The following is a 55,865-nucleotide window of genomic DNA, read 5'->3' as shown; positions in this document are numbered from 1 at the left end:
GGCTTGCCGAGCTGTTCCGGGCGGGCGGGGTCCGACACGTCCCACAGCCGGACGGTCCGGTCGTAGCTGGCCGTCGCCAGGATCCGCCCGTCGGGGCTGAAGGAGGTCAGGTAGACGGCGCCGGTGTGCCCGAGGAGCGGGGTGGCCAGCGGCGCGTTCACGATCGAGATCAGCCGGTTGCGGACGTCCTCGTCGTCCGGCCGCAGGCGGTGCGCGGCCAGGTCGAGCTGGGCGGACAGCGACGGGTCCGTGTCCTCGACGCGGTCCGCCTCGGCGACCACCTGCTCGAACACCGCGTCGTTGCGCTGCTGCCAGGCGATCACCGCCGAACCGACCGCCACCAGGGCGAGCACGACCAGCGTCGACACCGCGGCGCGCCGGATCAGGACGGTGCGCCTGCGCAGTCTGCTCGCGGCGGCCAGGAAATCGACCGCGCCGCGGGTCAGGAAGGTGCCGCCGGCCGAGTCCGCCCAGCCGTGGGCCTGTTCCAGCCGGGAGCCCCGGTAGAGCAGCGAGGCGTCGCGGTCCGACTCCTCCCAGGTCCGGCCGTCCTCCTCAAGGCGCTGGCGCAGCAGGTTGCCGGTGCGGTCCTCGTCGATCCAGTCGCGCAGCCGCGGCCAGGCGTGGAGCAGCGCCTCGTGGGTGATCTCCACGGTCTCCGCGTCGAGGGTCACCAGCCGGGCCCGCACCAGGGCCTCCAGGGACTCCTCGGTCTTGCCGGGGTCCCTCGACTCCTGCGCCAGCCGCCGCCGCGTGCTGCGTCTGCGGGTCGCCTGGGTGTCCTCGCCCAGCCGGACCAGCCTGAGCAGCAGCAGCCTCGCCGCCGTGCGGGCCGCCGGGTCCAGGTCCGACCAGGCCCGTTCGGCGGTCCCGGCCACCGCGCCCTGGATGCCGCCGGCCGCGCGGTACCCGGCGAGCGTCAGCCGGCCCGCCTTGCGCCGCTGCCAGGTGGCGAGCAGGGCGTGGGAGAGGAGCGGTAGCACGCCCGCGTCGTGTGTCCCGTGCGGGCCGTCGGTGCTCACCTCACGGATGATCAGCTCGGCGAGGGCCGGTTCGAGTTCCATGCCGACGGCCTTGGCCGGTGCGGTCACCGCCTCGCGCAGTTCCGCGGTGGTCAGCGGCCCGAGCACCATGTGCCGGTGCTGGAGCGCGTCGGCCAGCTCGGGATGGCGCAGGCAGTGCTCGTAGAAGTCGGCGCGTATGCCGAGCGCCACGAGGACCGGCGCCGCGTCTCCCGGACCGCCCGGCACGCAGGCGGCCTGTAGCAGCGCGATGAACGCACGCCGCTCGGACTCGTCGGGGCAGAGGGTGAAGGTCTCCTCGAACTGGTCCACGATGACGACCGGACGGGCGGACGGCGACTCCGGCCCCGGCCTGGACTCCTCGCCGGGCGCCGCCCACGCCGCGAAGGCCGCCCTGACCGCGTCGTCGGTCCCGGGGGCGCCCGGCTTCCCCGTCCTCCGCACGGCGCGGACGACGGGCTCCAGCTGGGGTATCCGGCGGCTCAGCTCCCCGAGCGGATCGACCCCCGGCACGAGCTGGAGCACGTCCCTGGGCCCACTCGGCGGACCGGTCCCGCCGCCCGGCGTCCCGTCGCGCAGGGCGGGCACGAGGCCGGCGTTCAGCAGGGAGGACTTCCCCGCTCCCGAGGCGCCCACGAGCACCACCAGGCCGCCCGTGTCCTCGGCCGCGCGGAGCTGGGCGACGAGGGCCTCCGTGCTCCGTTCCCGCCCGAAGAACCAGTCGGCGTCCTGCCGGCGGTAGGCGGCCAGCCCCCGGTACGGGCAGACACCGCCGGCGGTGGCCTGGGTCTCGGCCGCGGGGTGTTCCTCGTCCGCGCCGGGCGGTGCGGGGCGTTCGCCGGTCGGGTCGGCCACCGCCCGCTCCCACAGGCGCTGCCACTGGACCAGGTCGTACAGCCCGGCGGAGACCGGTACGGGACGTGCGCGACGCGCGAGCGGGACGAGGACGTGCAGGACGGCCGCGAGGGCGGGGAACTGGGCGGGCACGTTCTTGGCCCGCCGCCAGTCGCTGATCCGCTGGGCGGAGACCCGTACGGGCCGGCCCCGTTCGTCGACCCGCTGGAGCCGGACGACGGCCTCGGACACGCGTTTCAGAGGAGGGTTGCCCGCCTCCTTGTAGAGCAGTGCGAGGCGTTCCGCGAAGGCCGTGCGTGCCCCTGAGTCGAAACTCAAGGTCTTCACTCCTTACTTCCCCCGCACTTGGACGTCCGGACCGGAAAACTCACTCTATATGCCTGACCTGCGGCTACCTCGGTCTCGCGGGTCCGGAACCTCCTCGGCGGCGACCTCAGGTGGCAGGATCCTGTCGCAGTGGCGAGTCGGCCGCGAGGCACCCGGACAGGTCAGCGGCTCTGCGTTCGCGGAGCCACCCCATGAGGCCGCATGTTCTCGGTCAGCTTTCGGTGGCCCTGCCCTCCCCGACCCGCTCCGGTACCACGCGCAGTACACCGCCGGCATGGTTCGGCACCGGTCCCCACGAGGGGAGGGACCGGTGCCAAACCATGCCGGCGCGTGTGCTGTCCGATTCCGCGGGCGCCGGGTCGACACACGGTCACGCCGGGTCGACACACGGTCGTGCCGGTTCAACACACGCTCGCGCCGGGCGGGTTCGGCGCCGCGATCCGCGGGCAGGCACGTCGTGAAGGTTCCGAAGCCGACCGCCGCTGGAGCGCGTATGAGGATCTCCGTCGACCCCGAGCAGTGCTACGGCTCGGGCGACTGCGTCCACCGGGCCCCGTCCGTCTTCACCCAGGTGGACGGTCTGGGTGCCGTGATACCCGGGCGGGAGTACGACGTCGACGTGCCCAGGGTGCGGGAGGCGGTCGAGGGGTGCCCGTCCGCGGCGATCACCGTCTCGGGCGAGTGAGCTTCCGGGGAGAACGGGGCGGTTCTGTCGCCGAGGTACCGCCTCCTGCCCTGCCCCACGCCCTGGTCACCCTCGCCGCCCGCTACGTGCGCCACGCGCCCGGCACGCTCGGGAAGTCGGCGCTCACCACGCGCTGGCTGAACGCGCGGCTGCGGGAGCGGCCCCGCCGCAGGGTCGTCCGGGTGCGCTCCGGCGGCCTGTTCGCCGTGGACACGCGGGACCTCATCCAGCGGTACCTGTATCTGTTCGGCACCTGGGAGCCGCACCTGACGGCGTGGCTGCGGCGCCGGCTGCGCCCGGGGGACGGGTTCGTGGACGTCGGGGCGAACATCGGGGTCTTCAGCGTGCTCGCGGCTCAACTGGTCGGCGACGAGGGCCGAGTGGTCGCCATCGAGGCATCCCCCGTCCTCCACAGCCGTCTGGTGGGGCACGCGCGGCTCAACGGCCTCCACAACGTCCGCGCCCTGAACGCCGCGGTGTCCGACCGCCGCAGGACCCTGAACTTCGTGCTCGCCAGCTCGCGGAACACGGGCGCGAACAGCATCGTCCCGTACGACGGCCCGGCGGAGTCCAGCTTCGAGACCGAGGCCCGGCCGCTGCCGGAACTCCTCGACCCGGCGGAGATCGCCGGCGCCCGGGTGATCAAGATCGACGTGGAGGGCGCGGAGGGCGGCGTCGTGCGCGGCCTGGCGCCGGTGCTGGGCGACCTGCGGCCCGACGCGGAGATCTGTGTCGAGGTCACGCCGGAACGCATGGCGCGGCTGGGGGACTCCGTCGACGACCTGCTGTGGGTGATGCGGGACGCCGGATTCCACGTCTACCGGCTGGCCAACGACTACGCGCCCGGCAGCTACCCCGCGGCGCTGCGCGGCGAGCCGGGTGTGCCGGTCCGCTGGCGTGGGCCCGTCGTCGGGGAGAGCGACCTGGTCTTCTCGCGGGTGGACGCGGAGACGCTGCCCTGAGCGGCGGTCACGGCGGCGGGGCGGGCGGCCGTCACCGCCGTAGGTCCGCGCCCTCGGTCTCGTCCGGTGGGCGCCAGCCGAAGGACGCCAGGGCCCTCGCCCTGGCCTCCACGACCGCCATCCGGGCATCGCGTTCGGCCGGGTCCACGTGGGACGCCTGGCCGGTGACCTGGCCCTCCCACTTGCGGTAGAGCAGGCCCACCTCCCCGGTGAACCACCCCCGGCTCACGCAGTTCAGGGCCAGCAGCAGGCCGGTGTCCTCGGACGCCGGGAGGGCCATCCAGCCGCCGAGGGCGAGCAGCAGGTCGCGCCGTACGAGGAGCGTCGCCGGATGTACCTGGGCGCGGAAGCCGTTGGCTCGCCAGAAGTCGAGCACCGCACCGCGTTCGATCGGTCCGGGCTCGGGGTCGCCCGGGAAGCCGGCCGTCGAGCCGTCGGGCAGGAGGTCCAGGGCCCGTGAGGTCGCCCAGCCGAGCCCCGGGTCGGCCTCCAGCGCGGCCAGGTCGCGGGCCAGGGTGCCGGGCGCGAGCCGGTCGTCGGCGTCCAGGACCTTCACGTACTCCCCGTCCGCGTGGGCCAGGGCCATGGTGCGGGCGACGCCGGGGCCCGCCTGCCGTTCCCGGCGGCCCTGGCGGAAGACGACGCGCGGGTCGTCGGGCACGTGCGGGCGGACGTCGTCCGTCCTGCCGTCCTCCTGGATCACCCAGCGCCAGTCCCAGCCGTCGGGCAACTCCTGGGCGGACAACGACGCGTGGGCCTCCGGCAGGTAGCGCGCCGAGGGACCGTGGACGGCCGTGACGATGACGATGCGCCGGTTCACTGGCGGCACCCACCACCTTTCCGCAGGAGTGCCGTACAGGCTATGACGCGCGAAGAGGCGCTGGTGGGCGGGGTGCCGGGCGCGAGGGGAGCCCACACATGGCGGCGGCCCGGCTGCTCTGTCGAGCGGCCGGGCCGTTTCTCGCGTGTGGTGCGGTACGCAGATCGCCGTTGTGTCGGGTCGGGCGGGGCGGGCGCGGTGGGAACCGGGCGCCGCCTCGGTCCGCTCAGCGCTGGAGCGGGGCGCTGTGCTGGGCCGTTGACCCGGCGGTGTCGTCGCACGGGAGGCCGGTGGCCGTCTCGGTGGCCGTGGCGGTCGCGTCGCTGAGCGGACGGTGCCGGCAACTGGGTGCCGAGCCGTGCGCCTCGGCGCGGATGCGCTGCTTCATCGTGGGGGGCAGGGAGCCGGCCCGGGACCAGGACCAGGGGACCGCCGTCGCGGGTGCCGCCTCGGGGGAAGCGCTCTCGCTCTTGCTGTGCGTTCCGGTCTGCGGTGCGGCCGCGGCGGCGGTCGTCGTGATGAGTCCGAGCGCCGTGCACAGCGCGAGGAAGGCGGTGACGATGGTGGTCCACAGCGTCATGACCTTGTTCCGGGTCATAACCCCTCACTTTCGGGTTGGGCGATTTGCGTACTTTCCTCATGATGTGTATGCGGCTCGCGAAGTGGTGGACCTGGGCCCGTGGCGCGTCGATGTTCAGATGAACACAACCCGAATGGACGCAAGGGGGTCGAAAAGATGCCAATACGGGAGAGAGGCGGGCGAAAGTCGCCGTATGTAGGGGTGTGATCACCCTCCGATCAGAACGGGTTCGTCCGCTTCTGGAGGGCTTCGGCGCACGGCAGTTGACCGCCGACGCAGGTCACCGATCGGTATCGGCCGGTGTGTATAGTCGGGCGCCAGAGGTCCCCTACGTCAAGGAAAGACGAGGTCGCGCGGTGAAGAAGCTTCTCCTGGTCGCACTGGCCGCCATCGGCGGGCTCCTCGTGTACCGCCAGATCCAGGCGGATCGCGCCGAGCAGGATCTGTGGACGGAGGCGACTGACTCCGTGCCCACGGGTTCCTGAGTACGACCGACATCCGGTCCCGAGCAGACCCCGGCCGTCAAACGGTCGGGGTTTTCTGTTGCCCGGATCTCCGCGCGGGGGCGCGGGAGCGCCGGGGCGCGCGGCAGGATGGGGCACGGTCGTTCGGGGCGGGCGGCGAGTGCCGGCGAGCGCGAGGGGTGGCGGGTCATGGGACGGTGGTGTACGGGTTGGCGGCATGCCGGGTCGGGGGGCGCGGGGCCGTCGGTGCCCGCGCCTACGTCCGCGCCGGCGCCCGGACGGCGGAGGGCGCCCCGTCGGCGTACGGCGCCCGCGGGGGGTACGGCGTCCGTGGGGCCTACGGCGTCCGTGCGGCGGCTGGCCGTCGTGACCGTCCTACTACTGGCCACCGCCGCTACCGCCGCCCTGCCCGGCGGTGCCGCCTTCGCGGCCGGTGACGCGCCGGGGTACGCCTTCGCCGACGGCGCCCCGCGGATCGACGGGACGACTGCCACCTCGGACGCCAAGCTCCTGGCGGCCGGGGCGACGTACCGCAGCTCGCTGCCGCGCAACGGCACCCTCTACTACCGCCTCGACCTCGACGCCGCCTCCGACGCCTACGTCTCCGTGACCGCCGTACCCGGCTCCGTCGGCGAGGTCACCGCCGTCGACGGAATCCGCGTCTCCGTGCAGGACGCCGAGGGCGGCTCCTGCTCCTCAGACAGCGCGACCTTCGGCGCGGCGCACAGCCCCCGCCCGGTCACCGCGTGGGGCATGCGGGAGATCGCGCCCGGCGGCAACCGCTGCCAGGACCCCGGCACCTACCACGTCGCCGTCGAGCGGGCCAGGCCCCAGGACTCCCCGCCCGAGGACTGGGACCTGGAACTCACCGTCGCCACCGAACCCCGCCCGGCCCGGACGGATGCGACCGAGGCACCGGAAGCCTGGGACTCCGCCTCGCCCGAAGCCGTCGCCGGTGAACCGGAACCCCGCACGGGCGGCAACGGCTTCGCCCACGCCACGCCCCTCGGACAGGGAGCCTGGCGCGACGACATCCGGCCCGGACAGACCCTCTATTACAAGGTGCCGGTGGACTGGGGCCGCCAGGTGTACGCGAGCGCCGAACTCGACGGCGATCAGGAAGCCTCCGGCTACGCCACCGGTGCCCTGCGCCTGGCGCTGCACAACCCGGTGCGCGGCGAGGTCGACGACGCCGCCAAGGGTTACACCGGCCGCCCCGCCACCGTCGGGCTCGCTCCCCTGCCGCCGGTGGCCTACCCCAACCGGTACGCCACGAGCGGGCAGGCCGGCGCGGTGCGCTTCGCCGGTGACTACTACGTCGTCGTGCACCTGGCGGCGCAGGTGGCCGAGGACTTCGGTGCGGGGCCCTTCGGGCTGACGCTGCGCGTCGGACTCCGCGGATCCGCGCGGAGCGGGCCCGGCTACGCGGGGGAGTCGCGGCCCAAGGGTCTCTTCGCCGTCTCGGCCCAGGACCGGGCGGCGGCGCCGGAGAGCGGCGGCCCGGACGACGACGACCTCGCCATGAAGGCGGTCGCCGTGGGCGGCATCGGCACCGGCAGCCTGCTGCTTGCGGGCCTGACGGTGTGGACGGCGGCGGCCCGGCGCAGGGCGCGGTGAGGGGCTGCCCGGTTCAGATCCGGGTCAGTGCCCAGAAACCCACCGCGTAGCAGGCCAGCGCGAGGAACAGCAGCGGCACCGCCACCCTCGCCGGGGGACCGGGACGGCGCCGCCGTCGCGTCGCCCGGTGCTGGGCCGGGGCCTGCGGGTTCCGGGCGGTGTACGAGGCGGTGGGAGCGTCGGCGGGCGCCTGCCGCGGGGGCGGCGTCAGGGACGGCGTGAGCGTCTGGGCGGGCAGCGGCGGGGCGTACGGCGGCGGGTACTCGGGTGGGTACTGGCCCGGGTGCGGGACGGGCGTCGCCGCGCCGTCCCTCGTGGCGGAGGTGACGGTCGGCTGCGGGGGCGGCAGGTGGAAGCTGCCGGTCTCCGACATGGCGGACAGCGGGAGGGGCCCGGATGCCGAGGGCGCATGGCTCGCTGACGGCGCCGGGGGTGTCGGCGGTGCCGAGGGCATCGAGGATGTCGAAGGCGTCGGCGATGTCGGTGACGAGGGTGTGACCGGGACGGACGGGCGGCGTGGGTCGGTCGGTGGGTCCGTCGATAGGTCCGTCGGTGGGTCTCTCGGTGGGTCGTCGTCCAGTCCGGACGCCCGTTTCAGAGGCCCGTCGGCGGCGAACCCGGCGGGCAGCGGGCCGACTTGGTCGAAGATCTCGATCAGCTCGTCGTCGGGCCCGGGCTCCGGCAGCAGCTCCGCCGCCGCGGCCAGCGCCTTCCGCGCCCCCGTCGCCGTACGGAACCTCGCCGGCGGATCCGGCTGCACCAGCGTCGCGACGACCTGCCACAGCGGCTCGGGTATCCCCTGCGGCGCGGCCGGTGTCCCGTGCTCGGCGAAGTGCTGGACCAGCGCCTTGGCGTCCGGCTTGGCCCCCTCCAGCAGGTACAGGGCGACCAGCCCCACCGCGAACAGATCCGCGGCGAAGTCCGGCTCCGCGCCCATCATCTGCTCCGGCGCGAGATAACCGGGCGTCCCCACCACGAGGTTGGTCTCGGTCAGCCGGGGCTCGCCCAGCCGCATCGCGATGCCGAAGTCGGACAGCCGGAGCCGCGGCCGGCCCGTGCCGGTGGCCTCGAGGAGCAGGTTGGCGGGCTTGATGTCACGGTGGACCACGTCCTCGGCGTGCACCGCCGCGAGGCCCGCGAGGAGCTGGTCGATCAGCGTGCACACGAAGGCGGGCGGCAGCGGGCCGTAGTCCCCGATCAGATGGACCAGGGAGCCGCCGGTGACCAGGTCCATGGTGAACAGGACCTGGTCGTCGTCGGCGGCCCAGCTCGCGGGCGCGAGCACATGGGGATGATCGATCCGCAGCGCCTGCTCGCGGACGAACCGCAGCAGCGAGTGCGCGTCCCGCTGCTGGAGCACCTTTGCGGCCACATACCGTCGGCGGCGGTGGTCCCAGGCACGCCAGACGGCACCGACCCCGCCGCGGCCGATCGGGTCGACCAGCTCGTACCGTCCGGCGAAGACCTCACCCATGGCTGTGTGTCGCTCCTCCCCTCGCGCCACTCCGGGCCCGGCCGCGACCCCCTGCGGCGGCCGGACCCCGGGATCAGTTCTGGTGGGACTGGTAGTGCGCGACCGCGTCCGAGGTGCGGCCCGCTCCGTACACCCGCAGGAACTCCGCCAGCTCCGGGTGCGTGGAGGAGAGGGCGTCCGCCGCGTCGATGATGTCCCCGGCGGCCGCCACCGAGCGCAGCAGCGACTGGATCTCGCGGACCACCCGCTTGACCGTGGGCGCACCCGAACTGCTCGTCGTCTGCGTGGTGTTGCTGAGCACCGAACCCCCCTGCGACTTCTTGATCTCGTCCATCCGCTCCGTCGCCTCGGCCGCGCTCACACTGCCGTCCGCGACCTGCCCCGCCAGGTCCTGCAGCAGCTGCACGCGCTGGACCACCGCGGGATTGCCGATCTTCGCCCGCTGACCGCTCATCAGCTGCGACAGCATCGGTGCGGACAGTCCCAGTACCCCCGCGAGACGAGCCTGGTTGAGACCAAGATCGTCGATGAGCCTACGGAAGAGCGCCCCCAACGGCTCCCCGTACCAGTTCCGCTGCAGTTCCCGCGCTCTCGCGGTGGCTTCCTGCTGTGCGGCGTCCATTGCGTCTCCCCATCGCTTCCCCAAGAACCGCAGTTCGCTCCAGCGAACCACGCCGAGCATCTTACGGAGCGTGGTCGTTCCCCGGGAGCCCCCATCATTTGTGAGATCCGGGGGGCGACCCGGTACTCTTGTCTGCGGCGACCGTCGGCCCGCACGAAGCGACCGACGCCGCCTCCCGAGGGGCCTTAGCTCAGTTGGTAGAGCGCTGTCTTTGCATGGCAGATGTCAGGGGTTCGACTCCCCTAGGCTCCACTCACGAAAGCCCCTCCGAACTGCGGAAACGTGGTTCGGAGGGGCTTTTTGCGTGCCGCGGGCGCCCGGTTCTCACGGCCGCCCGGAGTGCGAGGGCGAGGCTGCGGGCGTCGCCGGCAGCTCCACCGTGACGCGGAGGCCGCCCGTGGGGCGTGGGGTCAGGGTGAGGGTGCCGTCGTGTGCCTGGGTGATGGTGCTGACGATGGCCAGGCCGAGGCCGACGCCCGCGTGATCGGTGTGGACGCGCTCGGTGCCGCGCTGGAACGGCTCGGTGAGCGTCGAGGCCAGCTCGGGGGTGACCTGGTCGCCGGTGTTCTCGACCGTGAGCGCCACGGTCCTGGGGCGGGCGACGGTGGTGACGTGGACGGCGCCCCGTTCCGGCAGGTTGTGGACGATCGCGTTGTGCACGAGGTTCATGGTCAGCTGCAGCAGGAGCGACGGGGAGCCGGTCGTGGGGGTGAGGTCGCCGCCGGTCTCGATGGTGATGCCCCGCCTCTCCGCGAGGGGGAGGAGCGTTTCGGTGGCCTCTTCCGCCATGAGCGACAGGTCGACGCGCTCCCGTGCGAAGGAACGCTGTTCGGCGCGGCTGAGCAGGAGCAGCGCCTCGGTCAGGTCGATCGCCCGGGTGTTGACGGCGTGGAGGCGGTCGACGAGTTCACCGGGGTCGCGGTCCGGGTCGGCGCGGGCCACGTCGAGGAGCGACTTCGAGATCGCGAGCGGGGTGCGCAGCTCGTGCGAGGCGTTGGCCGCGAATCTCCGCTGCTCGGCGACGTGCGCTTCGAGCCGCCCGAGCATGGTGTCGAAGGCGTCGGCGAGTTCGCGGAACTCGTCCTGGCGGCCCGGCAGCCGGACGCGGTGGGAAAGCGATCCGCCCGCGGCCGTGCGGGTGGCCTCCGTGATGCGGTTCAGCGGGGCGAGGATGCGGCCGGCCAGGAACCACCCTCCCGCGAGGCCGAACACCAGCAGGAACGACATCGTGACGGCCGCCATCGGAGCGAAGTCGCGCGCGACCGAGAGCTGGTACTCGGGCTGGAAGACGAGTCCGACGTGCGACACCCGCGTCAGGAACAACCACCCGGCCACGAGCATCAGGGAGCCGGCCAGCATGAGGAAGCCGGTGTAGCTGAGGGTGAGCTTGAGGCGGACGCTCGGCCCACGCTCCCTATCCACGGCCCGCTCCCTCGTCCGCGGCGTCCGGCCGTACGTCGATGCGGTAGCCGACGCCGGGCACGGTGGCGATGATCCAGGGCTGCCCGAGACGCTTGCGCAGCGCCGAGACGGTGATCCGTACGGCGTTGGTGAACGGGTCGGCGTGCTCGTCCCAGGCGCGTTCCAGCAGTTCCTCGGCGCTGATGACCCCGCCCTCGGCGGCGACGAGTACGTCGAGCACGGCGAACTGCTTCCTGGTGAGCGCGACGAAGCGGCCGTCCCGGTACACCTCCCTGCGGAACGGGTCGAGCCGCAGCCCCGCGATCTCCCGCACCGGAGGCCGGCTGTGCGCACGCCTGCGGTCCAGTGCCCGGAGCCGGAGCACCAGCTCCCGCAGCTCGAAGGGCTTGGTGAGGTAGTCGTCGGCACCCAGCTCGAACCCGGAGGCCTTGTCGTCGAGCCGGGCGGCGGCGGTGAGCATGAGGATCGGCATGCCACTGCCGGAGTCGACGATGCGCCGGGCGACCTCGTCGCCGGAGGGGCCGGGGATGTCGCGGTCGAGGACGGCGATGTCGTACGTGTTCACACTCAGCAGCTCCAGAGCGGTGTCGCCGTCCCCCGCGATGTCGGCGGCGATCGCCGCCAGCCGCAGGGCGTCGCGGATGGCTTCCGCCATGTACGGCTCGTCCTCGACGATCAGCACTCGCATGCTCCGATGCTAGGAGCCGGCGCATGTCGTCGGCGTATCGAAAACCGCGTACGCGGCGGCAACACCGCGTTCCCTTGTCTGTAGGCATGACCTGCGACGCATCCGCACGAAAGAAACCCCACCGGCGTACCGACGTCCTCAAGATCGGCCTGCCGGTGGCCGCCCTGACCATCGCCGCCCTCGGCTGCCAGGCGCTGGCGTCCCCGTCGCCGCCCATGTCCCCGACCGCGTCACCCGGTGAGGCACGGCCCGTGGAGCCCCCCGGCATGATCGACGAGCAGGACGGTGTCGTCCCCGACGGCACGACGGTCCTCGACGCGGACGTCCCGGCCGTGGCCCGCCTCGATCCAGCGCTGCTCGCGGCCCTGCGGCAGGCGGCGACGGACGCCGAGGACGACGGCGTCCACGCGTTCCACGTCAACAGCGGCTGGCGCTCCGAGGACTACCAGCAACAGCTCCTCGACGAGGCGGTCGACCAGTACGGCTCCGAGGAGGAGGCCGCCAAGTGGGTGGCCACCCCGGAGACCTCCGCCCACGTGTCGGGAGACGCGGTCGACCTCGGGGACTCCGACGTGACGGCCTGGCTGTCCCGCAACGGCAGCGCGTACGGACTCTGCCAGACCTACGCCAACGAGCCCTGGCACTACGAGCTGCGCCCCGAGGCCGCCGCGCAGGGCTGCCCGGCCATGTACGACAACGCCGCGCAGGACCCGCGGACGCAGCGGTGACCAGCACCTTCGATGTGAATACGAGCGACACGCACGGTGAGCGAGGGCGGCCCATGACGCAGGTGGACACGGCGGCGACCGGACAGGGCGGCCCCGGCCGCACGGACACCGGCTCCGGGGGCCGGCGCGCGCCCGTGCGACGGGTGGTCCGCGCCCTCTCCCGGCCGGGACCCTGGCGACGCGGCCGGGTGCTCGTCGTCCTGGCGGTGCTGCTCGGCCTGCTCATGCCGCTGCACGCGCTGGTCACGGACCGGGCCGGACTCGGCAGCCTCGTGGAGACCTTCCTGCCGTGGCTCGGCCTGGGCATACCGGTTCTCCTGGTCGCGGCGCTGCTGCGGCGCTCCGCGACCGCGACCGTCGCGTTGCTCGTTCCGTCCGTGGCGTGGACGAGCCTCTTCGGCGGCATGATCGTCGACAAGTCCCGCCCGGGCGACAGCGACCTCACCGTGGTCAGCCACAACGTCGGCGCCGCCAACCCCGACCCGGCCGGCACCGCCCGTGACCTGGCCGCCTCCGGCGCGGACCTGCTGGCCCTCGAAGAGCTGACCGAGCAGGACAGGGGCACGTACGAGAAGGAACTGGCGGACGCCTACCCCCACCACACGGTGCAGGGCACGGTCGGACTGTGGAGCAAGCTGCCGCTGTCCGGCACCGCGCCGGTCGACACCAAGATCGACTACGGGTCGCTGGCGGACTCCAAGCCGGACGACGTCAAGCTCGCCTCCACCCGGGCCCTGCGCACCACGGTGGCCACGGACCAGGGGCCGCTGGCGGTCTACGTCGCCCACCTGGGGTCCGTGCGCGTGTTGCCCCGCACCGGCTTCTGGACGGGCAGCCGCGACCGCAACGCGCAGGCGCTCGCCGACGCCGTCGCCGCCGAGGGCACCGAGCGGACGGTGCTGCTCGGCGACCTGAACGGCACCGTGGACGACGGCGCCCTCGACGGCATCACCTCGCGGATGGACTCGGCCCAGGAGCAGGCCGGGGACGGTTTCGGCTTCAGCTATCCGGCCGACTTCCCGGTGGTACGGATCGACCAGATCCTGGTCCGCGGCGTACGGACGGACCGCTCGTGGACACTGCCGACCACGGGCAGCGACCACCTGCCGGTGGCCGCGGGGATCAGCTGGTGAAGGGCGGCAGTAAGGTGGCCAGCCCGGGCCCCGGCACCCAGACGGCCCTCTGAGAGGGTTTCGCCCGATATGCGCCCCGGTAGTGCGGAGACGTTCCTCACCGACCACACCCGTGCAATCCGGCCGACGGCTGCCGCGCGATCCGGATGATCACCAACGACCGCACCGAAAGGCCCAGTTGACCACGCGAAACGACCGCACGGCCCACGCGGCCCGACGGAGACGGACCCACGGACGGGCGCCGCTCGGCACCCGGGAGGTGCTGTCTGCTCTTGATATCGTCACCCCACAGGGCACCACCACCACACCCCGGCGGGCCGGTGCCACGTGGCTCATCGCCGTCGGAGGCGTCCGGTCGCTACCGACGAGGTGGAAGGGGTAGAGCATGCGGGCGAAGGTACGGGCCGCTCTCGACGCGCTGTATATGAAGCGCCTGGTCAAGGAGTTGGAGGGACGCCCACGCCCCCAGCACATCGGCATCATGCTCGACGGCAACCGCCGCTGGGCCAAGATGTCGGGCATAGACGACCCGCGAGAGGGCTACCGGGCCGGCGGAGCGAAGGTGCTGGACTTCCTGCGCTGGTGCGACTCCGCGCAGATCGAGCACGTCACCCTCTTCATGCTCTCCGACGACAACCTGCACCGGCCCGAAGACCAGCTGAACCCGCTGATCGACATCATCGCCGAAGTCGTCGAACGGCTCGCCGCCCCCGGCAACCCCTGGCGCGTGGAAGCGGTCGGCGCCCTGGACCTGCTGCCCGCCGAGTCCGCCACCCGCCTCAAGACCGCCACCGCCTCCACCCAGGGCCGCAAGGGCGGCACCAAGGTCGACGTCGCCGTGGGCTACGGAGGCCGACGCGAGATCGTCGACGCCGTGCGCTCGGCCCTGACCGAGCACAGCTCCCAGGGCGGGGACATCGACGAGTTCATCGAGACCTTCACCATGGAGCACATCTCCAAGCACCTGTACTCCAAGACACGGTCCGAGTCCGACCTCATCATCCGCACCTCCGGGGAGCAGCGCCTCTCCGGATTCCTGCTCTGGCAGTCCGCCTACGCCGAGGTCCACTTCTGCGAGACCTACTGGCCGGACTTCCGCGAGATCGACTTCCTGCGCGCCCTGCGCTCCTACTCACTGCGCGAACGCCGCTACGGCCGCTGAGCCGCCGTTTCGCGTGAAACATCGCCGTGGGGCGGAAGACCCGAAGGTCTTCCGCCCCACGGCGATACCGGTCCGGAGAAGGATCAGCGGGGCTCGTCGCCCTCCGCCGCCTCCTCCTGTGCCTGCTTGGCCTGCACCTCGGGATCGAGGATCGCCTCACCGGTGCCGTCCACCGACGTCAGCCGCCCGGACTCGGACACCTCCGTCGCCTCCGGCGGCTCGACCAGCCAGTCCGGGTTGGCCTGCTTGTCCCACCACTTCCAGGCCGCGAAGGCGCCACCCGCGACGAGACCCGCCACCGCCAGAACCCTGGCGATCCGGCCGGCCCTCGCCCGCCGCTGGTGCTTACGCGTCAGCTTCTCGATCTCCTTCGCCGTGACCTGACCCCGAAGCGCGGCCAGCGCGGCGGCACCCCGCGCGGTCGCCTCGTCCCTCACGGGAACGGCCACGGCCACCGCCTGCTCGATCCTCGGCCGTGAATAGTCGGCCGCCTGCCGAGCGGCCAGACGGGTGCGGACGGCCGCCTCCTGCGCGGCGGCGTCCACCTTCGGCGGCACATGCGTAAGGGCCTGCTCCAGCCGCGGCGCGACATGCGCCCCGTACTGGTGGCGAGCCTGGTCTGCGGCCTGCGACACCTTGGGCGCCAGCCGTACGCGCGCCTCCTGTGCATAGTGAGCGGCCCTGTCCTTGGCCGTGTCGGCGTAGGGCGCCACCACTTCCGCGGCGTGCAGCACGCTGTCCTTCGCCGAACCGGTCGCGGCGCGCACGCTGTCGATGCGGGTCACGGGTTCCTCCTCCTCGGTGGCGTACGGTAATTCGACTTTCCACCCTTTTACGGATCATGCCTGTGGACGCAAAGCCAGGCATGTGAGGGCGGCCATCCGGGTCACTGACGATGCCTTCGGGCTCTCTGGGACAACTGGTGATGAAGTTGCGAACAAGAGCAGATCAAGCTCAATAGCAGATCAAGCTCAATAACGGATGAACCGGGCAACACGAGCCTGCACCCGACAATGCCACGGATCGGCGCCCCGCGCTCGGACCCCGGTGTATCAGCGCCGAACGCGCCCCCGCCCGTGGGAGTATCGGTGCGCACCACCAGACGACGGAAGGCACACCGTGGCCGAGCAGCTCTACGCCACCCTCAAGACCAGCCAGGGCGACATCGAGATCCGGCTGCTCCCGAACCACGCCCCCAGAACGGTCCGGAACTTCGTCGAGCTGGCCCGGGGCGAGCGCGAGTGGACCCACCCCGCCACCGGCGAGAAGACCACGGACAGGCTCTACGACGGCACCGTCTTCCACCGGGTCCTCAGCGGCTTCATGATCCAGGGCGGCGACCCGCTCGGCAACGGCACCGGCGACCCCGGCTACCAGTTCGCCGACGAGTTCCACCCCGACCTCGCCTTCGACAAGCCCTACCTGCTCGCCATGGCCAACGCCGGCCCCGGCACCAACGGCTCGCAGTTCTTCGTCACCGTCTCCCCGACGACCTGGCTGAACCGCAAGCACACCATCTTCGGCGAGGTCACCGACCCGGCCAGCCAGAGGGTCGTGGACACCATCGCGGCGGCACAGACCAACCCGCGCACGCACCGCCCGCTCAACGACGTCGTCATCGAGACCGTCGTCGTGGAAACCCGTCAGGGCTGAGCTCCCCGCGCACCGGGCAGGAACCAAACGCACCGCCCATCCGTAACAAGGGACGAGGCGGCGCACGCGCGCACACCGCCCGCAGGGACGACCGAGGGGAAGTCATGGACCACGCGGCAGCAGGCCCGCCGGACGCCCAGAGCCTGCCCGGCTGCTATCGCCACCCGGACCGCGAAACCGGCATCCGCTGCACCCGCTGCGAACGCCCCATCTGCACGGACTGCATGGTCAACGCGTCCGTCGGCTTCCACTGCCCCGACTGCGCCGCCGGCCGCACGGGCAACGGCCCGGCGCCCGCCGCGTCCCGGCCGCGCACCCTGGCCGGGGGCACGATCGCCGCCGACCCGCACCTCCTCACCAAGATCCTGATCGGGCTCAACGCGGCGGTGTTCATCGCCGTACAGGCGCTCCCGTCGTCGTTCCTCAGCGACATGGTGCTCATCGGACGCTGGCCCCCCGCCCCCTTCGTCCCGACCGAGGGCGTCGCGGAGGGCGAGTGGTTCCGCCTGGTGACCACGATGTTCACCCACGAGGAAATCTGGCACATCGGCTTCAACATGATCGGCCTCTGGTTCCTCGGCGGCCCGCTGGAAGCCGCGCTGGGCAGAGCCCGCTTCCTCACGCTCTACCTCGTCTCCGGCCTGGCCGGCAGCGCCCTCACCTACCTGCTGGCCTCGCCCACCACGGCGACCCTCGGCGCCTCCGGTGCGGTCTTCGGCCTCTTCGGCGCCACCGCCGCGCTCGTCCGCCGCCTCAACGCGGACATGCGGCCGGTCGTCATCCTGCTGGCGATCAACCTCGTCTTCACGTTCACCTGGGCCAACATCGCCTGGCAGGCGCACATCGGCGGTCTTGTCGCCGGCGGTGTGATCGGCTTCGCCATGCTCCACGCACCGCGCGAGCGGCGGACCCTCGTGCAGTACGGCGCCTGTGCGCTGGTCCTGCTGGTCGTCGTGGGTCTGACCCTGTTGAGGACCGCACAGCTCACCTGAGCACCTGTTGTCCACAGTCGGTGTCGGATCTTGTGCATAGCGTGCGGGAACAGGTGTGCCCCCTGTCCCTGACTTGTGTTTCCGCAGGTCAGGCAGGGGGCGAACGTGTTTTCGGATGCCAGTACTTCCGTCACACCGGCGTCAACGCCCGGTGGGTTATCCACAGATCGTCGTTTCTTGTCCCCAGCGTGTGGACAGCGCCTGTGGATAACTCCGCGGATAGCCCTGGGCAGAGCTAATGGGGCGCTACTTCCACTGCGTGGAGACGCCGAAGCCGGCGGCGATGAAGCCGAAGCCCACGACGATGTTCCAGTTGCCCAGGGAGTCGATCGGCAGTGAACCGTCGGTGACGTAGAAGACGACGATCCAGGCGAGGCCGATGACGAACATGGCCAGCATGACGGGTGCCACCCAGCCGCGGCTGGTCAGCTTGATGCTGGTCGCCTGCTTGGAGGGCGGCGGCGTGTAGTCGGCCTTCTTGCGGATACGTGACTTCGGCACGAGGGTCTCTCCTGTCGATGCGCTGCGTGGCCGCGCAGGGAACGGGGGTCGGTCTCGGGGGCGGCGTTCGGGGGACAAGGGGACTCTGAGGGCTCCCCCGGGCGTCCGTTAGCGTAGTCCTTCCGTGGCGCCGAAGGAGATAAGGGTACGTTGAGCAATTCTGCCGACTCCCCCGGGACGGAATCCAGCCCTGCCCGCCCCCGGCGCCGTTTCCGGCCCGTGCGGGTACTCACGGCAGCCGTCTTCGCTCTCGCGGGACTCATCTTCTTCACCAGTTTCAACACCGCGAAGGGCACCAATATCCGGACGGACGCCTCTTTGCTCAAGCTGTCCGACCTCATCCATGAGCGCAGCCGGGAGAACGGGCAGCAGGAGGAGTCGAACGCCAGCCTGCGTCACGACATCGAGTCGCTCGCCGAGCGCGACGACGGACGTTCGCAGTCGGAGGACGACGAGCTCGCGGCGCTGGAGGAGAAGGCGGGCACGCAGAAGCTGACCGGAGAGGCGATCTCCGTCACACTCGACGACGCGCCGCCGGACGCCACCGCCAAGCTCCCGGGCTACCCCGAGCCGCAGCCCGACTACCTGGTGATCCACCAGCAGGATCTCCAGGCCGTGGTGAACGCGCTGTGGCAGGGCGGTGCCAAGGGCATCAAGGTCATGGACCAGCGGCTGATCTCCACCAGCGCGGTCCGCTGCGTGGGCAACACCCTGATTCTCCAGGGCAGGGTCTACTCACCGCCGTACAAGATCCAGGCGGTCGGTGATCCGGAGCGGCTGAAGGAGACGCTGGCGGCGTCGCCGGCGATCCAGAACTACATGGTGTACGTCAACGTCTACGGGCTCGGCTGGAAGGTCGAGGAGGACGGGCGGGCGACGCTGCCCGGCTACTCGGGCACGGCGGACCTGCACTACGCCCGGCCTGTGGAGTGAGGCCGTTCCGGAGGGCCCCGCGCCGCTAGTCTGGTGCGGTGCGGCGTGCGTCTGGCGTCGTGGTGCGACGGAAGGGACGGCATGTACGGCTGGATCTGGCGGCATCTGCCGGGGAACGCGTGGGCGAGGGCAGTGCTCTCGCTCGTGCTGGTCGTGGCCGTGGTCTACGTCCTCTTCCAGTACGTCTTCCCGTGGGCCGAACCGCTGCTTCCCTTCAACGATGTGACGGTGGACAACCAGTGAGCGCGCGCATCCTCGTCGTCGACAACTACGACAGCTTCGTCTTCAACCTGGTCCAGTACCTGTACCAGCTGGGCGCCGAGTGCGAGGTGCTGCGCAACGACGAGGTGTCGACGGCGCACGCCCAGGACGGTTTCCACGGCGTGCTGCTCTCTCCGGGGCCGGGTGCGCCGGAGCAGGCGGGCGTCTGCGTCGACATGGTCCGGCACTGCGCCGCCACGGGTGTCCCGGTCTTCGGCGTCTGCCTCGGCATGCAGTCGATGCAGGTGGCGTACGGCGGTGTGGTGGACCGGGCGCCGGAGCTGCTGCACGGCAAGACCTCGCCGGTCGAGCACACGGGCACGGGCGTCTTCGCGGGTCTGCCCTCCCCCTTCACCGCCACCCGGTACCACTCGCTGGCGGCGGAGCCGGGCACGGTGCCGGCCGAGCTGGAGGTGACGGCCCGCACCCACGACGGCATCGTGATGGGCCTGCGCCACCGTGAACTGCCCGTCGAGGGCGTGCAGTTCCATCCGGAGTCGGTGCTGACCGAGCACGGGCACCGGATGCTGGCCAACTGGCTGGTGGAGTGCGGCGACCAGGACGCGGTGGCGAGGTCGGCGGGGCTCGCCCCGGTGGTGGGCAGGGCCACGGCGTGACCGCCCTGCGCCCCGAGCGCGAATCCGGCACGGCCGGTGACCAGGGATCCTCGTACGGGCGGCCGTACGAGGATTCCGGTGCGTTCGGGGGCGGGTGGCAGGAGGACTTCACCTCGGCGGGTCCCACGGGTCCCGTCGGCCCCGTCGGTCGGGTCGACGACGAGACGGTGGCGCTGCGGATCGCCGAGCCGCCGCCGGAGCGGACGGCCGGGACCCCGACCGGCGGCCGCGCGGCCCGCAGGAAGGCCGCGAAACGGCGTCACGGGCGCCGTGGAGCGCCGCGCGGGGCGCCGGGGGACTCCGAGTCGGCCGAGGAGCCGAAAGCGCCGCTGTCGCGCGTGGAGGCCCGCCGTCAGGCCCGGGCCCGCAAGCCCGGCGCCGCGGTGATCGCCAGCCGGGCGATCGGTGAGGTCTTCATCACCACCGGCGTGCTGATGCTGCTGTTCGTCACGTACCAGCTGTGGTGGACGAACGTGCGGGCGAACGCGCAGGCGGACAAGGCGGCCAGCAACCTCCAGGACGACTGGGCGAGCGGCAAGCGCAACCCGGGGACCTTCGAGCCGGGCCAGGGCTTCGCGCTGCTGCACATCCCCGATCTGGACGTCGTGGTGCCGGTCGCCGAGGGCATCGACAGCAAGAAGGTGCTGGACCGCGGCATGGTCGGGCACTACGCGGAGGACGCGCTGAAGACGGCGATGCCGGACGCGAAGACGGGCAACTTCGGACTGGCGGGGCACCGCAACACGCACGGCGAACCCTTCCGGTACATCAACAGGCTCAAGCCGGGCGATCCGATCGTCGTGGAGACGCAGGACAAGTACTTCGTCTACAAGATGGCGTCGATCCTGCCGGTGACGTCGCCGAGCAACGTCAGCGTGCTGGACCCGGTCCCGAAGCAGTCGGGCTTCAAGGAGCCCGGCCGCTACATCACGCTGACGACCTGCACGCCGGAGTTCACCAGCAAGTACCGCATGATCGTCTGGGGCAAGATGGTCGAGGAACGGCCGCGCAGCAAGGGCAAGCCGGATGCGCTCGTCAGTTAAGGGCGGATGACCAGTGGCAGCGACCACCGACACGGAGCAGCAGGAGCACGCCGCGGCGCGCGGGAGCGGGCGGGGCCCCGGGCGGGGTCCCGGACGGATCGTCGCGCGGGCCGTGAGCGTCTTCGGTGAACTCCTCATCACCGCGGGCCTGGTGCTGGGCCTGTTCGTCGTCTACTCCCTGTGGTGGACGAACGTGGTCGCCGACCGCGCGGCGGACAGGCAGGCCGACAAGGTCCGCGACAACTGGGCCGAGGACCGGGTCGGTCCGGACGGTCCCGGGGCGCTGGACACCAGGGCGGGGATCGGCTTCCTGCACGTCCCGGCGATGGGCAAGGGCGACATCCTGGTGGAGAAGGGCACGTCGATGAAGATCCTCAACGACGGCGTGGCCGGCTACTACACGGACCCGGTGAAGGCGACGCTGCCCGCCTCCGGCAAGGAGGGCAACTTCTCGCTCGCGGCCCACCGCGACGGGCACGGGGCGAAGTTCCACAAGATCGACAAGATCGAGGAGGGCGACCCGATCGTCTTCGAGACGAAGGACACCTGGTACGTCTACAAGACCTACGCCGTCCTTCGCGAGACCTCGAAGTTCAACGTCAAGGTCCTCGACGCGGTCCCCCGGGAGTCCGGCAAGAAGAAGCCCGGCCACTACATCACCCTGACCACCTGCACCCCGGTGTACACGAGCAAGTACCGGTACGTGGTCTGGGGCGAACTGGTCCGCACGGAGAAGGTGGACGGGGACAGGACGCCGCCGACGGAGCTGCGGTGACTGACCTCCTTGCGGGAGGTCAGTCACCTAGCATGGCGGAGGACCGAAGCCGCAACTCTCTCTTGCGACTTCGGGCCTCTTGCCGTTTCGCCTACTGGAGTGCCTTGAGCAGCACTCCGGCGCTCCAGGCTTCCAGTTCGTCGCGGTTCACGGTGATGACTCCGCTGAGTTTGGCGATCGCCTCCGATTCGTGGCTGAAGTTGGAGGTGGCGACGAACAGGGCGACGTCCACCTGGTCAATGGCGCGTGCCGCGCCCGCGAACTTCTGCATGTCCGCGCTGGGTACGGTCCAGCGGCCGGACCTGTTCTTGCACTGGACGGCGACGGTGCGTCCATCGGCGGTGCGGCCGGTGATGTCGATGCCGCGGTCGATGCCGCGGTCGATGCGGGCCTGCCGCACGACGACGTCGACGCAGCCGTCTCGGCGCAGCAGGTCGGCGACATGGTGCTCGAACGCCCGCCAGGTCATCGCCCTGAGTTTCGACCTGACATCGTCGGCAGGGGTGTCTCCTTCCAGGGTGGCGAGGCGCTTGTGGTGCCAGCACAGCTTGCGCTCGACGTTCTCGATGTCCCCGCGGAGTTCGATGAGCTCGCGGCGGTGTTCGCCGGATGTGGCGATCAGGGCGTTGAACATCGGTACGACGGTCCGGCCGAGGATGTGGGTGATGCGCTGGTCGATGTGGGCGTCGAGGGCGGCGGGGGCTGTCGGGGCCGGGTTGTCCACAGGCTGTGTGCGCGCCAGGTACTCCATGTCCAGGAGGTAGACACGCACCTGGCGAGCGACTTCGCTGTCGCGGAGCAGCATGGCGATGTTGAGTACGGCTCGCCTGGAGTAGATGGTGAGGCTCCGGCGGGCCTGTGGATAACTGGCCAGCGAGAGTGACATGTTGTCACTCTCGAATTCCCGCAGGTCAGCGCCTCGGAGCACGGTCATTCCGTTGGCTTCGAGTTCCTCACGGTGGCGCTTGGTCAGCTGTCGGACGGCTTCGGCGGTGACTTGGAAGTACGCCGCCACCATCGCCGTAGTCACGTGCAACCCGTCCGGCAGCAGGGACAGTGCCTTCACGCGGTCGAGTACGTCCGTTCGTTCTAGGACACCGCTGCGTAGTGTCGGTGATTCCAGTAGAGCCGTCTCGTTGATCATTGCCCGGCCTTCCCTCTTGGGATGATGTGGTCAACCGGACTTAACGAGTTGTGACATATGAAGACACGTTCGATGCTGTCGCGCTCCCGGCCCGAGCGGCTCGCCTACCTGGGCGGGCTGGCGGTGATGGGCATCGCGCTGCTGTTCCTGCTCGGCGCTGTCGGCACCGTCGTGGCCGTCGTGGTGGTGATGCTGTGCGTGGGGATGGTCGCCGGGGGCCGCGGTAGCGTCCGGGCCGTCCGTGAGGGCGGGTGGGCGCGGCCCCGTACCTGGCTGTCGCTGGGTGTGGCCGGTGTCTCGACCGGTGTGGCCGGTTTCGCTGTCGCCTACCTGACCGGGGTTCTCTCCGGAGGGCTCGACGTCGGGGAGGCGTGTGTCCACGGTCACGGTGTCCGCTACGACGAGGCCTACCGGGCGGCGCACGCGGAGGAGTTCGACCGCTGGTTCCCGCTGCGCAGCAAGTGCAACGAGAACTTCGACCTCGTTCCCGCCTGGGTGAACCCGGCCATCGTGTTCTTCGTGCTGCTGGCGGTGGCCGGTGTGGTATGTCTCGTCGTCGCGGTGGTGACCGCGGTGAGGACGGCAGAGCCCCGGTCCCTCCGCTGAGGGGCCGGGGCTCCAGTCGTTCGTTCGTGCGGGTGGGTCAGTCGTCGCCGCCAAGGCCGGCGATGACGCCGCCGTTGTCGTTACCGCCCCTGTTGCCGTTGCCGCCGATGGTGGTGAGGGTGATCGGCGTGGCGGCGGGGTCGTCGACCTCGGTGCCGGCCGGCGGGTTCTGCTGTATCACCACGGCGTTGCCGTCGTTGGGGCCGGTGACCTGGATGTTGGTGAAGCCGGCCTGCTGGAGGGTCTGCTGGGCCTGGGGCAGCGGGGTGCCGAGCTTGATCTCCGGCACCTTCGTCTTCTCCTTCTCCACGGCCTTGCCGACGACGATCGTGACCTTGGAGCCCTTGTCGACCTGCTGGTTCGCCGAAGGTGTGGTGGAGATCACCTTGTCGACCTGGTTCGGGTCGTTCGTCGGCTGGTCGGTGCAGGTGGCTTCCAGGTCGTTGTTCTGCATCTGGGCCTTGGCCTCGTCGCAGCTGCGGCCGACGACGTCCGGGACCGTGGCCTTCGCCTCGGCCTTGGCGACCTCCAGGGTCACCGTGGAGCCCTTCTCCAGCTCGCTGCCCGGGTCCGGGTCCTGGCTGAGGACCGTGCCCTCGTCCTGGGAGGACTCGGTCTGCTTGGTCTCGACCTCGAAGCCCTTGCTCTCCAGCCGCTGCTTGGCCTCGTCGACGTTCTTGTCGATGACGTTCGGCACGGCGACCTTCGGGGCGCCGGTCGAGACCACCAGGTTGACGGTGGACTGCTTGTCGACCGAGGTCCCCTGCTTGGGGTCCTGGTCGCAGATGTTGCCCTTTTTCTGGTCCTCGCAGGGCTTCTGTTCGACCGACCCCAGCTCCAAGTCGGAGTTGCTGAGCAGCTTCTTGGCGTCGCCCTGCGTCTGACCGATCAGGTTGGGTACCGCGACCGTGTCGTTGCTGGGTCCGCCGTCGCCGCTGAACGCGTACTTGCCGATCAGGATCGCGCCGACGAGGACGAGGACGCCCGCCAGGACCAGGAAGATCGTGGACGTGTTCGACTTGCGCGCCTGCTGCCGGCGCCGGTCGGGGCGGTCGTCGTAGCCGTAGCCGCCGTCGTCCGGGTTCATGGGCGGCAGCATGGTCGTGGCGCCGCCGCCCCCGTCCGAGCGCAGCGCGGTGGTCGGCTGGTCGTCGGGGTAGGCGCCGTAGCCCCCCGCGGCCATGGCGCCCATCGCGGCGGTCGCGGCGACGGGCTGGCCGTCGAGGCAGGCCTCGATGTCGGCCCGCATCTCGTCGGCCGACTGGTAGCGGTAGTCGGGGTCCTTGACCAGTGCCTTCAGCACGATCGCGTCCATCTCGGGCGTGATCTCGGGGTCGAAGACGCTCGGCGCCTGCGGTTCCTCACGCACGTGCTGGTACGCGACGGCGACCGGGGAGTCGCCGACGAAGGGCGGCCGCACGGTCAGCAGCTCGTAGAGCAGACAGCCGCTGGAGTACAGGTCGGACCGCGCGTCGACCTGCTCGCCCTTGGCCTGCTCCGGGGAGAGGTACTGGGCGGTGCCGATCACCGCGGCCGTCTGGGTCATGGTCATGCCGGAGTCGCCCATCGCGCGGGCGATGCCGAAGTCCATGACCTTGACCTGGCCGTTGCGCGTGAGCATGACGTTGGCGGGCTTGATGTCGCGGTGGACGATGCCGGCCCGGTGCGAGTACTCCAGCGCCTGGAGGATGCCGATGGTCATCTCCAGGGTCCGCTCCGGCAGCAGCTTGCGGCCGGAGTGGAGCAGCTCACGCAGTGTGGAGCCGTCGACGTACTCCATGACGATGTACGGGATGGAGACCCCGTCGATGTAATCCTCGCCCGTGTCGTAGACCGCCACGATCGCGGGATGGTTGAGCGAGGCGGCCGACTGGGCCTCCCGGCGGAACCGGGCCTGGAAGGACGGATCGCGCGCGAGGTCCGCGCGCAGCGTCTTCACCGCCACCTGGCGTCCGAGCCGGGTGTCATGAGCGTGATAAACCTCCGCCATGCCACCACGGCCGAGCACCGGGCCCAGCTCGTACCGGCCGCCTAGGCGACGCGGCTCTTCCATAGCTACCTACCAGCCCTCTCCGTCGGTCCCGACCGGCATGCTTGTACGGTCGGAGGCTGCCGTCCGGCCTACGGTACCCGGCTCGCTCTGTGTGCCTTGGCCAAGCCTGGCAGCCGATACAGGACCGGTATCGCAACGTGCGCCGATGTGAAGGGGACGTGACCGGAGTCACGTCCCCTTCATGGTGTGGTCACTTCTTGCTGTCGATGACGGCCTCCATGACGTTCTTCGCGATCGGTGCCGCGAGGCCGCCGCCGGAGATGTCGTCGCGTACGGCGTTCTCGTCCTCGATCACCACGGCCACGGCGACCGGCGCGCTGCCGTCCTCGCCCTTGGCGTACGAGATGAACCAGGCGTAGGGGTTCTCCTTGTTGTCGACGCCGTGCTGTGCGGTACCGGTCTTGCCGCCCACGGTGACGCCGTCGATCCGCGCGTTGGTTCCCGTGCCGTCCTCGACGACGGTCTCCATCATGTCCTGGAGGATCTGGGCGTTGTCCGCGGAGAGCGGCTTGCTCATCTCCTCGGGGTCCGTCTTCTCGATGGTGTCGAGGTTCGGGGCCTGGAGTTCGTCGACCATGTACGGCTTCATCAGGGTGCCGTTGTTGGCGATCGCCGAGGTGACCATGGCCATCTGCAGCGGGGTCGCGGCGGTGTTGAACTGGCCGATGGAGGAGAGCGCGACCTCGGAGGGCGCCATGTCGCCGGAGAAGACGGAGGCGTTGGAGCGGACGGGGACGAACTGCTCCTCGTTGAAGCCGAACTTCTCGGCCGTCTCCAGCATGTCCTCGTTGCCGAGGTCGGAGCCGACCTTGCCGAAGACGGTGTTGCAGGACACGCGCAGGGCCTCGCGGAGGGTGGCGTTCTCGCAGGGGAGGTCGCCCTCGTTGGGCAGCTCGGTGGTGGTGCCCGGCATCGTCCAGGGCAGGGGGGAGTCGGTCTTCTCGTCCGCCGAGTCGTACAGGCCGTGCTCCAGGGCGGCCGCCGCGGTGAGCACCTTGAAGGTGGAGCCGGGCGGGTAGACCTCGCGCAGCGCGCGGTTGAGCATCGGGTCGTCGGGGTTGTTCTTCTTCTGGAGCTTGTTCCAGGCCTCGCCGGCCGCCTCGTTGCTGCCGGCGATCGAGGTGGGGTCGTACGACGGGTAGGAGGCCATCGACAGGATCTTGCCGGTGGACGGTTCGAGCGCGACGACGGCGCCCTTGGCGCCCTGCTTCTTCAGACCGTCGTAGGCGGCCTTCTGGGCGGCGCTGTCGAGGGTGGTGACGACGTTGCCGCCCTCGCGCTTCCTGCCCGTGATCATGTCGAGGGTGTTGCGGAAGAAGAGCCGGTCGTCGTTGCCCGTGAGGATGCCGTCGTCGATTGCCTCGACCTGGGTGGCGCCGTAGGCCTGGGAGACGTACCCGGTGGCGGGCGCCCACATGGCGCCGTCCTTGTAGGTCCGCTTGTACTTGAAGTCGCCCCTGGTGGTGGCGTGTCCGGTGATGGCCTTGCCGTCGACGATGATGTCGCCGCGGGGGCTGGCGTACCGCTCGATGGCGACCCGGCGGTTGTGCTCGTCCTCCTTGAGGTCGTCGGCCTGGACGTACTGGAGCCAGTTGTCCCGGATGAGCAGGGTGAGGACGAGGAGGCCGCAGAAGATCGCGATCCGGCGCAGGGGCTTGTTCACGGTCGGACCACCTGGGTCATCTCGGCGTCGGGGCTGGCGGGAGCGGCGGGTGCCGGTCTGCGCGCGGTGTCGCTGATGCGCAGCAGGATGCCGATCAGTGCCCAGTTGGCGATGACGGAGGAACCACCGTAGGCCAGGAAGGGCATGGTCATACCCGTGAGCGGGATGAGGCCCATGACACCGCCGGCGACGACGAAGACCTGGAGGGCGAAGGCGCCGGAGAGGCCGATGGCGAGGAGCTTGCCGAAGGGGTCCCGGGCGGCGAGGGAGGTGCGGACGCCGCGCTCGACGATCAAGGCGTAGAGCAGGAGCAGCGCCATGAGGCCGGCCAGGCCCAGTTCCTCGCCGAAGGTGGCGAGGATGAAGTCGGAGTTGGCGGCGAAGCGGATCAGCTCGGAGTGGCCCTGGCCCCAGCCGGTGCCGAGGGTGCCGCCGGAGCCGAAGGCCCACAGGGCCTGCATGGCCTGCTCGGAGTGGCCGACCTGGCCGGCGCGGGAGAGCGTGTACTCGCGCATCGGGTCGAGCCAGGCGTCCACGCGCTGCTGGATGTGGGGTTCGAAGCTGGCGACGCCGACGGCGCCGACGGCGGACATCATCAGGCCGAAGACGATCCAGCTGGTCCGCTCGGTGGCGACGTACAGCATGATCACGAACATGCCGAAGAACAGCAGCGAGGTGCCGAGGTCGGTCTCGAAGACGAGGATGAGGATCGAGACCATCCAGACGACCAGGATGGGGCCGAGGTCGCGGCCGCGGGGCAGGTAGAGGCCCATGAAGCGGCGGCTGGCCAGCGCGAGGGCGTCGCGCTTCACCATCAGGTAGCCGGCGAAGAAGATCGCTAGGACGATCTTGGCGAACTCGCCGGGCTGGATCGAGAAGGAGCCGACCTGGATCCAGATCTTGGCGCCGTAGATGTTCTTGCCGAGGCCCGGTACGAGCGGGAGCAGCAGCAGGAACAGGGCGGTGACCATGGAGATGTAGGTGTAGCGCTGCAGGACGCGGTGGTCCTTGAGGAAGATCATGACCGCGACGAACAGGGCGATGCCCAGCGCGGTGTACATCAGCTGGCGGGGTGCGGCGGTGCCGGCCTGCTGGATGTCCTGGAGGAGTTCGGACTGGTCCAGGCGCCAGATGGCGACGAGGCCGAGGCCGTTGAGCAGGGTGGCAAGCGGCAGCAGCAGCGGGTCCGAGTACGGCGCGAACTTGCGTACGACGATGTGCCCGACGCCGGCCAGCAGGCCGAGGCCGAGGCCGTAGCTCAGCAGGCCGGCGGGCACCTCGTCGTTGATGGCCAGACCCACGTTGGCGTAGGCGAAGACCGGGATGAGGACGGCGAACACGAGCAGAGCCAGCTCGGTGTTGCGCCGGCTCGGGGCGCCGATGGCGCCGATCGTGGACGTGTGGTGCGTCGTCGAGTTGGTAGAACTGCTCATCGTGTGACGGGGCCTCTCACGGCTTGCCTACTGCTTACCGCACAGCGAGACGACCTTCTGCTCTTCCTCCGAGAGGGTCGGGCCGGAACCTGGGGTGGGTGCGGTCGGGGACTGGGACGACTCGGGTGCCTTCTGCGACTCCGACGCGTTCGGCGACGGGGTGGGTGTCGGTGAGGCCTTGGACGTGAAGGAGGCGGGGGTGGTTCCCGTGGTGCCGCCGGCCTCGCCCTCGCCCGTCTTGGCGTTCTTCTCGGTCTCCGCGGTGCGCCGGTCGGCCTGCTTCTCGCAGGCGGAGGCCTGCACCGCCAGCTCCTCGATCTTCGCCCGGGCGTCGGCCAGATCGCCTTCGGCGATGGTGGCCTCGACGAGTTTCTGCTGGTAGGGCGGCAGGTACTTGAGTTCGATCTCAGGGTGGTCCTTCTGGACCTTCGAGAGCGAGACCCAGGCGAGGTCCTGGCTGATGCCGCGGTACAGGGCGACGTGGTCGTCGTTGCTGCCGACGTAGTACTGGGTCTGGGTCCAGCGCCAGCCGCCGTACGTGCCGCCGCCGATGACGGCGAGGGCGAGCACCGTGTAGAGGGATCTCTTCAGCCACCTGCGGCCCTTGCGGGGCTTGACGAAGTCGTCGGTGCCGTAGTCGTCGAAGCCGCCGGCCGGGACGTACCCGGTGGTGTCGCCGCTGCCGGGCGGGCCGAACTCTCCGCCCCCGCCGTGCTGTCCGCCCTGGCGGCCGAGGCCGGCGGCGCGGCCGGCCGGGGTCTGCATGATGCCGTTGTCGCCCATCTGGGCCTGGTTCTCGGCGACGGCGCCGACGACCACGGGGGTGTCGGAGAGCTGCCCGGCGAGGGTGTCGCCGGTGTCGAGGTCGAGGACGTCGGCGACGATGACGGTGATGTTGTCGGGGCCGCCGCCGCGCAGGGCGAGCTGGATCAGCTCCTGGACGGTCTCCTGGGGGCCCTGGTAGCTGGCGAGGGTGTCCTCCATCGTCTGGTGGGAGACGACGCCGGAGAGCCCGTCGGAGCAGATGAGGTAGCGGTCGCCGGCCCGCACCTCGCGGATGGACAGGTCGGGTTCGACGTGGTCGCCGCTGCCGAGGGCGCGCATCAGCAGGGAGCGCTGCGGGTGGGTGCCCGCCTCCTCCTCGGTGATCCGTCCCTCGTCGACGAGGCGCTGCACCCAGGTGTGGTCCTGCGTGATCTGCGTGAGGACGCCGTCGCGCAGCAGGTAGGCCCGGGAGTCGCCGACGTGCACCATGCCGAGGCGCTGGCCGGTCCACAGCAGCGCGGTCAGCGTGGTGCCCATGCCCTCCAGGGCGGGGTCCTCCTCGACCATCTGCCGCAGCTGGTCGTTGGCGCGCTGCACGGCGGCGCCGAGGGAGGTGAGGACGTCGGAGCCGGGCACGTCGTCGTCGAGGGCGACGATGGTGGAGATCACCTCGGAGGAGGCGACCTCACCGGCGGCCTGGCCGCCCATGCCGTCGGCGATGGCGAGCAGGCGCGGACCGGCGTAGCCGGAGTCCTCGTTGCCCTCCCGGATCATGCCCTTGTGCGATCCGGCGGCGAAGCGCAGTGACAGACTCATGCGCACCTCGCCCGTCGGCTCCGGGTACAGCCGGTCGTGTCGAGCCACACTGCCCACCCTCCGGTCGGGAGCGCGCCGGGGCCCGGGGTGCCGGCCGCCGCCGCGTGCTCGCTCCGCTCGCGCTCTTTCATTGGTGTAGCACTACTTCCGCAGCTCGATGACGGTCTTGCCGATGCGGATCGGCGAACCCGGCCCGATCGGTGTCGGCGTCGTCAGCCGGGACCGGTCCAGGTAGGTGCCGTTGGTGGAGCCAAGGTCCTCGACGATCCACTGCCCGTTCTGGTCCGGGTAGATCCTGGCATGGCGGCTGGAGGCGTAGTCGTCGTCCAGCACGATCGTCGAGTCGTGTGCCCGGCCGAGCGTGATGGTCTGGCCCTGGAGGGCAACGGTGGTGCCGGTGAGGGTGCCCTCCGTCACAACCAGCTTGGTGGGCGCGCCTCGGCGGCCGCGGCCGCCGCCGGACTGCTGGCGCGGCGGCGGTGGCGCCTGGTTCTGGCGCGCGGCGGCCTGCTGCGGTCGGGCGGCTTCGCGCCGCGCTCCGCGCTGGGTCACCCGCGTACCGAACAGGTCGCTACGGATGACCTGCACGGCCACGATCACGAACAGCCACAGTACGGCGAGAAAACCCAGCCGCATGACCGTGAGGGTCAGCTCTGACATTGCCCCCGGATCACCCTTCGGCTTGCCTGTAGATAACGGTGGTGCTGCCCACGACGACGCGGGAGCCGTCGCGGAGCGTAGCGCGGGTTGTGTGCTGGCCGTCCACCACGATGCCGTTGGTGGACCCGAGGTCCTGGATCGTCGAGGGCGTTCCGGTCCGGATCTCGCAGTGCCGGCGGGAGACGCCGGGGTCGTCGATCCGCACGTCGGCCTCGGTGCTGCGGCCGAGGACCAGGGTCCCTCGGGAGATCTGGTGGCGGTTGCCGTTGATCTCGATCCAGTGGCGGGTGCTTCCGCCGGACGCGGGTGCGGCCGGTGGCTGCTGGCCGCCCGCGGGCTGCGGGTAGCCGTAGCCGCCGGGGCCTGAGCCGGGCGGCGGCGCGGACGGCATGGGCGGGGCGCCGGCGGGTGCGGCGGCCGGCGGGTAGCCGTAGCCACCGCCCGGGCCGCCGGGCCGTCCTCCGGGCGCCGGGGGAGCGGCGGGGGCCGCCGGGGCCGGGCCGCCGCCCTGGTGGCTGCTGGAGGAGGCGAGCGTACGGCTGCGCACCCGGTACAGGCCGGTGTCGAGGTCGTCCGCCTTCTCCAGGTGGACCTTGATCGGTCCCATGAAGGTGTAGCGCTGCTGCTTGGCGTAGTCGCGGACCATGCCGGCCAGCTCGTCGCCGAGCTGGCCCGAGTAGGGGCTGAGCCGCTCGAAGTCGGGCGTGCTCAGCTCCACGATGAAGTCATTGGGTACGACGGTGCGGTCGCGGTTCCAGATGGTCGCGTTGTTGTCGCATTCGCGCTGGAGCGCTCCCGCGATCTCCACGGGCTGCACCTCGGACTTGAACACCTTCGCGAAGGTGCCGTTGACCAGACCTTCGAGACGCTGCTCGAACTTCTTCAGGACTCCCATGGGGCACCTCCTCCGTCGCTGCCGTCCTGTCCACTGCCTTGCGTACTGCTGCCGTGCGTACTGCTGCCGTGCGTACTGCCGGTGTGCGCACCGCTCGTCCGTGCACTGTCCACCTGGTACTGCTTACTGATCGTATCCACGCGCCGCTCGATCGGCTGGTTCCCCCTGTCGGCCCGGTCGACGGGTGTCGACGCCTCTCGGAGTTCCCGCTGCAGCTCCCCTTCGAACTCCCGGGGCCCTCGGGATGCGCTCCCGCGGGTACTCATGCCCAGGATCGTAGAGGCGGCCGCAGACCAGTGTCCCGCACCTGACTGTGGACCCCTACCGGCTCCTGGGGAGACGAGCCGTACCGGTACGAGGTTGATACGTGAACGGCTACGGGTCGATACGAGTGCCCGGGAGCGGGGCGGGCGCCCTGCTCCCGGGCCTAAAGGGATGTGAGTCCACCCGTTTCAGCGTGCTAATGTTCTGGTGTCGGAAGGGGCCAGGCCGCAAGCAAAGGCACCGCAAGGCACCGGAAGACACACCCAATGCGCGGGTGGCGGAATAGGCAGACGCGCTGGATTCAGGTTCCAGTGCCCGAAAGGGCGTGGGGGTTCAACTCCCCCCTCGCGCACCAGCCGGAAGCCCCCCAGGTCTCGGACCTGGGGGGCTTCCGCATGCCCGGACGCGGGACGCGGCCAGTGGTCCGCGAACGGCCTGCTGTGAGGAAGGTCTCAGGACTCGGGGCGCCACAGGGCCGGCACGTTGGGCGGCTCCCAGCCCGTCGTCGCGGTGTGCCCCTGGAGGCAGCGGTAGGCGCGGCCGCCGTACGTCACGCGGTCGCCCGCGGCGTAGGAGCGGCCGGGCGCCCAGGTGCCGTTCGGCGGGTCGGTGGGCGGGTCGGTGGGGTCGGGGCCCGGACCGCCGTCCACGTCCAGGACGAAGTCGAAGGTGGCCTCCCTGCCGCCGCCCCCGGCGCGGACGTTCATCAGCAGCTCCGGGTCGAAGAGCGCGTCCGTGGCGTTGCGGGGTTCGCCGGGGAAGTAGAGCTGGGTGGTCAGCACGGGTTGGCCGGGTGCCTGCGCCTTGACGTGGAGGTGCCGGGTGCGGCCCGGGTAGAGGCCCGGGACGATCGTGCGCAGGGTGAAGGCGCCGGTGGCGTCGGTGAACTGGTGGCCGCGGAAGGCGTATCCGGCCATGTCGTAGGCGCCGGCGTTGTCCGCCTGCCAGAAGTCGAGGAGCACACCGGGCAGCGGGGCGCAGTTCCGTCCGAAGACGTAGCCGGCGACGGTCAGCGGGGTGCCGACGGTGCCGGGCGTCACCAGGCTGGTGCGCCGCGGGGAGTTCGGCTTGAAGTACGGGCCCTCCATCTGGTCGGGCGTCGGGTCGTCGCCGTCGTCGCAGTAGGGGGTCGGCGTCAGCGTGCGGCCGGTGGCGGAGCGGGCGGCGTCCCGGGCGAGCGCGATACCGCCGGTGGCGAGCAGCGGGACAGCGGCGCCGGCGGCGACCGCGGCCCTGAGGAGTGCCTTGCGGCTGAGGGCACGGTCGGTGCCGGTGCCGGTGCCGGTGCCGGTGCCGGTGGCGGTGCCGGTGGCGGTGGCGGGGGTCTCGGGGGGCGTGGGGGTGTCGGGGGTCATGGCGGTTCCTCGGTCTCCTCGGTGGGTGGTCCCCGGGGAAGCCGGACGGGAGGTGCGACATCCGGGACGTCGGGGACCGGGGGCAGGGAGCGCTGGAAACCGTAGACGCGCCGTCGGGGCCTCGGGCACCTCCTGTTCCGCCCTCTGCCCGGCGTTATGCGGGCGGCGGGCCGGAGCGCGTGTACGGGCGGTTCGGCCGGAGGTACGGTCGTGGCGCGCATCGGCACGCGTGATGAGTCGCACACATGCGCGGACACGCGTGCGCTCCACGGGTGCGACGCACGGCACGGACGAGTACGGGGAAGGCGGCCGGGATGAACGGGGCGACGGCGGGGGCGGTCACGGAGGCGGCGAACGGGGTGGTGCCGGGGGCGCGCGCGGACGCGGAGGGGCCAGGCGGGGGCGTGCGGGTGCCGGCCGTGCCGGGGTTCGCGCGGTGGCCCGCGGGGGGTTCGCCGAAGGCGGAGGGCAAGGCCCTGCGCACCCGCGTCCCGCGCTCCGCGCACGCCGCGCTCGACCTGGACGCCGACCGCCCGGACGTGCTCGCCGCGGTCGAGGAGTCGAACCGGGGCCGGATCCCCGGGCTCGCCCCGCTGCGTGCCGGGCGGATGGCGGCCACGCCGTTCGCCTTCCTGCGCGGGTCGGCGGGCCTGATGGCGTACGACCTGGCGCGTACGCCGATGACCGGGATCGGCGCCCAGATCTGCGGCGACGCGCACGCGGCGAACTTCGGTCTCTACGGTGACGCCCGCGGCGGCCTGGTCATCGACCTCAACGACTTCGACGAGACGGTCCACGGCCCCTGGGAGTGGGACCTCAAGCGGCTCGCCGCGTCGCTCGTCCTCGCGGGCCGGGAGGCCGGCGCCGACGAGAACACCTGCCGCGAGGCCGCCCACGGCGCGGCGGGTGCCTACCGGCGCACCATGCGGCTGCTGGCCAAGCTTCCGGCGCTGGACGCCTGGAACGCCATCGCGGACGAGGAACTCGTCTCCCACACCGACGCCCACGACCTGCTCGGCACCCTGGAGCGGGTGGCCGAGAAGGCGCGGGCCAACACCAGCGGGCGCTTCGCGGCCAAGTCGACCGAGGCCACCGAGGACGGCGGGCGGCGCTTCGTGGAGGCGCCGCCGGTGCTGCGCCGGGTGACGGACGCGGAGGCGGCGACGGTCGCGGCCGCGCTGGAGCCGTACCTGGCCACGCTCTCCGAGGACCGGCTGCCGCTGCTGGCCAGGTACGCGGTGCACGACGTCGCGTTCCGCGTCGTGGGCACCGGCAGCGTGGGCACGCGGTCGTACGTCGCGCTGCTCCTGGACCACCGGGGCGAACCGCTCGTCCTCCAGGTCAAGGAGGCCCGGCCGTCCGCGCTGCTGCCCCACCTGGCGACGGCCGGCTTCGACGCCCCCGGGACCGGGCACGAGGGCCGCCGGGTGGTCATGGGACAGAAGCGGATGCAGGTGGTCAGCGACATCCTGCTGGGCTGGACGACGGTCGACGGGCGGCCGTTCCAGGTGCGGCAGTTCCGCAACCGCAAGGGCAGCGTCGACGCCACGGCCCTGGCCGCCGGCCAGCTGGACGACTACGGCCGCATGACCGGCGCCCTGCTGGCCCGCGCCCACGCGCACAGCGCCGACCCGCGGACCGTCGCCGGCTACTGCGGCAAGAACGAGGAGCTGGACGAGGCGGTGGCCGCCTTCGCCGTGGCCTACGCCGACCGCACGGAGGCGGACCACGCGGAACTGGCCGCCGCGGTACGGAGCGGGCGGGTGGCGGCGGAGCTGGGGGTGTGAGGGCGCCCGTCGCGCCCGGCGGGGCGGACTTCGTCGTGGCCTAGGCTGGACGGGTGACGACGCCGGAAGCTGAGCCCGAGCAGGGGGGTGCGCCGCGTCCCGAGGAACGGCTGGAACAGGCCGTACGGGCCGCCGAGCAGGCACTCATCGAGTACGAGATCGCGCTGGAGACCTTCCGGGTGGAGGTCGAGAACTTCTCGCGGCTGCACGAACAGCGGCTCGGCCCGGTGTACGCGCGCCTGGAGGAGCTGGAGGCGCGGATCCTGGAGGCCAGGGCGGCGCGCACCGGCGACGCCGGGGACCGGGAGCGGGCCGACGAGGCGCGGGCCCGGCTGATGCCGATCCCCGGGGTCGAGGAGCTGCTGAACGGCTGGATGGACGGGGACGGGCTGTTCCCGGAGGCCACGGCGATGCTCACGGACCGGGAGGTACGGCCCCCGCAGCGGGTGCGGCCGAGCGAGGAGGCCCGCAAGCTCTACCGCGAGCTGGCCCGCAAGGCCCACCCCGACCTGGCCCAGGAGGAGGACGAGCGGGTCAGGCGCGAGGAGTTCATCACCCGGGTCAACGCCGCCTACGCCCGCGGCGACGCGGCTCAGCTGCGTGAGCTGGCCGAGGAGTGGGCCGCCGGGCCGGTGCCCGAGCGGCGCCCGAGCCGCGGCGAGGAGCTGTACGTCCGCCTGGAGTGGCTGGACCGGCGCAAGGAGATGCTGACGCTGCTCGCCAAGGAGCTGGAGGAGAGCGCGATCGGCGCCATGCTGCGGCTGGCCCCGGACGACCCCGACCGGCTGCTGGAGGAGATCGCCGAGCAGCTCGCGGCGCAGGTGCGGGAGCGCGAGGCGGAGCTGGCGTCGGCGCTCGGGCGGGACTGAGCGGGACGGACCGGGACGGTGGCTCGGGTAGCGTCTGGGGCATGAGTTTCGGAGCTGGTGTGCCCACGGTCGGGGTCGGGGACCTCAAGGACGGCGACTTCCTGCTGGACGTCCGCGAGGACGACGAGTGGCAGGCGGGTCATGCCGCCGGGGCGCTGCACATTCCCCTCAGCGAGTTCGTGGCCCGGTACGGTGAGCTGGCCGAGGCCGCGCCGCAGGACGGCAGGATCCACGTGCTGTGCCGCGTCGGCGGGCGTTCGGCGCAGGTCACCATGTACCTGGTCCAGCAGGGCGCCGACGCCGTGAACGTCGACGGCGGCATGCAGGAGTGGGCCGCGGCCGGCCGGCCGGTCGTGGACGAGAAGGGCGAGCCGGGGCACGTTCTCTAGGCTGTCCCCGGATGTCCGCGGATGTGGTGACGGCCACGGTGCGGCCGCTCCGCCGGGGGGTGTGCGGGCGGCCGGTCCTGAGTACCGTTCCCGTTCGAACGTGGCCGGGCGGCCGGGCTGTGCCGCCCGGGCGCCCCGCGGTGCGCGGGCGGATGGACGGATCGGGACCGAACGGGGCGGAATGGAAGCGTACGACACAGGCTCGGACGCCCGGCAGGGGCGGGACGGGCAGGAGGACCCGGCCGGGTCCGACGGCGCGTCGGAACAGACGGACGGGCCGGTCGGGACCACCGGTGCCGCGGCGGCCGCGGCACCCCGCACCGGAGTCGCCGCGCTCTCCCCCCGCTACCAGGTCGGTGCCGTGGTCGCCCTCGCGGTCGTCGCGATCGCCGTATGTGCCCACATAGGCATGGTGTTCCTGCACGTGGCCCCGTCCAACACCCTCACCAAGCAGCACGGCGAGGCGGTGGACGAGTGGGTCTTCCCGGAGTTCGAACAGAACTGGAAGCTCTTCGCGCCCAACCCGCTGCAGCAGAACATCTCCGTCCAGGTCCGCGCCGACGTGAGCACGGCGGACGGCGCGATACGCACGACCGGCTGGTACGACCTGTCCGCGGAGGACGGCCGCGCCATCGACGGCAATCCGCTGCCGAGCCACACCCAGCAGAACGAACTCCGCCGGGCCTGGGACTTCTTCGTCTCCAGCCATGATTCCAACAACCGGCCGGTGGGCATGCGGGGCACCCTCTCCGAGACCTATCTGCGGCACATCGCGGTCCAGCGGCTGGACCGGAACGACGCCGCCGGACCGGGCGGGACCGTCGAGCGCGTCCAGTACCGGTCGCGGACCACCAACGTGGAGCCGCCGCCGTGGAGCGGTGAGAAGGTCTCCGACCGGCCGACCTACCGCGAGCTGCCCTGGTGGACGGTGCCGGGCGCGGCCAACGGCGGCGCGAAGGACGGGGGTGCCGCGTGAACGGCATCGCCCTCTCGGTCTCCCGCGGTATCGCCCGCGTCACCGGCGCCGCGCTCGGCCCGTACCAGACCGCCGTGATCCGCATCGGCTTCAGCGCCACCTGGCTGCTCTTCCTGCTGCGCGAACTCCCCCACCGGGGCGAGCTGTACGGCCCCGAGAGCCCCTGGAGCCACGACCTCGCCGAGCAACTGATCGCGGACAACGGCGCCTTTACCGCGCTGATGTGGTCCGACTCGGCTGCCTGGTTCGAGATCGTCTACGCGCTGGCCGTCCTGAGCAGCGTGCTGCTCCTGCTGGGCTGGCGCACCCGGACCATGTCCGTGCTGTTCATGGTCGGGGTGCTCTCGCTGCAGAACCGCAGCGTCTTCATGGGCGACGGCGGCGACAACGTCCTGCACCTGATGAGCATCTACCTGGTCCTCACCCGCTGCGGCCGGGTCTGGTCGCTGGACGCGCGCCGGGCGCGGCGCGGGGACGAGGCACGCGCGCGTGGAGAGCGTGTCCCGGACCGGGTCGGGCCGGTGCTGTGGTCCGTGTTCGGCTTCGTCCTGCTCACCGTGACGCTCGCGGGCGGGCTGGACGGCGACTGGTTCGTCCCCACGCTGCTGTGGGCGGTGTGGGTGGCGCTGGGCGTCGGCTGGGCCGTCGGGCGCGCGGCCGGGGGCAGTCAGCCGCGGATCCTGCTGGACGTGGTCACCGACATCGTGCACAACGGCGCGCTCTTCGTGATCATGGTCGAGGCCTGTCTGATCTACGCGACCGCCGGCTGGTACAAGATCCAGGGTTCGCGCTGGCAGGACGGAACGGCCGCCTACTACCCGCTGCACCTGGACTACTTCTCGCCCTGGCCCGAGCTGTCCGACGCCCTGGCCGGCAACGGCACCATGGTCATGCTCATCACCTACGGCACGGTCGCCGTGCAGGTGGCCTTCCCGTTCACGCTGTTCAACCGGCGGGTCAAGAACGTGCTGCTGGCTGCCATGATCACCGAGCACGCGGTGATCGCCGTGACGCTCGGGCTGCCGTTCTTCTCGCTGGCGATGATCGCCGCCGACGCGGTGTTCCTGCCGACCTCGTTCCTGCGCCGCCTGGGCGACGGGACGGCACGCGCGCGTGCGCGGCTGCTGGGCCGGCTGCCGGCCGGGTTCCCCGGCGGAGGCGGGAGCAGGGGCGGGGACGGCCGCGCGGCCACGGTGCCGGGCCCCCGGGCCGGAGCCGGCGAGGAGGGCCCCGAGGAGGGCCCCGACGGCGGCAAGGACTCCGAGCAGACCCACGTAGGCTTCAAGGCATGACCGAGCCCGACCCGTTGGCCGCCTGGCGCCGGCACGCCGGGCCGTGTGTGCTGCTGGACGGCTTCCACGCGCTCAAGCACGCGCTGCGTTTCGGCGCCCGGGTCCCGGTGGCCGTCACCACCGACCGCGCGGACGTCCTCGCCCTCGCCGACGAGCTGGCGCCCGACGTGCGCGACGCCCTGGACGGTCTGCTGACCGAGGTGCCGCACGAGGCGTACGCGTCGCTCGTCGCGCGGCCGCACCCCACCGCGGTGGCCGCCCTGGCGGTACGGCCCTCGCGGGCGGCCGGTCTGGAGGCGCTGGCGCGCAGGCCCCGCCGTGCCCCGGTGGTGGTGCTGGACCAGCCGCGCAACCTCGGCAACGCGGGTGCGGTGATCAGGCTGGCCGCCGGATTCGGGGCGACGGGGGTGGTCACCACCGGCACGCTCGACCCCTGGCACCCCACGGTGGTGCGGGGCGGGGCGGGGCTGCACTTCGCGACCGTCGTGGAGCGGCTGGAGGTGGCGGAGCTGCCGCCGGGGCCGCTGTTCGCGCTGGACCCCGAGGGCGCGGACATCCGCGGGCTGAAGGTGCCGGACGACGCGCTGCTCGCGTTCGGCTCCGAGCGCAGCGGGCTCTCGCGGGAGCTGCGCGCGCGGGCCGACCAGCTGGTGGCACTGCCGATGCGCCCCCAGGTCTCCAGCTACAACCTCGCGACCAGTGTGGCCATGACGCTGTACCACTGGAGCGCCACCGGGGGCGCACCACACGTGCCCTAGCTAGGCCGGCTGCCGGATCTCGATGACACGGAAGCGGTTGGCGACGAAGGCTCCGTCGCACAGGGCCGCGTTGGCCGCCGGGTTGCCGCCGGAGCCGTGGAAGTCGGAGAAGGCGGCCGTCTGGTTGACGTACACCCCGCCCGTGAGGTTGAGGGAGAGCTGGGCCGCCTCGTCCAGGCAGACCTCCGTCACGGCCTCCTCCACCTCCGCGTCGGTGGTGTACGCGCCCACCGTCATCGCGCCCTTCTCCCGGACGCTGTGCCGCAGCAGCTCCACGGCGTCGGCGGCGGAGTCGACGGCGACGGCGAAGGAGACCGGGCCGAAGCACTCGCTGGTGTAGACGGCCTCGTCGCCGCGCTTGGCGCCGTCCAGCTTGACGATCACCGGGGTGCGCACGACCGCGTCCGGGAAGTCCGGGTTGGTGATCTCACGGGAGGCCAGGGCGACCTCGCCGAGTCCGGCGGCGGCCTCCAGGCGGGCCTTGACGTCCGGGTTGACGATCGCGCCGAGCAGGGCGTTCGCGCGGGCGTCGTCGCCGAGGAGGCCGTCGACGGCGCGCGCCAGGTCGGCGGTCACCTCGTCGTAGGACTTGGGGCCCTGGTCGGTGCGGATGCCGTCGCGGGGGATGAGCAGGTTCTGCGGGGTGGTGCACATCTGGCCGCTGTAGAGGGACAGCGAGAAGGCCAGGTTGGCGAGCATGCCCTTGTAGTCGTCGGTGGACTCGACGATCACCGTGTTGACGCCGGCCTTCTCGGTGAAGACCTGCGCCTGGCCGGCGTTTGCCTCCAGCCAGTCGCCGAAGGCGGTGGAGCCGGTGTAGTCGATGATCCGGATCTCGGGCCGGGTCGCCAGGGTCTTGGCGATGCCCTCGCCGGGGCGCTCGGCGGCCAGCGCGACCAGGTTCGGGTCGAAGCCGGCCTCGGCGAGCACGTCGCGGGCGACCTGGACGGTGAGGGCGAGCGGCAGCACCGCGCGGGGGTGGGGCTTGACCAGGACCGCGTTGCCGGTGGCGAGGGAGGCGAACAGGCCCGAGTAGCCGTTCCACGTCGGGAAGGTGTTGCAGCCGATGACCAGGCCGATGCCCCGCGGTACCGGCGCGAAGCGCTTGGTGAGCGCGAGCGGGTCGCGCTTGCCCTGGGGCTTCGTCCACTCCGCCGTGTCGGGGGTGCGGGCCTGCTCCACGTACGCGTAGGCCACGGCCTCCATGCCGCGGTCCTGGGCGTGCGGGCCACCCGCCTGGAAGGCCATCATGAAGGCCTGTCCGGAGGTGTGCATGACCGCCTGCGCGAACTCCATGGTCCGCTCGCCGATCCGCCGGAGGATCTCCAGGCAGACCATCGCGCGCAGCTCGGCGCCCGCGTCCCGCCACGCCTTCTGGCCGGCCTTCATGGCGGGCAGCAGCACGTCGAGGTCCGCGTGCGGGTACTGGACGCCCAGCTCGACGCCGTACGGGGAGACCTCGCCGCCGACCCAGTCGTCGGTGCCGGGCTGGCCGAGGTCGAGGCGCGTGCCGAGCAGGGCGTCGAAGGCGGCCTTGCCCGCGGCCATGTCCAGGCTGCCGTTCTCCCCGTAGGCCTTGGGGTGCTCGGGGTGGGGGGACCAGTACGCGCGCGTGCGGATCGTCTCCAGCGCCAGGTCCAGGGTCGGCCGGTGCTGGGCGATCAGCTGGTGTGCGGTGAGTTCGGCGGCCATGCGGGACCAACTCCTCGTCTCTCACGAACTCGCCGTCTACTCTCCGGCGGGTTCGTGGACCTGGGGGAAACCTGGGCAGAAACAGGCGGACACGGCTAGAGTAACCGAACGATCGGTCGGGACAAGGGGGACCGCCGCATCTGTGGAAAACCCCGTGCGGGAGGATCGCGCACATGACAGCACTCGACCTCAGCAGCCCCGTGGCCGTCGTCGGCACCGGCACCATGGGCCAGGGCATCGCCCAGGTGGCGCTGGTCGCGGGCCATCCCGTACGGCTGTACGACGCCGCCCCCGGGCGGGCCCGGGAAGCCGCCGACGCGATCGGCGCCCGGCTCGACCGGCTCGTCGAGAAGGAACGGCTCACCGGCCCCGAGCGGGACGCCGCCCGCGCCCGACTGCAGCCCGCCGAGGCGCTCTCCGACCTGGCCGACTGCGCGCTGGTCGTCGAGGCCGTCGTGGAGCGGCTGGACGTCAAGCAGGAGCTGTTCCGGGCGCTGGAGGACGTCGTCGGCGACGACTGCCTGCTCGCCACCAACACCTCCTCCCTGTCCGTCACCGCCATCGGCGGCGCGCTCGGCAACCCCGGCCGCTTCGTCGGCCTGCACTTCTTCAACCCCGCGCCACTGCTGCCGCTGGTGGAGGTCGTCTCCGGCTTCGCCACCGACGTCTCGTCGGCCACGCGCGCGTACGAGACCGCCCGCGCCTGGGGCAAGACCCCGGTCGCCTGCGCCGACACCCCCGGCTTCATCGTCAACCGCATCGCCCGGCCCTTCTACGCCGAGGCCCTGGCCGTGTACGAGGACCAGGGTGCCGACCCGGCCACCATCGACGCCGTGCTGCGCGAGTCGGGCGGCTTCCGGATGGGCGCCTTCGAGCTGACCGACCTCATCGGGCAGGACGTCAACGAGTCCGTCACGCACTCCGTGTGGCAGGCGTTCTTCCAGGACGTGCGGTTCACGCCGTCGCTGGCCCAGCGCCGCCTGGTGGAGTCCGGCCGGCTCGGCCGCAAGAGCGGGCAGGGCTGGTACGAGTACCGCGACGGGGCGGAGCGGCCCGAGCCGCACACCGCCGAGCCGGCCGACCGTCCCGCGTACGTCGTCGCCGAGGGCGGCCTGGGTCCGGCCGCCGAGGTGCTCGCGCTGATCCGCGAGGCGGGCATCGAGGTGCGCGAGGAGGCCGAGGACAACGGCACGCGGCTGGTCCTGCCCAGCGGCGGCCAGCTCGTGCTCGCCGACGGCCAGACCTCGGTGGAGTTCCGGGACGTCGTCTACTTCGACCTCGCGCTCGACTACCGCGCGGCGACGCGTGTCGCCCTGTCCGCCGCGCAGTGCACCTCCCCGCGCACGGTCGCCGAGGCCACCGGCCTGTTCCAGGCGCTCGGCAAGAAGGTCAGTGTCATCGGCGACGTCCCCGGCATGATCGTCGCCCGCACGGTCGCGCGGATCGTCGACCTGGCGGTGGAGGCGGTCGCCAAGGGCGTGGCCACCGAGGAGGACGTCGACACCGCGATGCGCCTCGGCGTCAACTACCCGCTGGGGCCCCTGGAGTGGAGCCGGCGGCTCGGCGGCGACTGGGCCTGCTCGGTCCTCGGCAACCTGCACGAGTGCGCGCCCACCGGCCGGTACGCGCCGTCCCTCGCGCTGCACCGCCACGCGTACGCCTCCGACAAGCAGGAGGGCACCCCCTCATGACCACCGCCAGGCGCGACACGTACACGCCCGAGACGCTGCTCTCCGTCGCCGTGCAGGTCTTCATCGAGCGCGGCTACGACGGCACCTCCATGGAGCACCTCTCCAAGGCGGCCGGGATCTCCAAGTCCTCGATCTACCACCACGTCACGGGCAAGGAGGAGCTGCTGCGCCGGGCGGTGAGCCGGGCGCTGGACGAGCTCTTCGGGATCCTCGACGAGGAGCACGCACGCGTGGGGCCCGCCGCCGGGCGCCTGGAGTACGTCGTGCGCCGCATGGTCGAGGTGCTCCTGGCCGAACTGCCCTACGTGACGCTCCTGCTGCGGGTACGCGGCAACACGGACACCGAGCGGTGGGCGCTGGAGCGGCGGCGGGAGTTCGACCACCGGGTCGCCGCCCTGCTGAAGGCCGCGGCGGCCGAGGGGGACGTCCGCGCGGACGTGGAGGTGCGGCTCGCGACCCGCCTGGTCTTCGGCATGATCAACTCGATCGTGGAGTGGTACCGCCCGGATGGTCCCGACGGCCGGGGCGGCGCGGGCGAGCGCGAGGTGGCCGACGCCGTGGCGCGGCTGGTCTTCGGCGGGCTGCGCAAGGCGTCCTGATCGCCTGGCCGGCCGCCCGGCGGCCGGGTGTCAGCTCTGTGGCTCCAGGTCCTCGGTCTCGAACACCAGCAGGGTGCGGGTGCTGAGCACCTCCGGGATGGCCTGGAGGCGGCTGAGCACCAGCTCGCGCAGCGCCCGGTTGTCCGGCGTGTGCACCAGCAGGAGGACGTCGAAGTCACCGCCGACCAGGGCGATGTGCGAGGCCCCGGGCAGCTGCCGCAGCTGCGCCCGCACCGTGCGCCAGGAGTTCTGGACGATCTTCAGGGTGATGTACGCCGAGGTGCCGTGCCCCGCGCGTTCGTGGTCGACGCGGGCTCCGAAGCCGCGGATGACGCCGTCCTCGACGAGCCGGTTGATGCGGGCGTAGGCGTTCGCGCGCGAGACGTGCACCCGCTCGGCGACCGACCGTATCGAGGCGCGGCCGTCCGCCTGGAGCATGCGCAGGATGTCCTGATCGATGGCGTCCAGCGGGCGCGGAGGCGGCGGGGGAACGGGCTCCTCGGGGCCGCCGTCCTCCGGGCGCTCGGCCATTTGTTCAGATGCCACCTGCCCCCGCCTCCCTGTCATGGACGTCCTGCGTCCATCTCAGGCTGTGGAGAACCGTTTGTCCACAGCCTGGGGCCGCCTGTAGCCAAAATGTGCCGACGACCGAACAATCGGTAGGTGAGGGCCGTCACACCCGTGGCGAGCCGACAGCCGCTCCCACGAGGAGGTGCCGTCATGACGGTCATGGAGCAGCGGGGCGCGTACCGGCCCACACCGCCGCCCGCCTGGCAGCCCCGTACCGACCCCGCGCCGCTGCTGCCCGACGCCGAGCCGTACCGCGTCCTCGGCACGAAGGCAGCGGAGCACGCCGACCCCGCGCTGCTGCGCACGCTCTACGCCCGGCTGGTCCACGGCCGGCGCTACAACACGCAGGCGACGGCGCTGACCAAGCAGGGCCGACTGGCCGTCTACCCCTCCAGCACCGGCCAGGAGGCGTGCGAGATCGCCGCCGCGCTGGCCCTCCAGGAGCGGGACTGGCTCTTCCCCAGCTACCGGGACACGCTCGCCGTCGTCGCCCGGGGCGTCGACCCCGTCGAGGCCCTCACCCTGCTGCGCGGCGACTGGCACACCGGTTACGACCCCTACGAGCACCGGGTCGCCCCCCTGTCGACGCCGCTGGCCACCCAGCTGCCGCACGCCGTGGGCCTCGCGCACGCCGCCCGGCTCAAGGGCGACGACGTGGTCGCGCTCGCCATGGTCGGCGACGGCGGCACCAGCGAGGGCGACTTCCACGAGGCGCTGAACTTCGCCGCCGTCTGGCAGGCGCCGGTCGTCTTCCTGGTGCAGAACAACGGCTTCGCGATCTCCGTCCCGCTCGCCAAGCAGACCGCCGCCCCGTCGCTGGCCCACAAGGCCGTCGGCTACGGGATGCCGGGCCGCCTGGTCGACGGCAACGACGCGGCCGCCGTGCACGAGGTCCTCTCCGACGCCGTGCGCCAGGCGCGCGCGGGCGGCGGTCCCACGCTGGTGGAGGCGGTGACGTACCGCGTCGAGGCGCACACCAACGCCGACGACGCCACGCGCTACCGGGGCGACGCCGAGGTCGAGACCTGGCGCCGGCACGACCCGATCGAGCTGCTGGAGCGGGAGCTGACCGACCGCGGCCTGCTCGACGAGGACGCCGTCCGGGCGGCCCGCGAGGACGCCGAGGCCATGGCCGCGGACCTGCGCGCCCGCATGAACCAGGATCCGGAGCTGGACCCGATGGACCTGTTCGCCCACGTCTACGCCGAGCCCACCCCGCAACTGCGCGAGCAGCGGGCGCTGCTGCGCGCGGAGCTGGAGGCCGCGGCCGAGGCGGAGGCCGGAAACGAGCCGGAGACCGGGACCGGGCCGGAAGGGACGCACCGATGACCACCGTCGCCGCCAAGCCGGCCACCATGGCGCAGGCCCTCACCCGCGCGCTGCGCGACGCCATGACCGCCGACCCGACCGTGCACGTCCTGGGCGAGGACGTGGGCGCCCTCGGCGGCGTCTTCCGCGTCACCGACGGGCTCACCGAGGAGTTCGGCGAGGACCGCTGCACGGACACCCCGCTCGCCGAGGCCGGCATCCTCGGCACGGCAGTCGGCATGGCGATGTACGGGCTGCGCCCGGTCGTGGAGATGCAGTTCGACGCCTTCGCCTACCCGGCGTTCGAGCAGGTCGTCAGCCACGTCACCAAGATGCGCAACCGCACGCGCGGGAAGATGCCCCTGCCGCTGACCATCCGCGTCCCCTACGGCGGCGGCATCGGCGGCGTCGAGCACCACAGCGACTCGTCGGAGGCGTACTACATGGCGACTCCGGGGCTCCATGTCGTCACGCCCGCGACCGTCGCCGACGCCTACGGACTGCTGCGCCGGTCCATCGCCTCCGACGACCCGGTGGTCTTCCTCGAACCCAAGCGCCTGTACTGGTCGAAGGACACCTGGAACCCCGAGGAGCCCACGCCCGTTGAACCGACAGGCCGCGCGGTGGTGCGGCGTTCCGGCCGGAGCGCCACACTCATCACGTACGGGCCGTCGCTGGCCGTCTGCATGGAGGCGGCCGAGGCGGCCCGGGCCGAGGGCTGGGACCTCGAAGTCGTCGATCTGCGCTCCCTGGTGCCGTTCGACGACGAGACGGTGTGCGCTTCGGTTCGGCGGACGGGACGCGCGGTCGTCGTCCACGAGTCGGGTTCCTTCGGGGGCCCGGGCGGGGAGATCGCGGCCCGGGTCACGGAGCGCTGCTTCCACCACCTGGAGGCGCCGGTGCTGCGTGTGGCCGGGTTCGACATCCCGTACCCGCCGCCGATGCTGGAGCGCCACCACCTGCCCGGTGTGGACCGGATCCTGGACGCCGTGGGGCGCCTGCAGTGGGAGGCCGAAAGCTGATGGCACACGCTTCTGACAGGCGCAGCCTGGAGTTCAAGCTCCCGGACCTCGGTGAGGGGCTCACCGAGGCGGAGATCGTGCGCTGGCTGGTCGAGGTCGGCGAGGTCGTCGCCGTCGACCAGCCGGTCGTCGAGGTCGAGACGGCCAAGGCGATGGTCGAGGTGCCCTGCCCCTACGGCGGCGTGGTCACCGCCCGCTTCGGCGAGGAGGGCTCGGAGCTGCCCGTCGGCGCGCCGCTGCTGACGGTGACGGTGGGCGAGGGAGCCGCCGCCGGCCGGCCGGAGCGGGACCCGGGCGCGGGCGGCGCCGCCGAGGAGACCACGGCCGAGGCGACCAAGGGCGAGGCGACCAAGGCGGAGGGTTCCGGCAACGTCCTGGTCGGGTACGGCACCTCCGAGGCACCGGCGCGGCGGCGCAGGGTGCGTCCGGTGCGTCCGGAGCCCGCCGAGCCGCAAAGGAGCGCGGCGGCGAACGGGCGGTCCGTCCGCACCGCCGAGCCGGAGGGTCCCGTCCCGGTCATCTCCCCGCTGGTCCGCAGGCTGGCCCGGCAGAACGACCTGGACCTGCGCGAGCTGACCGGCTCGGGCCCCGACGGGCTGATCCTGCGGGCGGACGTGGAGTACGCGCTGCGTGCCGCCACCGCCCAGGGCGGCCGTACGGCGGTCCCGGAGGGCGTGGCGGGCGTGGCGGGCCAGATACCGGCCGCCCCGGCGCCCATGTCGTCCGCGCCGCGCCCCGGCGGCATCCGCACCCCCCTCAAGGGCGTGCGCGGCGCCGTCGCCGACAAGCTCTCCCGCAGCCGGCGCGAGATCCCCGACGCGACGTGCTGGGTGGACGCCGACGCGACCGAGCTGATGCGGGCGCGCACGGCGATGAACGCCGCGGGCGGACCGAAGATCTCCCTCGTCGCGCTGCTGGCCCGGATCTGCACGGCCGCCCTGGCCCGCTTCCCGGAGCTGAACTCCACGGTCGACACCCAGGCCCGGGAGGTCGTCCAGCTCGACCACGTCCACCTCGGCTTCGCCGCCCAGACGGACCGGGGGCTGGTCGTGCCGGTCGTCCGGGACGCGCACGCGCGGGACGCCGAGGGGCTCACCGCGGAGTTCGCCCGGCTGACCGAGGCGGCCCGCGCGGGCCGGCTGACGCCCGGTGAGCTGACCGGCTCCACCTTCACGTTGAACAACTACGGCGTGTTCGGCGTCGACGGTTCCACGCCGATCATCAACCACCCCGAGGCGGCGATGCTCGGCGTAGGGCGCATCATTCCCAAGCCGTGGGTGCACGAGGGCGAGTTGGCGGTGCGTCAGGTCGTTCAGCTGTCGCTCACCTTCGACCACCGGGTGTGTGACGGCGGCACGGCGGGCGGTTTCCTGCGGTACGTGGCGGACTGCGTGGAACAGCCGGTGGTGCTGCTACGCACCCTGTGACGTGGGTGCGGCCGCGCACGCGCTGATCGCGCGGCCTCCCCCACGTTCCCTGTGATCGCGCAGGGCCCCATACTCGGGAGGTGACCGCGTACGAGCCCCCCGGTGACCCCGGCGCCGGCACCGACCCCGCGCCGGGCCCCGGCCCCGCCGGGTACGACGCCGTCGTGCTCGCGGGCGGGGCCGCCCGGCGGCTCGGCGGTGCCGACAAACCCGGCCTGCGCGTGGGCGGGCGCGCGCTCCTCGACCGGGTGCTCGCCGCCTGCGCCGGAGCGCGGACCACCGTCGTCGTCGCCGGCCCCCGGCCCACCGCCCGCCCGGTGACCTGGGCCCGCGAGGACCCGCCCGGTGGCGGACCGCTCGCCGCGCTCGCCGCCGGACTGCGGCACACCACGGCCGAGTACGTCGTGGTGCTCTCCGCCGACCTGCCGTTCCTCGGGGAACCGACGGTCGCGCGGCTGCTGTCGGCCCTCGCCGCGAGCGAGGCGGACGGCGTGCTGCTCACCGACGCCGACGGCCGCGACCAGCCCCTGGTCGCGGCCTATCGCGCGTCCGCCGTACGCCGCGAACTGGCCGCTCTCGCCAGGGAACGGGAAGAGGGGACGGATCTCACCGGGATGCCCCTGCGCCGCCTCACCGGCGCCCTCCGGCTCACCCGGGTCCCCGACGCCGTCGCCTCCTTCGACTGCGACACCTGGGACGACATCGCCACCGCAAGGGCACGCATCAGGGAGCATGGTCACGTGTTGGATGAATGGATCTCCGCAGCCAAGGACGAGCTGGGCATCGACCTCGACGTCGACACCGGCCTCCTGCTCGACCTCGCGCGTGACGCCGCCCACGGAGTGGCCAGGCCCGCGGCCCCGCTGACCACCTTCCTCGTCGGCTACGTCGCCGGGCGGGCCGGGGGCGGTCCCGAGGCGGTCGCCGAGGCCGCCCGCAAGGCCGCGGCCCTCGCCCAGCGCTGGGCGGACGAGGCCACCGACGCCCGCCCGGACGCCTGATGGCCTCCCCCGGCACACGGGCCGACGAGGAAGACCTCGACGTCGAGGAGGCGCTCGCCCTCGTGAAGGAGAACCCCGGCCACCCGCACGGCCGTCCCGGCCCCCCGCACGGCGATCCCGGCCCATCCCACGGCGACCCTGGCCATGCGGCGAAGCCCGCCCGCGCCACGCCCGCCGGCCATCACGGCGCCTCGAACGGCCCCCCCGTGTCCCCCGTGTCCGTGTCCCCCGTGTCCCCTGAGTCCCCTGAGTCCCCTGAGTCCCCCGAGTCCCCTGCGTCCCCCGAGTCCCACCACCACGCGACCCCCTGGCCCGAGGCCCGCTCCGCCGCCGAGCGCGCCGCCCGCTCCGCCGCCCGGGCCGCCCGCCGCACGCCGGTCTCCGTGCCGCTCGACGCGGCCCTCGGCCTCACCCTGGCCGCGCCCCTGACCGCCCTCACCGACCTGCCGTCCTTCGACACCTCCGCGATGGACGGCTGGGCCGTCGCCGGGCCGGGCCCCTGGACGGTGCGCGACGAGGGGGTCCTGGCCGGACACGCGGAGGCCGCGCCCCTCAGCGACGGCGAGGCCGCCCGGATCGCCACCGGCGCCCGCATCCCCCCGGACACCACCGCCGTACTGCGTACCGAGCACGGCCGCACCGACGACCGGGACCGGCTCCACCCCACCCGCGAGGTCGTCCACGGCCAGGACATCCGCCCGCGGGGCCAGGAGTGCCGCAGCGGCGACCAGTTGCTGCCCGTCGGCACCCTCGCGACCCCGCCCGTGCTGGGCCTCGCGGCGGCCGCCGGGTACGACACTCTCACCGCGGTCCCCCGCCCCCGCGTCGACGTCCTCGTCCTCGGCGACGAACTGCTCACCGGGGGCCTCCCGCACGACGGCCTCATCCGGGACGCGCTCGGCCCGATGCTGCCGCCCTGGCTGCGGGCGCTGGGCGCCGAGGTCCGCACCGTCCGCCGCATCGGCGACGACGCCAAGGCGCTGCACCGCGCCGTCACGACCTCCGACGCCGACCTGATCGTCACGACCGGCGGTACCGCCGCCGGCCCCGTCGACCACGTCCACCCGATCCTGCGCCGGATCGGCGCCGACCTCGTCGTGGACGGCGTCAAGGTGCGCCCGGGACACCCGATGCTGCTGGCCCGCCTCAAGGACGACCAGCACCTCGTCGGGCTGCCCGGCAACCCCCTTGCCGCCGTCTCCGGACTGCTCACCCTCGCCGAGCCGCTGCTGCGCACGCTCGCCGCCCGCCCGGCGCCCGAGCGGTACACGCTGCCGCTGCGGGACGCGGTGCACGGGCACCCCTACGACACCCGGCTCGTCCCCGTCGTACTGCGCGACGACGGTGCCGCGCCGCTGCACTACAACGGCCCGGCCATGCTGCGCGGCATCGCGGCCGCCGACGCGCTGGCCGTCGTACCCCCGGGCGGAACGCGGTCGGGTCAGGAGGCGGAGTTGCTGGACCTGCCCTGGGCCACCGCCGGAATCGGAGTGTGTTTCACGTGAAACTTCCGGGCCAGGACGCGATCGCCCGCCAGGCGGACGAGCATCTCGTGACCCACCGGGTGAAACTCCCCAGGGCACTGGTGGAGCACCCGATCCGCCAGGTCGCCAAACGGCTGTCGCTGGCCCTGGTGGTGCTGGTCGCGACGGCGTTCATCGTCTACGCCGACCACGACGGCTACAACGACAACTCCGACGGCTCGCTCGATCTCCTCGACGCTTTCTACTACGCCACCGTCACCCTCTCCACCACCGGGTACGGCGACATCACACCGGTCAGCGACGCCGCCCGGCTGACCAACATCTTCATCATCACGCCCCTGCGCGTGCTGTTCCTGATCATCCTGGTCGGCACCACGCTGGAAGCCCTCACCGAGCGCACTCGGGACGAGTGGCGCCTGAACCGCTGGAGGTCCACCTTGCGCGATCACACCGTCGTCGTCGGCTTCGGCACCAAGGGGAGGTCGGCGATCCAGACCGTCTGCGCCACCGGCCTGCGCAAGGAGCAGGTGGTGGTGGTCGACCCGAGCGGGAAGGCCATCGAGGCCGCGACGGCGCACGGCTACGCGGGCGTGATAGGCGACGCGACGCGCAGCGATGTGCTCAACCGCGCCGAGTTGTTCCGGGCGAAGCAGATCATCATCGCCACCCAGCGGGACGACACGGCCGTGCTGGTGACGCTGACGGCCCGGCAGCTCAACCGGGGCGCGAAGATCGTGGTCGCGGTCCGCGAGGAGGAGAACGCGCCGCTGCTGAAGCAGTCCGGCGCCGACGCCGTGATCACCAGCGCCAGCGCCGCGGGCCGGCTGCTCGGGCTCTCCGTGCTCAGCCCCGCCGCCGGCATGGTCATGGAGGACCTGATCAGCCAGGGCAGCGGGCTCGACCTCATCGAGCGGCCCGTCATAAAGGCCGAGGTGGGCAAGAACCTGCGCGAGGTGAACGACCTGGTGGTGAGCGTCCTGCGGGGGCACCGCGTCCTGGGGTACGACGACGCGGCCGTCGGCGGGCTGGAGCTGACGGACCGGCTGATCACGATCGTGCGGGCGACGCCGACCACCCAAGTGGCGCCCGACGCCCGCCCGCTGCCCCGCGACTGACGCGGCTACTTGCGGTTGTAGAGCCGCATCGTGACCGGGCCGAAGACCAGCAGGAGCGCGCCCGCCCAGCCCAGCGTCCAGGCGATCTCGACGCCGGGCCACTCACCCGCCATCAGACCGCGCACCGCGGACGCGAGGTGGGTGATCGGGCTGTTGTTGACGAAGGCCTGGAGCCAGCCCGGCATGGTCTTCGGGTCGACGAAGACGTTGGACAGGAAGGTGAGCGGGAAGATCACCATCATGCTGACGCTCATCACCGACTTCTCGGTGCGCAGCATCAGCCCGAACATCGTCCAGATCCACGAGAAGGCGAACGAGAAGACCAGCAGCAGCGCGATGCCGGCGACCACGCCGACGAACCCGCCGTCGGGCCGGTAGCCGAGCAGCAGACCCACCGCGAGCATCACGACGGACGCGATGGTGTAGCGCAGTGCGTCGCCGAGCAGGTAGCCGACCATCGCCGAGGGCCGCCAGATCGGCAGCGTGCGGAAGCGGTCGAAGACGCCCTTCTCGATGTCGATGTTCACCGAGACGCCGGTGTACATCGTGATCATCACGACCGACATCACGAGGATGCCCGGCAGGACGAACTGGATGTAGTCACTGGGCGAACCCGCCAGCGCACCGCCGAAGAGGTACGTGAACATCAACAGGTTCATGATCGGGAAGGCGGTGACGTCGAAGAGCTGCTCCGGCACGTGCTTGATCTTGAGGATCGCGCGCCAGCCGAACGTCACGGACGTGGACAGGGCGCTGGGCCGTGGCGGGCGCTCCTTGGCCACCAGCAGCGCCGTCAGGGACTCGGCGCTGACCGGGGAGAGCTCCTTGCTCTCGGGGCTCGTGGCCGTGCTCATGCCGCCACCTCGTCCTTCTTGTCGGTGCCGGAGCCGGCGTCGGGGCCCGTGCCCTGGCCGGTGTCGTGTCCGGTCAGCGCCAGGAAGACCTCGTCGAGGCTGGGCTGTCCCAGGGAGAAGCTGTCGACGGTGATGCCGGCCCGCGCCAGCTCACCGAGCGCCTTGGCGGCCTGGTCGGCGGCGGTGTCGCTGGCCGCCGCCGCGAGGCGCGCGCTCAGCGCCACCGGGTCGGGCTCCAGCTGCACCTCGGCGACCAGCAGGTCCCGCAGCAGCCGCTCGGCCTCCGGGCGCTCCTCGGCGTCCCGTAGCCGCAGATGGACGGAGCCGGCGCCGACGGACGCCTTCAGCTCGCCCTTGGTCCCCTCGGCGATCACCTTGCCCTTGTCGATGACGGCGATCCGGGACGCCAGCTGGTCGGCCTCGTCCAGGTACTGCGTGGTCAGCAGCACGGTGGTGCCCTGGGCGACGACGGCGCGCACGATGTCCCACACCTGGTTGCGGCTGCGCGGGTCGAGGCCGGTGGTCGGCTCGTCCAGGAAGAGCAGGTCGGGGGTGTTGAGGATGGACGCGGCGATGTCGATGCGCCGCCGCATGCCGCCGGAGTAGTGCTTGACCTGCTTCGCCGCCGCGTCCGTCAGCCCGAAGGCCGCCAGCAGCTGCTCGCCCCGCTCCCGCGCGGCCACCTTGCCGTGACCGAGGAGCCGGCCCAGCAGGATCAGGTTCTCGGTGCCGGTGAGGTCCTCGTCCACGGAGGCGTACTGACCGGTGAGGCTCACCCGGCTGCGTACCTCGTCCGCCTCGTGTACGACGTCACGGCCGAAGACCCGGGCATGGCCGGCGTCCGGCCGCAGCAGGGTGGCGAGCATCTTCACCGTGGTGGTCTTGCCCGCGCCGTTCGGTCCGAGGACGCCGTAGACCGTGCCGGCGGGCACCGAGAGGTCCACCCCGTCCACGGCCCGGGTCTCACCGAACGTCTTCACCAGTCCCGCGGTCTCGATCGCGGGGTCGGACGTGTGCGTGCTCATGCTGGTGGTCCTTCCGCCTTCTTGGGCTACGCATGGGGAGACCTTTACCGTCGCGCAAACTCATCGGTCGTGCGAAGGGATTTCCGGAGGGACGGTCCCAAAGTCGCAGGACGCTCGGTCCGGGGACCGAGGCACGGGGACCGAGGTACGGGGACCGAGGCACGGGGACCGAGGCACGGGGGTCGCAGGAGTAGCGTCGCCTCCATGCATGCGATCACGATTTCCGAACCCGGCGGCCCCGAGGCTCTGGTCTGGACCGAGGTCCCCGACCCGGTGCCCGGCGACGGCGAGGTCCTGGTCGAGGTGGCGGCCAGCGCCGTCAACCGCGCCGACATCATGCAGCGCCAGGGGTTCTACGACCCCCCGCCCGGCGCCTCCCCCTACCCCGGCCTGGAGTGCTCCGGGCGGATCGCCGCGCTCGGGCCCGGCGTGTCCGGCTGGGCCGTCGGCGACGAGGTGTGCGCGCTGCTCGCGGGGGGCGGCTACGCGGAGAAGGTCGTCGTTCCGTCCGGCCAGCTGCTGCCGGTGCCGGAGGGCGTCGGCCTCAAGGAGGCGGCGGCGCTGCCCGAGGTGGTCTGCACCGTCTGGTCGAACGTCTTCATGGTCGCCCACCTGCGCCCCGGCGAGACCCTTCTCGTGCACGGCGGCTCCAGCGGCATCGGCACCATGGCGATCCAGCTCGCCAAGGCCGTCGGCGCGCGGATCGCCGTGACGGCGGGGACCCCGGAGAAGCTGGAGCGCTGCGCCGAGCTGGGCGCCGACATCCTGGTCAACTACCGGGAGCAGGACTTCGTCGCCGAGCTGAAGGACGCGACGGGCGGCGCGGGCGCCGACGTGATCCTCGACAACATGGGTGCCAAGTACCTGGACCGCAACGTCCGGGCCCTCGCGGTGAACGGCCGGCTCGCGATCATCGGCATGCAGGGCGGCCGCAAGGGCGAGCTGGACATCGGCACGCTCCTCGCCAAGCGCGCCGCCGTGAGCGCGACCTCGCTGCGGGCCCGCCCGCCGGAGGAGAAGGCGGCCATCGTGGCCGCCGTACGCGAGCACGTCTGGCCGCTGTTCGCCGGGGGCAGTAATGCTCGCGTACGCCCGGTCGTCGACCGCGAACTCCCGCTGAGCGACGCCGCCGACGGCCACCGGGTGGTGGAGGAGAGCGGCCACATCGGCAAGGTGCTGCTGGTCACCGGCGCCTAGGGCCTCCGGCGGATCAGGTCGCCGGAAAGCCACGTCGCCTCGTCGGCGCCGGATCATGCCGCAGACCCCGGTGGGCGCGCCGGACCCGCGTCCGCGGCATGATCCGCCGGGCAGGGCCTGGCGGCACGGGAGGGGCCAGGCCTGGCGGGCGAGCCGCGTTGCGGCATGGCGCCGGCCTACCCCCGGCGCAGGCGCAGGCCCACGAAGGCCAGGGCCAGGCCGAGGCCGATGAGGACCATGCCGCTGCCCAGGGGGAGCACCCGCAGCACGGGTTCGGTGGCGGCGGTACGCGTGCCCGTCCCGGGCTGGGCCCCGGACGGGGAGGCGGAGGGCACCAGGGCGGCCTCCCCGGACGGCTCGGCGGTGGCCGGGTCCTCGGCCGGGCCGTCGCGCTCGCCCCGCGCCCAGCGGCCGGCGTCCTCGTCGGCGCGGTCCTTCTCCGGCTTCCACTCCCCGGCACGGCCGGGCCGCTGCCTTCCCTCGCCCGGCACGCTCCCCGCCCGGGACGGCTCGGCCGCGGAGGCGGCGGGGGCCGCCGAACCCGTTGAGGCACCGGATGTCGAGGGCGAGGCAGAGGTGGAGGGCGTGGCGGAACCGTGTTCCGTGCCGCCACCCGGCCGGGACTGCCCGGCGGAGGGCGCGGCGGGCCCGGCCTCAGGGCGCTCCGGGCGCTCCGGGCGCTCCGGTCCGCCGGGGCGCTCGTGACCGCCGGACTGCCCGGGACGTTCGCGGTCGCCCCGCCGGTCCTGGTCCCCGGGGCCGTCCGGGCCGACGGCGGCCGCCCCCGGCACCACACCGTGCCCCGGCCCCGAGGGGGACGGGGTCAGGACGGCCCCCACCGCCGCGAACCCGGCGCCGTGCGCTGCCCCCGCCCCGTACGGCGACACCAGCGCGCCGAACCCCAGTGCCCCCACCAGTCCCGTCGCTCGCAGTGTGCGCAGCCATGGAGTCACGTCCGTGACCCCCTCCCGGTGTAACCAGTCGTGGAAAATCGACGGAACAAGCCTCACATCGGGTGGCCAGTCCGGCATTCCGGACGCCGCCGAACGCGGTACGGCACCTTTGAACGGGGGCACCGCCCGGCCGCGGTGCACCGTTGCGAGACAATGGCGGCATGGAGATGCCGAGGAACGACAGGTCGCCGGAGAACCCCCAGATCCTGGTCGTCGGCCAGGACGGAATGGCGCTCAGCGGCGGCGGCGGGGACGACGACTCCCGCGAGATTCCGGTGACCGAGCAGGTGGAACAGCCTGCCAAGGTCATGCGGATCGGCAGCATGATCAAGCAGCTGCTGGAGGAGGTGCGCGTCGCGCCCCTGGACGAGGCGAGCCGGGCCCGGCTCAAGGAGATCCACTCCAGCTCGGTGAAGGAGCTGGAGGACGGACTGGCCCCGGAGCTGGTCGAGGAGCTGGAGCGGCTCTCCCTGCCCTTCACGGACGACGTGACCCCGACCGACGCCGAACTGCGGATCGCGCAGGCGCAGCTGGTCGGCTGGCTGGAGGGCCTGTTCCACGGCATCCAGACCACGCTGTTCGCCCAGCAGATGGCCGCGCGGGCCCAGCTGGAGCAGATGCGCCGCGCCCTGCCGCCGGGTGTCGCCCCGGAAGGCGAGGAGCCCCCGCAGCCGGGCGGCCGCTCGGGCGGCCCCTACCTCTAGCCTCTAAGAAAACTCCCGGCCTCTGGGAGTCCTCCCCCACGACACCGCGAAGGGGCCCGCCCCCCCGGCGGGCGGGGCCCTAGCCCGGGTGAACCCCGCACACCGCGGCCGGGGTTGCCCGCGAGTACATGAGGTGGTTATCCGGCAAGTGCACCCGGGCGA

53 protein-coding genes and 2 tRNA genes (1 of these 55 running past the window's edge) are annotated in these 55,865 nt (G+C 72.2%); 33 read left to right on the top strand and 22 right to left on the bottom strand.

The window, feature by feature from the left end; translation table 11 throughout:
- On the bottom strand, window positions 1-2,204 hold the 5' portion of the coding sequence (locus tag ACFWR9_RS06510) for a hypothetical protein (RefSeq protein ID WP_383836420.1). The gene continues 1,837 nt to the left of window position 1, outside the view; 2,204 of the gene's 4,041 nt are visible here — the first part of the coding sequence; the start codon lies at window positions 2,202-2,204; its stop codon lies beyond the left edge, outside the window.
- A 493-nt stretch (window positions 2,205-2,697) separates the two neighbouring features.
- On the opposite strand from ACFWR9_RS06510, the gene ACFWR9_RS06505 reads away from it, so the two are divergent.
- Together ACFWR9_RS06505 and ACFWR9_RS06500 are read left to right on the top strand one after the other, a co-directional pair.
- The gene (locus ACFWR9_RS06505) at window positions 2,698-2,889 is read left to right on the top strand and encodes a ferredoxin (RefSeq protein ID WP_383836417.1); all 192 of its coding nucleotides are present in this window, start codon (window positions 2,698-2,700) and stop codon (window positions 2,887-2,889) included.
- An 86-nt stretch (window positions 2,890-2,975) separates the two neighbouring features.
- Complete coding sequence (locus tag ACFWR9_RS06500) at window positions 2,976-3,851, top strand: FkbM family methyltransferase (protein WP_383836452.1); 876 nt, start codon at window positions 2,976-2,978, stop codon at window positions 3,849-3,851.
- A 31-nt stretch (window positions 3,852-3,882) separates the two neighbouring features.
- Here ACFWR9_RS06500 and ACFWR9_RS06495 read toward each other — a convergent pair whose 3' ends face one another.
- The gene (locus ACFWR9_RS06495) at window positions 3,883-4,671 is read right to left on the bottom strand and encodes a glycosyltransferase family 2 protein (protein WP_383836414.1); all 789 of its coding nucleotides are present in this window, start codon (window positions 4,669-4,671) and stop codon (window positions 3,883-3,885) included.
- A gap of 226 nt (window positions 4,672-4,897) precedes the next feature.
- On the bottom strand, window positions 4,898-5,269 hold the full coding sequence (locus tag ACFWR9_RS06490) for a DUF6344 domain-containing protein (protein WP_383836411.1): 372 nt from the start codon (window positions 5,267-5,269) through the stop codon (window positions 4,898-4,900).
- A 338-nt stretch (window positions 5,270-5,607) separates the two neighbouring features.
- On the opposite strand from ACFWR9_RS06490, the gene ACFWR9_RS06485 reads away from it, so the two are divergent.
- Window positions 5,608-5,736 carry a DLW-39 family protein gene (locus ACFWR9_RS06485; RefSeq protein WP_003999697.1) on the top strand — a complete coding sequence of 43 codons (129 nt, stop codon included), beginning with the start codon at window positions 5,608-5,610 and terminating at the stop codon, window positions 5,734-5,736.
- 168 nt (window positions 5,737-5,904) lie between these two features.
- A complete protein-coding gene (locus ACFWR9_RS06480; RefSeq protein WP_383836408.1) occupies window positions 5,905-7,332 on the top strand; it encodes a hypothetical protein in 1,428 nt (475 codons plus the stop codon).
- Window positions 7,333-7,345: 13 nt separating this feature from the next.
- Here the strand turns inward: ACFWR9_RS06480 and ACFWR9_RS06475 are convergent, their stop codons facing one another.
- The gene (locus ACFWR9_RS06475) at window positions 7,346-8,806 is read right to left on the bottom strand and encodes a serine/threonine-protein kinase (RefSeq protein WP_383836405.1); all 1,461 of its coding nucleotides are present in this window, start codon (window positions 8,804-8,806) and stop codon (window positions 7,346-7,348) included.
- A 73-nt stretch (window positions 8,807-8,879) separates the two neighbouring features.
- A complete protein-coding gene (locus ACFWR9_RS06470; protein ID WP_383836402.1) occupies window positions 8,880-9,428 on the bottom strand; it encodes a helix-turn-helix domain-containing protein in 549 nt (182 codons plus the stop codon).
- A 179-nt stretch (window positions 9,429-9,607) separates the two neighbouring features.
- Here ACFWR9_RS06470 and ACFWR9_RS06465 point away from each other — a divergent pair.
- Window positions 9,608-9,680, top strand: a tRNA-Ala gene (locus ACFWR9_RS06465).
- 72 nt (window positions 9,681-9,752) lie between these two features.
- On the opposite strand, the gene ACFWR9_RS06460 is transcribed toward ACFWR9_RS06465, so the two are convergent.
- Both ACFWR9_RS06460 and ACFWR9_RS06455 read right to left on the bottom strand, forming a co-directional pair.
- Window positions 9,753-10,850 (bottom strand): sensor histidine kinase, encoded by a 1,098-nt coding sequence (locus ACFWR9_RS06460; RefSeq protein WP_383836399.1) that lies wholly within the window; start codon window positions 10,848-10,850, stop codon window positions 9,753-9,755.
- On the bottom strand, window positions 10,843-11,538 hold the full coding sequence (locus tag ACFWR9_RS06455; protein ID WP_383836396.1) for a response regulator transcription factor: 696 nt from the start codon (window positions 11,536-11,538) through the stop codon (window positions 10,843-10,845). Before ACFWR9_RS06455 ends, ACFWR9_RS06460 begins: the two co-directional genes overlap by 8 nt.
- 86 nt (window positions 11,539-11,624) lie before the next feature.
- Between ACFWR9_RS06455 and ACFWR9_RS06450 the strand changes: the two genes are divergently transcribed.
- From ACFWR9_RS06450 to ACFWR9_RS06440, 3 genes are all read left to right on the top strand, one after another.
- Complete coding sequence (locus tag ACFWR9_RS06450) at window positions 11,625-12,266, top strand: M15 family metallopeptidase (protein WP_383836392.1); 642 nt, start codon at window positions 11,625-11,627, stop codon at window positions 12,264-12,266.
- Between the two features lie 53 nt (window positions 12,267-12,319).
- Window positions 12,320-13,399, top strand: a complete 1,080-nt coding sequence (locus tag ACFWR9_RS06445) for an endonuclease/exonuclease/phosphatase family protein (protein ID WP_383836389.1) — start codon at window positions 12,320-12,322, stop codon at window positions 13,397-13,399.
- Between the two features lie 385 nt (window positions 13,400-13,784).
- Complete coding sequence (locus tag ACFWR9_RS06440; protein ID WP_383836386.1) at window positions 13,785-14,561, top strand: isoprenyl transferase; 777 nt, start codon at window positions 13,785-13,787, stop codon at window positions 14,559-14,561.
- An 83-nt stretch (window positions 14,562-14,644) separates the two neighbouring features.
- Here ACFWR9_RS06440 and ACFWR9_RS06435 read toward each other — a convergent pair whose 3' ends face one another.
- Entirely contained in the window at window positions 14,645-15,346 is a 702-nt protein-coding gene (locus tag ACFWR9_RS06435) for a DUF5324 family protein (protein WP_383836383.1), read from the bottom strand.
- A gap of 334 nt (window positions 15,347-15,680) precedes the next feature.
- Here ACFWR9_RS06435 and ACFWR9_RS06430 point away from each other — a divergent pair, with 334 nt between their 5' ends.
- A complete protein-coding gene (locus ACFWR9_RS06430) occupies window positions 15,681-16,214 on the top strand; it encodes a peptidylprolyl isomerase (protein WP_383836380.1) in 534 nt (177 codons plus the stop codon).
- Between the two features lie 104 nt (window positions 16,215-16,318).
- Window positions 16,319-17,206, top strand: coding sequence for a rhomboid family intramembrane serine protease (locus ACFWR9_RS06425; RefSeq protein WP_383836377.1), 888 nt, complete (start codon window positions 16,319-16,321; stop codon window positions 17,204-17,206).
- 246 nt (window positions 17,207-17,452) lie between these two features.
- On the opposite strand, the gene crgA is transcribed toward ACFWR9_RS06425, so the two are convergent.
- A complete protein-coding gene (gene crgA / locus ACFWR9_RS06420; protein WP_003975080.1) occupies window positions 17,453-17,707 on the bottom strand; it encodes a cell division protein CrgA in 255 nt (84 codons plus the stop codon).
- Between the two features lie 150 nt (window positions 17,708-17,857).
- Here crgA and ACFWR9_RS06415 point away from each other — a divergent pair, with 150 nt between their 5' ends.
- The 5 genes from ACFWR9_RS06415 (at window position 17,858) to ACFWR9_RS06395 (ending at window position 21,336) form a co-directional block, all read left to right on the top strand.
- Window positions 17,858-18,640: a DUF881 domain-containing protein gene (locus ACFWR9_RS06415; protein WP_383836374.1), complete on the top strand. Its 783-nt coding sequence runs from the start codon at window positions 17,858-17,860 to the stop codon at window positions 18,638-18,640.
- Window positions 18,641-18,721: 81 nt separating this feature from the next.
- Window positions 18,722-18,883: a hypothetical protein gene (locus tag ACFWR9_RS06410; RefSeq protein ID WP_383836371.1), complete on the top strand. Its 162-nt coding sequence runs from the start codon at window positions 18,722-18,724 to the stop codon at window positions 18,881-18,883.
- Window positions 18,880-19,518: an aminodeoxychorismate/anthranilate synthase component II gene (locus ACFWR9_RS06405; RefSeq protein WP_383836368.1), complete on the top strand. Its 639-nt coding sequence runs from the start codon at window positions 18,880-18,882 to the stop codon at window positions 19,516-19,518. The genes ACFWR9_RS06410 and ACFWR9_RS06405 overlap by 4 nt, the downstream gene beginning before the upstream one ends.
- Complete coding sequence (locus ACFWR9_RS06400; RefSeq protein ID WP_383836365.1) at window positions 19,515-20,561, top strand: class E sortase; 1,047 nt, start codon at window positions 19,515-19,517, stop codon at window positions 20,559-20,561. Before ACFWR9_RS06405 ends, ACFWR9_RS06400 begins: the two co-directional genes overlap by 4 nt.
- Window positions 20,562-20,574: 13 nt before the next feature.
- A complete protein-coding gene (locus tag ACFWR9_RS06395; protein WP_383836362.1) occupies window positions 20,575-21,336 on the top strand; it encodes a class E sortase in 762 nt (253 codons plus the stop codon).
- A gap of 91 nt (window positions 21,337-21,427) precedes the next feature.
- Here ACFWR9_RS06395 and ACFWR9_RS06390 read toward each other — a convergent pair whose 3' ends face one another.
- Window positions 21,428-22,402: a restriction endonuclease gene (locus ACFWR9_RS06390; protein ID WP_383836359.1), complete on the bottom strand. Its 975-nt coding sequence runs from the start codon at window positions 22,400-22,402 to the stop codon at window positions 21,428-21,430.
- A gap of 135 nt (window positions 22,403-22,537) precedes the next feature.
- Between ACFWR9_RS06390 and ACFWR9_RS06385 the strand changes: the two genes are divergently transcribed.
- Window positions 22,538-23,086, top strand: a complete 549-nt coding sequence (locus ACFWR9_RS06385) for a hypothetical protein (RefSeq protein ID WP_383836356.1) — start codon at window positions 22,538-22,540, stop codon at window positions 23,084-23,086.
- 37 nt (window positions 23,087-23,123) lie between these two features.
- Here ACFWR9_RS06385 and pknB read toward each other — a convergent pair whose 3' ends face one another.
- From pknB to fhaA, 6 genes are all read right to left on the bottom strand, one after another.
- A complete protein-coding gene (gene pknB, locus ACFWR9_RS06380; RefSeq protein WP_383836353.1) occupies window positions 23,124-25,139 on the bottom strand; it encodes a Stk1 family PASTA domain-containing Ser/Thr kinase in 2,016 nt (671 codons plus the stop codon).
- Between the two features lie 190 nt (window positions 25,140-25,329).
- Window positions 25,330-26,802: a peptidoglycan D,D-transpeptidase FtsI family protein gene (locus ACFWR9_RS06375; RefSeq protein WP_383836350.1), complete on the bottom strand. Its 1,473-nt coding sequence runs from the start codon at window positions 26,800-26,802 to the stop codon at window positions 25,330-25,332.
- A complete protein-coding gene (locus ACFWR9_RS06370; protein WP_383836347.1) occupies window positions 26,799-28,235 on the bottom strand; it encodes an FtsW/RodA/SpoVE family cell cycle protein in 1,437 nt (478 codons plus the stop codon). Before ACFWR9_RS06370 ends, ACFWR9_RS06375 begins: the two co-directional genes overlap by 4 nt.
- A gap of 27 nt (window positions 28,236-28,262) precedes the next feature.
- Window positions 28,263-29,816 carry a Stp1/IreP family PP2C-type Ser/Thr phosphatase gene (locus tag ACFWR9_RS06365; RefSeq protein WP_383836450.1) on the bottom strand — a complete coding sequence of 518 codons (1,554 nt, stop codon included), beginning with the start codon at window positions 29,814-29,816 and terminating at the stop codon, window positions 28,263-28,265.
- Window positions 29,817-29,957: 141 nt separating this feature from the next.
- Complete coding sequence (fhaB, locus tag ACFWR9_RS06360) at window positions 29,958-30,476, bottom strand: antibiotic biosynthesis regulator FhaB (protein WP_383836344.1); 519 nt, start codon at window positions 30,474-30,476, stop codon at window positions 29,958-29,960.
- A 10-nt stretch (window positions 30,477-30,486) separates the two neighbouring features.
- Window positions 30,487-31,371, bottom strand: a complete 885-nt coding sequence (gene fhaA, locus ACFWR9_RS06355) for an antibiotic biosynthesis regulator FhaA (RefSeq protein WP_383836341.1) — start codon at window positions 31,369-31,371, stop codon at window positions 30,487-30,489.
- Window positions 31,372-31,903: 532 nt separating this feature from the next.
- On the opposite strand from fhaA, the gene ACFWR9_RS06350 reads away from it, so the two are divergent.
- Window positions 31,904-31,990: transfer RNA gene (locus ACFWR9_RS06350), tRNA-Leu, on the top strand.
- 97 nt (window positions 31,991-32,087) lie between these two features.
- Here ACFWR9_RS06350 and ACFWR9_RS06345 read toward each other — a convergent pair.
- Complete coding sequence (locus ACFWR9_RS06345; RefSeq protein WP_383836338.1) at window positions 32,088-32,990, bottom strand: carbohydrate-binding protein; 903 nt, start codon at window positions 32,988-32,990, stop codon at window positions 32,088-32,090.
- A gap of 314 nt (window positions 32,991-33,304) precedes the next feature.
- Between ACFWR9_RS06345 and ACFWR9_RS06340 the strand changes: the two genes are divergently transcribed.
- The 6 genes from ACFWR9_RS06340 to ACFWR9_RS06315 all read left to right on the top strand — a co-directional run bounded on the left by ACFWR9_RS06340 (window position 33,305) and on the right by ACFWR9_RS06315 (window position 39,061).
- Window positions 33,305-34,777, top strand: a complete 1,473-nt coding sequence (locus ACFWR9_RS06340) for a DUF2252 domain-containing protein (RefSeq protein WP_383836335.1) — start codon at window positions 33,305-33,307, stop codon at window positions 34,775-34,777.
- A gap of 53 nt (window positions 34,778-34,830) precedes the next feature.
- Window positions 34,831-35,646 (top strand): hypothetical protein, encoded by an 816-nt coding sequence (locus ACFWR9_RS06335; RefSeq protein ID WP_383836332.1) that lies wholly within the window; start codon window positions 34,831-34,833, stop codon window positions 35,644-35,646.
- Between the two features lie 59 nt (window positions 35,647-35,705).
- Window positions 35,706-36,035, top strand: a complete 330-nt coding sequence (locus tag ACFWR9_RS06330) for a rhodanese-like domain-containing protein (protein WP_383836447.1) — start codon at window positions 35,706-35,708, stop codon at window positions 36,033-36,035.
- A 181-nt stretch (window positions 36,036-36,216) separates the two neighbouring features.
- Window positions 36,217-37,011 carry a DUF5819 family protein gene (locus ACFWR9_RS06325; protein ID WP_383836329.1) on the top strand — a complete coding sequence of 265 codons (795 nt, stop codon included), beginning with the start codon at window positions 36,217-36,219 and terminating at the stop codon, window positions 37,009-37,011.
- Complete coding sequence (locus tag ACFWR9_RS06320; RefSeq protein ID WP_383836326.1) at window positions 37,008-38,303, top strand: HTTM domain-containing protein; 1,296 nt, start codon at window positions 37,008-37,010, stop codon at window positions 38,301-38,303. The genes ACFWR9_RS06325 and ACFWR9_RS06320 overlap by 4 nt, the downstream gene beginning before the upstream one ends.
- Complete coding sequence (locus tag ACFWR9_RS06315; protein WP_383836323.1) at window positions 38,300-39,061, top strand: TrmH family RNA methyltransferase; 762 nt, start codon at window positions 38,300-38,302, stop codon at window positions 39,059-39,061. Before ACFWR9_RS06320 ends, ACFWR9_RS06315 begins: the two co-directional genes overlap by 4 nt.
- On the opposite strand, the gene paaN is transcribed toward ACFWR9_RS06315, so the two are convergent.
- On the bottom strand, window positions 39,062-40,753 hold the full coding sequence (gene paaN / locus ACFWR9_RS06310; protein WP_383836320.1) for a phenylacetic acid degradation protein PaaN: 1,692 nt from the start codon (window positions 40,751-40,753) through the stop codon (window positions 39,062-39,064).
- 173 nt (window positions 40,754-40,926) lie between these two features.
- On the opposite strand from paaN, the gene ACFWR9_RS06305 reads away from it, so the two are divergent.
- Together ACFWR9_RS06305 and ACFWR9_RS06300 are read left to right on the top strand one after the other, a co-directional pair.
- Window positions 40,927-42,444 carry a 3-hydroxyacyl-CoA dehydrogenase gene (locus tag ACFWR9_RS06305; RefSeq protein WP_383836318.1) on the top strand — a complete coding sequence of 506 codons (1,518 nt, stop codon included), beginning with the start codon at window positions 40,927-40,929 and terminating at the stop codon, window positions 42,442-42,444.
- The gene (locus tag ACFWR9_RS06300; protein WP_383836315.1) at window positions 42,441-43,043 is read left to right on the top strand and encodes a TetR/AcrR family transcriptional regulator; all 603 of its coding nucleotides are present in this window, start codon (window positions 42,441-42,443) and stop codon (window positions 43,041-43,043) included. Before ACFWR9_RS06305 ends, ACFWR9_RS06300 begins: the two co-directional genes overlap by 4 nt.
- Before the next feature lie 30 nt (window positions 43,044-43,073).
- On the opposite strand, the gene ACFWR9_RS06295 is transcribed toward ACFWR9_RS06300, so the two are convergent.
- Entirely contained in the window at window positions 43,074-43,574 is a 501-nt protein-coding gene (locus ACFWR9_RS06295; protein ID WP_383836444.1) for an Lrp/AsnC family transcriptional regulator, read from the bottom strand.
- A gap of 189 nt (window positions 43,575-43,763) precedes the next feature.
- Between ACFWR9_RS06295 and pdhA the strand changes: the two genes are divergently transcribed.
- The 6 genes from pdhA (at window position 43,764) to ACFWR9_RS06265 (ending at window position 50,970) form a co-directional block, all read left to right on the top strand.
- Window positions 43,764-44,942, top strand: a complete 1,179-nt coding sequence (pdhA, locus tag ACFWR9_RS06290) for a pyruvate dehydrogenase (acetyl-transferring) E1 component subunit alpha (protein ID WP_383836312.1) — start codon at window positions 43,764-43,766, stop codon at window positions 44,940-44,942.
- Entirely contained in the window at window positions 44,939-45,943 is a 1,005-nt protein-coding gene (locus tag ACFWR9_RS06285; RefSeq protein WP_383836309.1) for an alpha-ketoacid dehydrogenase subunit beta, read from the top strand. Before pdhA ends, ACFWR9_RS06285 begins: the two co-directional genes overlap by 4 nt.
- Complete coding sequence (locus ACFWR9_RS06280; protein ID WP_383836306.1) at window positions 45,943-47,370, top strand: dihydrolipoamide acetyltransferase family protein; 1,428 nt, start codon at window positions 45,943-45,945, stop codon at window positions 47,368-47,370. The genes ACFWR9_RS06285 and ACFWR9_RS06280 overlap by 1 nt, the downstream gene beginning before the upstream one ends.
- 80 nt (window positions 47,371-47,450) lie before the next feature.
- Window positions 47,451-48,371 (top strand): NTP transferase domain-containing protein, encoded by a 921-nt coding sequence (locus tag ACFWR9_RS06275; protein ID WP_383836303.1) that lies wholly within the window; start codon window positions 47,451-47,453, stop codon window positions 48,369-48,371.
- A complete protein-coding gene (locus ACFWR9_RS06270) occupies window positions 48,371-49,876 on the top strand; it encodes a molybdopterin molybdotransferase MoeA (RefSeq protein WP_383836300.1) in 1,506 nt (501 codons plus the stop codon). The genes ACFWR9_RS06275 and ACFWR9_RS06270 overlap by 1 nt, the downstream gene beginning before the upstream one ends.
- Window positions 49,873-50,970, top strand: coding sequence for a potassium channel family protein (locus tag ACFWR9_RS06265; protein ID WP_383836297.1), 1,098 nt, complete (start codon window positions 49,873-49,875; stop codon window positions 50,968-50,970). Before ACFWR9_RS06270 ends, ACFWR9_RS06265 begins: the two co-directional genes overlap by 4 nt.
- Window positions 50,971-50,975: 5 nt before the next feature.
- Here ACFWR9_RS06265 and ACFWR9_RS06260 read toward each other — a convergent pair whose 3' ends face one another.
- On the bottom strand, window positions 50,976-51,824 hold the full coding sequence (locus tag ACFWR9_RS06260; RefSeq protein WP_383836294.1) for an ABC transporter permease: 849 nt from the start codon (window positions 51,822-51,824) through the stop codon (window positions 50,976-50,978).
- Window positions 51,821-52,849, bottom strand: a complete 1,029-nt coding sequence (locus tag ACFWR9_RS06255) for an ATP-binding cassette domain-containing protein (RefSeq protein WP_383836292.1) — start codon at window positions 52,847-52,849, stop codon at window positions 51,821-51,823. Before ACFWR9_RS06255 ends, ACFWR9_RS06260 begins: the two co-directional genes overlap by 4 nt.
- Before the next feature lie 204 nt (window positions 52,850-53,053).
- Between ACFWR9_RS06255 and ACFWR9_RS06250 the strand changes: the two genes are divergently transcribed.
- Complete coding sequence (locus ACFWR9_RS06250; RefSeq protein WP_383836289.1) at window positions 53,054-54,046, top strand: NAD(P)H-quinone oxidoreductase; 993 nt, start codon at window positions 53,054-53,056, stop codon at window positions 54,044-54,046.
- A gap of 176 nt (window positions 54,047-54,222) precedes the next feature.
- Here ACFWR9_RS06250 and ACFWR9_RS06245 read toward each other — a convergent pair whose 3' ends face one another.
- Entirely contained in the window at window positions 54,223-54,999 is a 777-nt protein-coding gene (locus ACFWR9_RS06245; RefSeq protein ID WP_383836286.1) for a hypothetical protein, read from the bottom strand.
- 161 nt (window positions 55,000-55,160) lie between these two features.
- Between ACFWR9_RS06245 and ACFWR9_RS06240 the strand changes: the two genes are divergently transcribed.
- Window positions 55,161-55,703: a bacterial proteasome activator family protein gene (locus tag ACFWR9_RS06240; protein WP_383836283.1), complete on the top strand. Its 543-nt coding sequence runs from the start codon at window positions 55,161-55,163 to the stop codon at window positions 55,701-55,703.
- The last annotated feature ends 162 nt before the right edge of the window (window positions 55,704-55,865 follow it).

It is taken from the genome of Streptomyces sp. NPDC058534 (assembly GCF_042717365.1).
GTDB lineage: Bacteria > Actinomycetota > Actinomycetes > Streptomycetales > Streptomycetaceae > Streptomyces.
Note: the sequence above shows the minus strand (reverse complement) of the source record. Positions and strands in the feature narration are given on the sequence as shown.

Bases quoted from the DNA above. Each gene is read 5' to 3' on its own strand.
- ACFWR9_RS06505 (WP_383836417.1), top strand. From the start codon at position 2,698: ATGAGGATCTCCGTCGACCCCGAGCAGTGCTACGGCTCGGGCGACTGC.
- ACFWR9_RS06490 (WP_383836411.1), bottom strand. From the start codon at position 5,269: ATGACCCGGAACAAGGTCATGACGCTGTGGACCACCATCGTCACCGCC.
- ACFWR9_RS06480 (WP_383836408.1), top strand. From the start codon at position 5,905: ATGGGACGGTGGTGTACGGGTTGGCGGCATGCCGGGTCGGGGGGCGCG.
- ACFWR9_RS06475 (WP_383836405.1), bottom strand. From the start codon at position 8,806: ATGGGTGAGGTCTTCGCCGGACGGTACGAGCTGGTCGACCCGATCGGC.
- ACFWR9_RS06470 (WP_383836402.1), bottom strand. From the start codon at position 9,428: ATGGACGCCGCACAGCAGGAAGCCACCGCGAGAGCGCGGGAACTGCAG.
- ACFWR9_RS06455 (WP_383836396.1), bottom strand. From the start codon at position 11,538: ATGCGAGTGCTGATCGTCGAGGACGAGCCGTACATGGCGGAAGCCATC.
- ACFWR9_RS06450 (WP_383836392.1), top strand. From the start codon at position 11,625: ATGACCTGCGACGCATCCGCACGAAAGAAACCCCACCGGCGTACCGAC.
- ACFWR9_RS06445 (WP_383836389.1), top strand. From the start codon at position 12,320: ATGACGCAGGTGGACACGGCGGCGACCGGACAGGGCGGCCCCGGCCGC.
- ACFWR9_RS06440 (WP_383836386.1), top strand. From the start codon at position 13,785: ATGCGGGCGAAGGTACGGGCCGCTCTCGACGCGCTGTATATGAAGCGC.
- ACFWR9_RS06425 (WP_383836377.1), top strand. From the start codon at position 16,319: ATGGACCACGCGGCAGCAGGCCCGCCGGACGCCCAGAGCCTGCCCGGC.
- ACFWR9_RS06410 (WP_383836371.1), top strand. From the start codon at position 18,722: ATGTACGGCTGGATCTGGCGGCATCTGCCGGGGAACGCGTGGGCGAGG.
- ACFWR9_RS06385 (WP_383836356.1), top strand. From the start codon at position 22,538: ATGAAGACACGTTCGATGCTGTCGCGCTCCCGGCCCGAGCGGCTCGCC.
- pknB (WP_383836353.1), bottom strand. From the start codon at position 25,139: ATGGAAGAGCCGCGTCGCCTAGGCGGCCGGTACGAGCTGGGCCCGGTG.
- ACFWR9_RS06370 (WP_383836347.1), bottom strand. From the start codon at position 28,235: ATGAGCAGTTCTACCAACTCGACGACGCACCACACGTCCACGATCGGC.
- ACFWR9_RS06365 (WP_383836450.1), bottom strand. From the start codon at position 29,816: ATGAGTCTGTCACTGCGCTTCGCCGCCGGATCGCACAAGGGCATGATC.
- fhaB (WP_383836344.1), bottom strand. From the start codon at position 30,476: ATGTCAGAGCTGACCCTCACGGTCATGCGGCTGGGTTTTCTCGCCGTA.
- fhaA (WP_383836341.1), bottom strand. From the start codon at position 31,371: ATGGGAGTCCTGAAGAAGTTCGAGCAGCGTCTCGAAGGTCTGGTCAAC.
- ACFWR9_RS06345 (WP_383836338.1), bottom strand. From the start codon at position 32,990: ATGACCCCCGACACCCCCACGCCCCCCGAGACCCCCGCCACCGCCACC.
- ACFWR9_RS06340 (WP_383836335.1), top strand. From the start codon at position 33,305: ATGAACGGGGCGACGGCGGGGGCGGTCACGGAGGCGGCGAACGGGGTG.
- ACFWR9_RS06325 (WP_383836329.1), top strand. From the start codon at position 36,217: ATGGAAGCGTACGACACAGGCTCGGACGCCCGGCAGGGGCGGGACGGG.
- ACFWR9_RS06315 (WP_383836323.1), top strand. From the start codon at position 38,300: ATGACCGAGCCCGACCCGTTGGCCGCCTGGCGCCGGCACGCCGGGCCG.
- paaN (WP_383836320.1), bottom strand. From the start codon at position 40,753: ATGGCCGCCGAACTCACCGCACACCAGCTGATCGCCCAGCACCGGCCG.
- ACFWR9_RS06305 (WP_383836318.1), top strand. From the start codon at position 40,927: ATGACAGCACTCGACCTCAGCAGCCCCGTGGCCGTCGTCGGCACCGGC.
- ACFWR9_RS06300 (WP_383836315.1), top strand. From the start codon at position 42,441: ATGACCACCGCCAGGCGCGACACGTACACGCCCGAGACGCTGCTCTCC.
- ACFWR9_RS06295 (WP_383836444.1), bottom strand. From the start codon at position 43,574: ATGGCCGAGCGCCCGGAGGACGGCGGCCCCGAGGAGCCCGTTCCCCCG.
- pdhA (WP_383836312.1), top strand. From the start codon at position 43,764: ATGACGGTCATGGAGCAGCGGGGCGCGTACCGGCCCACACCGCCGCCC.
- ACFWR9_RS06285 (WP_383836309.1), top strand. From the start codon at position 44,939: ATGACCACCGTCGCCGCCAAGCCGGCCACCATGGCGCAGGCCCTCACC.
- ACFWR9_RS06280 (WP_383836306.1), top strand. From the start codon at position 45,943: ATGGCACACGCTTCTGACAGGCGCAGCCTGGAGTTCAAGCTCCCGGAC.
- ACFWR9_RS06270 (WP_383836300.1), top strand. From the start codon at position 48,371: ATGGCCTCCCCCGGCACACGGGCCGACGAGGAAGACCTCGACGTCGAG.
- ACFWR9_RS06260 (WP_383836294.1), bottom strand. From the start codon at position 51,824: ATGAGCACGGCCACGAGCCCCGAGAGCAAGGAGCTCTCCCCGGTCAGC.
- ACFWR9_RS06255 (WP_383836292.1), bottom strand. From the start codon at position 52,849: ATGAGCACGCACACGTCCGACCCCGCGATCGAGACCGCGGGACTGGTG.
- ACFWR9_RS06250 (WP_383836289.1), top strand. From the start codon at position 53,054: ATGCATGCGATCACGATTTCCGAACCCGGCGGCCCCGAGGCTCTGGTC.
- ACFWR9_RS06240 (WP_383836283.1), top strand. From the start codon at position 55,161: ATGGAGATGCCGAGGAACGACAGGTCGCCGGAGAACCCCCAGATCCTG.